The sequence below is a fragment of the Marinobacter goseongensis genome (genome assembly GCF_023156235.1).
Lineage (GTDB): Bacteria > Pseudomonadota > Gammaproteobacteria > Pseudomonadales > Oleiphilaceae > Marinobacter > Marinobacter goseongensis.
This window is the reverse complement of sequence record NZ_JAKZAI010000006.1, coordinates 169,938-227,608: the sequence shown is the minus strand read 5'-3', so window position 1 is coordinate 227,608 and position 57,671 is coordinate 169,938. Positions and strand designations below refer to the sequence as shown.

Here is a 57,671-nt window from a genome sequence, read left to right as displayed (position 1 = left end):
TAAATCCGGGTTCCACCAGATCGCTCTGCACGGTTCCGTTCTGATCACTCAGCCAGTAACGGTGATACAGCACGTTGGCATCCCACGTGTCCCGATCCGATAGCGCGGTATAGAGGGTAAGCACCTGCAGGTTGCTCCATTCCGGCTGAATGGCTTCGCCAAAGCGCTGCACCTGGGAACGCGTGCCGGTGAACCTGGAACGGTTGCTTTCAAGGCTGGTCTGCTGGAACGCATCACTCTCGCCCGGGCCCTCGCCGCCGGAGGCCATCGCCCCGTGTGCACCGATGACCCAGCGCGGGGTATCCAGCAACTGGGCGCGGGCACCAAGGTCCGCGGCCCACCCCGACACATCCCGATCCCTGGCACTGACGCCATTGGCGGCACTGGCATCCGGTCCGACCACCGTATCCGAGCCGGTGACGGCGGCCACGGAGGCGAAATACTGGATGGCATCGTGAGAACGCCAGTCGAAATAGCTTCGGTCGGCCTGGAGCGACGCCCACGTCAGTGAATCGGTGAAACTGCGATCCAGTGTCTGGCCACGACCGGCGTACTCCTCGGCCTGGTCGCCATAGCCCTGACCATGAGTCGCGAGAAAGCCCAGGTAGTGGCCTTTCTTCCATTGCCAGCGGGTTTGAGCGAAGAAGCGGGCAATGTCCTGCTCATCGTCCTGGAGCTCGTTGTTGTCTGTTCGCAGCTCAGCCAATTTCTGGGCCACGCCCACGGTGCTCTCCAGCAGCGAGGTGTTGAAAATCCAGCGAACAAGGGTGATATCGTCGTCCCACCACATACCGCTGTCTTCCTTGAGGCGCTCACGACCGAAGCGGACAGATTCACCGGGGTAATCGCTGAGACCGTTATAATCCAGCCACGCCTCACGCATGGCGACAAAGCCGTCGGTGGTGGTGCCGCCGATCTCGTCACTCACATCGACCTGCCCTGTTGCCGCAAAGGCCTGCAGGCGCAGCTTCGAACGCCAGTGAGGGGACAACTGCCACACCCACTCCGGTTTGATATCAAGTCCGGCTTCGTTGGATTTGGTCGCACCGTTCTCGCCCAGTCCGAGACGACGGTCCCCCTCGCTGATGAAACTGAGTTTGGACTTCACATTCTGCTCAATCAGTTGCGGGTAACTCTGGCCGAGCTGCGTGTCCGACGCTCCGCCTGACTGTGCCAGGACCGGCGCTGCACCGAGGGACGCCAAGCCGCTGACAGCCAGTGCAAGGCGTGTTAGTTGGAAATGTTTCCTAAGCTGCATCGAGCTTATCCTCCCTGTTCTGTGTTGTTTGCCGCCCCGGGGGCACCCTGGGCGAGCATTTTGCGGCGGGCATCACGCTCTTGCTTGTACAAAGCCTCCGCTCTGGTTCTGATGTGCTTGGGCACGTCCAGAACCATTTCGACCATCAACTCTCTGGCCCGCTCGATACCGCCATCCAACGCCAACAAGGCGAAGCTCCAGGCATAGAGCGAGTTGACCTCAATGCCCTTGCCTTCCCAATAGAGCTCGGCGAGGGCGTAATCTGCTTTCGGAAAGCCCCGCCTGGCCGCCGTCAGCAGGTGCTGCCGGGCCTTGTCAGGTTCCGGTTCGCCGAGATAGCCGCGTTTGTAAATCCGCCCAAGCAGGTACTCCGCCGAGGGATACTTTTCCCGCGCTTCCATCGCGTAACGCACCGCCTTCTCCGGGTCGGCGGGCACGATGCGGCCACGTTCGTAGGCCCTCGCCAGCGACAGAGCCGCTTTGACATCGCCGCTGTTCCTCGCCTGCGTCAGCATCTCGATAACCACATCCGGTTCCGCCAGATAGTTGTGCTCCATAATCAGCTTGGCGCGGGCGGTCAGCGCCGGCACGTAATCGGGCGTCAACATCCGGTAGAACTGGTTGGTGGTGGAAACCTGCTTCCGGGGTGACTCATCGTCAGACAGCCAGCGGGCGAACAGATAGAGGTCGCGATCTTCAATCGCGCCCTGCTCCCAGGCCTCTGTGGCGCGCTCAACCAGTGCCTTGAACTCAGCGTCCCGTTGCCCCGCGAGATAGACCCTGGCCAGTAACGGAAAGCAATCGGGATGAGCTTCAGCGATGGGCACACAAAGCTGCTCGATCTCGTCGGTCCGACGGTCGAACTCTCCGCTCGATACGTAGTAGCGGGCCAGTGCCACATCGCCCTTCGGATCACCCGCGGCACGCGCCTGCTGAATCAGCTTCAGCGGATCGCCATTGGGGAACTCGTTGGGAAAATTGATGTACAGGTTCACCAGCGGCATCAGGGCGCTTTTATCGCCCGCCGCCAACGCCTTGCGCAGATAACGGGCGCCGCTGGCTCTCTGCTCCGGCGTATCGCCTTCCCGGGCATTCAGCTTACCGATCCGTATCGCAGCGCGGTCATTGCCCTGCTCCGCCGCTTTCCGGTACCAGTCCAGCGCCTGCTGCCTTGCGGCCGGTGTATCCTCCTCAGCGTAAAGATCCCCAAGCTGAACCTGAGCGTCCGCGAGGCCAAACTGCGCCAGCTCCATCAGCTGCGCCCTTGCCTCTTCGACATCACCCACCATGGCGGCTTTCTCCGCCCGCTGGAGATCCGGCAAGCCGCCACAGCCAGCAAGCCCAAGCCCCAGGAGGCTGACTACGCACGCAAGTCGATTCATGCTATGCAACCCCCTCAGCCTTCCGAAAACCGGTCGACGACTTTCCCAAGACTCGGCATCTTGAACTGGTCAACCGTTACGCCAATGGGACGCCCTATCGCCTCGATTGGCAGTGGTTCGGTGGATTCGATAGATGCGCTGATCACGTCAATCGGACCGCCCTGGGCCTGGGTGCTGACATAGAGTGACGTGATGCGCCCTGCATGCTCTTCACCACTGGGCAGACGCAGCGTGACGCTTTGCCCCTCTTCCAGTTTTTCACCCTGATCAAACAGGAAATTGGCCACCACATGAGCGGACGAGTCCATTGGCGCCATAACAGCCAGTTGCTCTCCCTTACTCATGTACTGATCTTCGGCGGCGCGGAGGTTCAGCACTTTGCAGTCACAGGGACTGGTCAGGGTTCCACGAACCCGTTGGTCCAAAAGCTCTTCGATTTGCGCGACGCTGTAGTTGCCTTCACCCACCAAATCGTTCACGTAAGACAACATCGGGGCATCGAATGTAGCGATGGGATCGCCCGCTTTGACCTGCTGCCCGGACTCGACCAGGGTGGTCACGTTGGCATCTTTCGGAATAGTGACCGGGATCTGCTCGGAGGCGACCATCGCGGATTCCGCCTTGGTCACAAAGTAGATATCCCAGAGTTCCGAGGCGACGAAGCTGATCGCGGAAAGCCCCAGCGCCATCACAATCAGGCTTCCGAGCATGGCCCGGATCTTCCCGAAGAACCCGAGATCGTTACTGCCTTTACCCTTGCGGGCCCGGGTGAAGTTTTCCCGCGACAGGGTGTTGAGCACATCCCCGGCAGAAACGACCTCTCCGCTGAGAAATGCGGTTATCAGGTACCGCAAAGCCGATACTTCCCGGGCACCCAGGTTCTGGAACTCGCACCCACAACGGTCGTTAGCCGAATCAAAACTGCGCGGAACAAAACTGACATCGATGGCCAGATCAAAACCGTCAACCTTGAACACCAGGCGGCCGTTGTATAACCGACCCTGACGGAACGATTCCAGGCCGGTGTTGACACTGAAGCCGCCGGCGGACAGATCGGCCACCGGAAATTTGTGGGTGGTACCGTCGAGACTCACGAACAGCTTGGCCGGAATTCTCACCCGGGCGTACTGTCGCTGTGCTTCGGATTCATGGACAAATTGCGGTGCAACTGCTGCCGTATTCATTGCTCTGACCCTTGTGTTTTTTTCAGTTCATCATTGGTTTAAGTGAAGAGTTTCCCGCTGGCGTCAGACCAGCTTCATCACCACCGCAAGAAAAATGCTGCCTGCGGATAACGTCATCACCCTCGAGGACCAGCGATTCATGCGTTGCTGGAACGACGCGTTGTCCGCACTGAAACGGGTTTTCTGACGCGTCCAGGACTGGCGATCGAGCCGGAAGAACACATAGATTTTCACCAACGACCCAAAAATCTGATTGAAATACAGAATGAGTGGATAGGCCGGCCCAACCGAATGCCCGGTGGTAATGAGCAGCAACGTCAGCACCAGACGGGTTAAACCGATCCACAACAGGTAAGCCACCAACACAATCCCGGAGTATTTGATGGCCGCTACCGTGGCTGCCGACAGCCCGAGGATGCTGGTCCACATCGAAATCCGCTGATCAAACAGCACGTACCAGGTGAACCATCCCAGGCGCCGCGGACCGAGCTTCGTGGCCCGAGAGTTCTGGCGCAACGAGTTGCCATACCAACGGAACATCAACTGTCGAGCCGATCGGATAAAGCTCGGATCGGGCGGGTGCTCTACCGTGCGGATCGTCGCGTCCGGTACATAGAAGGTGTCGTAGCCGAGGCGCATCATGCTGAACCAGCTCGACTTGTCGTCCCCGGTCAGGAAACGGAATTCACCCAGGCGCCAGTGCTTCAGGGAGTCATACTCCACGTCACTGATGAACTCCGGACGGGTCACCACGCTGGCCCGAAACACAGACATGCGCCCGGTGAGCGTCAGTACCCGGTAAGACAACCCCATTGAACACATATTCATGTGCCGCTGGGCAAACCTCAGCTTGTGCCACTCGGACATCAGATAACTGCCACGCACCTCGCAGAACTCATTGGTGGTGAGCGCACCGATGTTCGGCATCAGCCGGAAGAAGGGAGCGGTTTTGCGGACAACTCCGGGCTCAAGAACGGTATCGCCATCGACGACCGCCACCACCGCGTTTTCATCAGGAAGGTCACGAGAGATGGCACGGAATCCGTATGCCAGTCCGTCGCGCTTGCCGGTCCCCGGAATGCGCACTATCTTGAGCTTGATGTGACCGGGTGGATCGAGCTTGCGCCACATGGCCCGCATCAGCATTTCATCCGACAACTCGACTACCGAGGCCACCACTGTAGTAGGCCAGCCGCACTCAACGGCCTCGCGGATGATTGAGTCGTACACCATGGCAGTGGTGCCCGCATCGATGCGGAAACTGGTAACCATCAGATATACATGGGAGGGCGCGGCATCATCACCCAATGCCAGGGCCTTACTGCGTAGCCGCGGGTAAACCCATTTAAGAAAGTACATCGCCCGCACAAAATGCATGAAACCGATGGAATACCGCCAGATACCAATCACCCCGATAACCAGCAGAAAATGGGCGCCACCCCTCACCGTATAGGTGGTGGGCAGGGAAACCGCCAACGCCCCAAGGGCTGCCAGAAACAACAGCCACCCGCCGGTTCTGGACACTGTATTGTCGGAGATATAAGACATGCCGTCCGTTCCTGAAATTACGTTCCGTACGTTTTCCGGGTGTGCGGCCCTGGACCGTACAATCGGTCAGGGCCGCACACGGGAGGTGAAGCCTTACCAGCAGATGCCTTCCAGCTCTTCCGTGCTTGTGGTTTTCATGAAGCCCACAAGATCCACCACGCGCTTGCCCTCAGGCACTTCTGAAATCACCGTCTCAAACAGCTCATCGTTGTTGCCCACCACGATCACATCGCCGTGATCAATCACGCCGCGCAAGTCGCTGTGCATCAGGTTCGACAGATGGGGAATCTTCTGGTTGATGTATTCCCGGTTGGCACCGTGCGTTCTGGCGTAATCGACATTGCGGTCGAAGATCTGCAGGTCGTACCCCTTCCCGATCAGCATCTCGGCAAGTTCCACCAACGGGCTTTCCCGCAGATCATCGGTATTGGACTTGAAGCTCAGGCCGAGCATGCTGATCTTGCGGCAGCCGTTGCTGGTAAGCAGCTTGAACGCATGGGCAACCTGCTCGTTGTTACTGCTCATGATCGAACTCAGCAGCGGGTGTTTCACATCGAGCTGGTTGGCGCGGTACGTCAGTGCACGGACGTCCTTTGGCAGACAGGAACCGCCGAAGGCGAAGCCCGGGCGCAGGTAATAGCGCGAGATGTTCAGCTTCTTGTCCTGACAGACCACATCCATGACATCGCGGCCGTCCACACCCATGGACTTGGCAATGTTGCCAATCTCGTTGGCGAAGCTGACCTTGGTGGCGTGCCAGATGTTGCAGGTGTACTTGATCATCTCCGCAACCTCGATCGGCTTGCGGATGATCGGTGCGTCCAGATCCTGGTAAATCCGCGCCAGAAACTCGCCCGACCGGTCGTCAAGCTCGCCGATCACGGTCATTGGGGGATGGTCATAATCCATAATCGCGGTGCTCTCACGGAGAAATTCCGGATTCACGCAAACCCCGAAATCCACACCGGCAGTTTTGCCCGACGCCTTTTCCAGCGCGGGAATGACCACCTCCCGCACGGTTCCGGGCAGAACCGTGCTGCGAACGGCAACCAGATGCCAGTCGCCTTTGTCCTTCAGGGCGGTTCCAATGTCGGTGCACACCTTCTCCACATACTGCAGATCGAGGTCCCCGTTTGACTTGCTGGGCGTACCGACACAGATCATCGACAGCTCGCTTTCCTGAACGGCCACGTGGCCGTCGGTCACGCCGTTGATAAACCCGTTCTCACGACCTGCCCGAAGCAGCTCCTCCAGCCCCGGCTCGACAATTGGCGACTTGCCTTTGTTGATCAGATCGATCTTGACCGGCGAAACATCCACGCCGACAACGTGGTGACCCCGCTGAGCAAGGCTGGCGGTACACACGGCCCCGACATAACCCAAACCAAAAATACTGACTCGCATATCCTTTCTCTCCCCTGACGGTCATCCAACGATCCGGCTTACGAATCGTCCTGAATCCAACTGCTGATTGACTGGCCCCACTCAAGAAGGGGTGGATTGCAAGCTCGCTAACGAACACCAAGACCGTTGTGGAACTTTTCTCCGCAGTCGGTGTCCATTTACGAGCAACCTGACAGTGCTCAAAAAAACGCCTGTCAAAAGCCCCTTTCGAACGTCCAGCGTGAATTGGGGGAACGCGTTCGCAGACGAGCCAATAGGTACCGGCTCACGTCGTCTGCTGCGTTCCGACGGAGAGAAAACTAACGTAACTAAACGTTAAACACCTGTTACGAAAAGATAATTAGAAATATCGATAGTGAATACATGTCTCTGGATCCATCGTGGATCTGGCGTCTACATGGAAGACTTAGTGCCTTGACCCGTCTGCACTAATCGGGGATTCGACCGAGTCAATGGCCGTTTCAGGGGTACTCAGGAGAAGGGAAATTGCGATTTCATATTTCGTAATCGCAAAAAAAATTTGCTGTTTATTTTCAAATCGAATTTAGCGCAATTTTTTTTATGGAACCAAATCGCGAGTGCAGGCGTTGTATAAGGCTGTAGCGAAAACGCTGTGGCCCTGTCCTGGTGCGCCGCCATGCACTCCTGTCGTTTCTCTGGGCAGGTTAATCAGTGCATCAAGAGCCTGATTCGGCTCTGATTCCCCCCTTATTCCATCATTTGGGCGACATCCTAAGGGCGCAATCCAGACGAATCACCTCACCGTTCAGAATCGGGTTGCGCACCATCTGGTCCACCATCATGCCGAACTCTTCTGGCTTGCCAAGACGCTTCGGGAACGGCAGCGTCGCCGCCAGGCTGTCCTGCACTTCCTGGGGCATGCCTGCCATCATCGGCGTCATGAACAGCCCAGGCGCAATGGTGTTCACCCGGATACCCTCACGGGCCAGCTCCCGCGCCGACTGCAGCGTCAGCGCCACTACCCCGCCCTTGGACGCACTGTAGGCGGCCTGCCCGATCTGGCCCTCGTAGGCGGCCACCGAAGCCGTGTTGATGATCACGCCCCGCTCGCCGTCGCCGTTGGCGTCACGCTGGGCCATCTCGGCGGCGGCCAGACGCAGAATATTGAAGGTACCGATCAGGTTGACCTGAATCACTTTGCTGAAGTTCTCCAGCGGCATCACCCCGTCACGGCCCAGAATCTTTGCCGCCGGTGCGATACCGGCACAGTTCACGGCAATGCCGCAGGGGCCGTGGGCCTCACGTGCGGCAGTGAGCGCCGCTTCCGCACTCTCGGGGGAGCTGACATCACAGTGCACGAACAGCCCCCCGATATCCCGGGCCACCGCTTCACCCTGCTCTTTCTGCAGGTCGAGAATCGCCACCTTACAGCCAGCGGCGGCCAGCGCACGGGCCGCGCCCTCACCCAAACCGGAAGCGCCACCCGTTACAATGGCCGGTACATTCTGAAATTCCATCGTCTGCTCCTTGAAAACTGTGTCAGATCATTCAACTCAAAAAACCGGTTTTGACACCCAGAATTTACTTTACGTTTACGTAAACTTTATCTAACCTTACTCTAAAAAGGAAATCGCCATGGCAGATAAAACCACATACAGCATCAGTGAGCTCGCCAAGGAGTTTGACGTTACCACACGGAGCGTCCGGTTCTATGAGGATCAGGGCCTGCTGAAGCCCGCCCGACGGGGGCAGACACGAATTTTCAGTTCCAAGGATCGGGTTCGGCTGAAGTTGATCCTGCGGGGCAAACGTATGGGCTTTTCGCTCGCCGAAACCAAGGAACTGTTCGATCTGTGGGACGAAACCCTCACGGGCAACGAAAAACAGTTACTGAAGATGCTGGCCATTCTGGACAACAAACGCGCCCATCTGGAACAGCAGAAAAACGACATCGCCCAGGCAGAAATGGAAATGGAAACAGCGGAAACCCGCTGTCGCGAAGCCCTGGCGGAACTTCAGAAACGTAAAGAGTCACAGACTGAACAGCCATCATCAGAAAAAGCCGGGGCCTGATCCCCCGCGTTAATCAATTCGGAATACCAAGGTAGCCAACCATGCAATCACAATACTCAGAGCTCAACTTCGGCCTCGGCGAAACCCTCGACATGCTTCGCGAGCAGATCAACGGCTTCGCCGCCGCGGAAATCGCTCCGCGGGCGGAAGACATCGACCGCAACAACGAATTCCCCATGGATCTGTGGCGGAAAATGGGCGACATGGGCCTGCTGGGTATTACCGTCAGTGAAGAGTACGGCGGCTCCGACATGGGCTACCTGGCACACGTGATCGCCATGGAAGAAATCAGCCGTGCATCCGCCTCCGTCGGCCTGTCCTACGGCGCCCACTCCAACCTGTGCGTAAACCAGATTAACCGCAACGGCACCGAAGAACAGAAACAGAAATACCTGCCCAAACTGGTCAGCGGCGAACACGTCGGCGCGCTGGCCATGTCCGAGCCCAACGCCGGCTCCGATGTCATCTCCATGAAACTGTCGGCCCGCGACGAAGGCGACCACTTCGTGCTCAACGGCAACAAAATGTGGATCACCAACGGCCCGGACGCGCACACCTATGTTATCTACGCCAAAACCGACACCCAGGCCGGCTCCCGCGGCGTCACCGCCTTCATCGTAGAACGCGACGCCCCCGGCTTCAGCCGCCACCAGAAACTCGACAAACTCGGCATGCGCGGCTCCAACACCTGCGAACTGGTCTTCCAGGACTGCAAAGTGCCCCGCGAAAACATCCTCGGCGGCGAAGGCAATGGCGCCAAAGTCCTGATGAGCGGCCTAGACTACGAACGCCTGGTACTTTCCGGCGGCCCGTTGGGCATCATGCAAGCGGCCATGGACGTGGTGGTTCCCTACATCCGCGAGCGCAAACAGTTCGGCCAGGCCATCGGCGAATTCGAGCTGGTCCAGGGCAAAGTGGCGGACATGTACACCTGGATGAACACCGCCAAATCCTACGTCTACATGGTAGCCATGTCCGCGGACCGCGGCGAAACCACCCGCAAAGACGCCGCCGGCGCGATCCTCTACTCCGCCGAAATGGCCACCAAACTGGCCCTGGACTCCATCCAGCTGCTGGGCGGCAACGGCTACATCAACGAATACCCGACCGGCCGCCTGCTGCGCGACGCCAAACTCTACGAAATCGGTGCCGGCACGTCTGAAATCCGCCGCATGCTGATCGGCAGAGAGCTGTTCCTGAACAAGTAAGGCCAGCTCCTTCGTTCGCCTAGCGCGGACACCTGCACCCAATGTATGCCAAGGGGCTGGTGGGCTGTCCTTCCGGAAATTTTGAAGGCCATGGATGGCCTGAGAGAAGCGCACATGGATGTGCTCGCAGCGGTTTCCGGAAGGACAGTCCATCAGCCCCGCGCCCCCAACTTTTGAGGGATCAAAAAACCATGACCGTGCTACAAAGCAAAATCAACCCAAGGTCCGAAGAGTTCCAGGCCAACCAGGAATCCATGGCCAAAGCCGTGGCCGACCTGCGGGACAAAGTCGCCACCATCCAGCAAGGCGGCGGCCCCACCTACCAGGAACGCCACCTGGCACGCGGCAAACTGCTGCCCAGAGAGCGCATCAACCGCCTCCTGGATGAAGGTTCCCCCTTCCTGGAAATCGGCCAGTTCGCCGCCTACAACGTCTACGACGAAGAAGTCCCCGCGGCGGGCGTGATCGCCGGCGTCGGCCGCGTCTCCGGCACCGAGTGCATGATCATCGCCAACGACGCCACGGTGAAGGGTGGCAGCTACTACCCGCTGACCGTAAAAAAACACTTGCGTGCCCAGGAGATTGCCCTACAGAACCGGCTGCCCTGCATCTATCTGGTGGACTCCGGCGGCGCTAACCTGCCCCGGCAAGACGAGGTGTTCCCGGACCGGGACCACTTCGGCCGCATCTTCTACAACCAGGCGCGCATGTCGGCTGACGACATCCCCCAGATCGCCGTGGTTATGGGGCTGTGCACCGCCGGTGGCGCCTACATGCCGGCCATGGCCGACGAATCCATCATCGTGAAGGAACAGGGCACCATCTTCCTCGCCGGCCCGCCGCTGGTGAAAGCCGCCACCGGTGAAGTCGTCAGCGCCGAGGATCTGGGCGGCGCCGACGTACACTGCAAAATCTCCGGCGTAGCCGACCATTACGCCGAGAACGACGCCCACGCCCTGGACATTGCCCGGCGCTGCGTGTCCAACCTTAACCGCCGCAAACCGGCCGATGTGCAAATCCAGAAACCCCGTGCGCCGCTGTATGACGCCGAGGAAATCTACGGCATTGTCGGCACCGATCTGCGCAAACAGTTCGACGTGCGCGACGTCATCGCCCGCACCGTCGACGGCTCCGAGTTTGACGAATTCAAACGCTACTACGGCCAGACCCTGGTGACCGGCTTCGCCCACATCCACGGCTACCCGGTGGGCATCATCGCCAATAACGGCATCCTGTTCAGCGAGTCCGCCCAGAAAGGCGCGCACTTCATCGAACTGTGCTGCCAGCGCAACATCCCGCTGCTGTTCCTGCAGAACATCACCGGCTTCATGGTGGGCCAGAAGCACGAAGCCGAAGGCATCGCCAAGCACGGCGCCAAGATGGTTATGGCCGTCGCCTGCGCCAACGTGCCCAAGATCACCGTACTGATCGGCAGCAGCTACGGCGCCGGCAACTACGGCATGTGTGGTCGCGCCTACAGCCCTGATTTTCTGTGGATGTGGCCGAATGCCCGCATCGCCGTGATGGGCGGTGAGCAGGCCGCCGGCGTGATGGCCACCGTTCGCCGCGATGGGCTGGAGCGCAAGGGCGAAACCTGGAGCGAGGCCGACGAAGCCGCGTTCAAGAAACCCATCGCCGACACCTACGAACACCAGGGTCACCCCTATTACGCCAGTGCCCGGCTCTGGGACGACGGCGTGATCGACCCGGCCCAGACCCGTGAAGTCGTGGCCCTGAGCCTGTCTGCCACCCTCAACCGACCCGCCAAGCCCACCCGCTTCGGCGTGTTCCGGATGTAATCGGGAGGACTGACATGACAGACAACAACTCTGCAGTTCTGCTCAGACACCGCGACGGCGGCATTGCCGAGGTGGTACTCAACCGCCCGGACAAGCGCAACGCCTTTGATGACGTCATCATCCAGCAGCTGATCGGCGCCCTCACCGACGTGGACACCAACAAGCATGTGAAGGTGGTCATCCTGCGTTCAGAGGGCAAGCACTTCTCCGCCGGTGCCGACCTGGGCTGGATGCGCCGCATGGCGGACAACAGCCGCCAGGAAAACCTGGACGACTCCCGCGAACTGGCGCGGCTGATGAGCGTTCTCAACCACCTGTCCAAACCGGTGATCGGCCTGGTTCAGGGGGCGGCGTTTGGTGGCGCGGTGGGCCTCGCCGCCTGCTGTGACATCGTGCTGGCCACCGAACAAGCCAGTTTCTGCCTCAGTGAAGTGAAGCTCGGCCTGATTCCTGCGGTGATCAGTCCCTACGTGGTGCGCGCCATCGGCGAACGCCAGGCCCGCCGCTACTTCATCACCGCTGAGATCTTCTCCGCCCGACAAGCCGAACACTTCGGCCTGGTGCACGAAGTTTGTGCCGACGTGGATGCCATGAACCGACGCTGCGACGAATTACTGCTTCAGCTTGCCCTCAACGGTCCCGAGGCCATGCAAGCCGCCAAGAATCTGGTGTTCGCCGTCAGCCACAAAGCGATCAGCGGCGAGGTCATTGACGACACCGCGCACCGCATCGCGGATATCCGGGTGGGTGAAGAAGGTCAGGAAGGGCTCAGCGCGTTCCTGAACAAACGCAAGGCCAACTGGGTTCCGGAGGAAGACTAATGTTCAGTAAAATTCTCATCGCCAACCGTGGCGAAATCGCCTGCCGGATCATCCAGACCGCGCATCGCATGGGCATTCGCTGTGTAGCAGTCTATTCAGACGCCGACGCCAACGCGCGGCACGTGGCCATGGCCGACGAAGCTTTCCACATCGGCCCTGCGCCCAGCTCCGAAAGCTACCTGAAAGCCGACAGAATCATCGAAGTCGCGAAAAAAAGCGGTGCCCAGGCCATCCACCCGGGTTACGGCTTCCTGTCCGAGAACACCCGGTTTGCCGAAGCCTGCGAAACCAACAACATCGTGTTCATCGGCCCGCCCTCCTCCGCTATTGCAGCCATGGGTTCCAAATCCGCCGCCAAGGCCATCATGGAGAAAGCTGGTGTACCGCTGGTACCGGGCTACCACGGCGACGACCAGAGCCCGGACACCCTGCGCAAAGAAGCCGAACAGTGCGGCTTCCCGCTGCTGCTGAAAGCCGTGGCCGGTGGCGGCGGCAAAGGCATGCGGGTGGTGGAGCGTATGGAAGACTTCGACGATGCCCTCGCCGCCGCCAAACGGGAATCGAAGAACGCCTTCGGCAATCCGGACATGCTCATCGAGCGCTACCTGACCCAGCCGCGCCATGTGGAGATCCAGGTGTTCTGCGATCGGGACGGCCACGGTGTCTATCTGGCCGAGCGGGACTGCTCCGTGCAACGACGCCACCAGAAAGTGCTGGAAGAAGCCCCGGCCCCGGGCCTGAGCGAGGAAACCCGCAAAGCCATGGGCGAAGCGGCGGTCAAAGCCGCCCAGGCCATCAACTATGTGGGCGCCGGCACCGTGGAATTCCTCTACGACGTGGACGGCTCTTTCTTCTTCATGGAAATGAACACACGCCTGCAGGTGGAACACCCGGTCACCGAAATGGTCACCGGCCAGGATCTGGTGGAATGGCAGTTGAAAGTGGCCTGGGGCGACCCCCTACCGTTGGAACAGGCCCAGGTGAAAACCCGCGGCCATGCTCTGGAAGCGCGGATCTACGCCGAGGACCCGGACCAGGACTTCCTGCCGGCCACCGGCACCCTGCGCTACCTGAGTACGCCGGATGAAAACGTCCATGTGCGGGTGGACACCGGCGTTACCGAAGGCGACGAGATCAGCATTCACTACGACCCGATGATCGCCAAACTGATCGTGTGGGACGAAACCCGCGACCAGGCCATTAACCGCATGGTGCAGGCGCTGGAGCACTACCGCATCGCCGGGGTGAAAACCAACATCCGTTTCCTGCACGCCCTGGCCGACGCCCAGCCGTTCCGGGAGGCCGAGCTGACCACCGGATTCATCGAGGACCACCGCGAGCTGCTGTTCCCCAAATCCCGCCTCGACCTGCACAAAGGGCTGGTACTGGCGGCCGGCTTCCTGCTGGAACAGCGCAAATCCCGCGAAGTGGTCAGCACCGACCCCTGGTCGCCGTTCGGCCGCCAGAACGGCTGGCGCATGAACTCCGAATACGCGCAGCCCATGCACCTGCTGGTGGGTGAAGAGGTGCACGAACTCAAGATCCTCGAGCGGGACGACCGCTACCAGGTAATGGTCGGCGGCAGCATCTACCACCTCAACTGCAAGCTGGATGACGACTCCCTGCAGGCGGTGATCAACGGCCACCGCATCAGCGTGCACGGCAACCTGCACAACCACCAGCTGGTGCTGTTCTACGAGGGCGACACCTTCCAGTGCAACGTATTCCGTGAAACCTTCGGCGCCGAGGAGCTGGCCGGCGAAGGCAGCCTGGAGGCCCCGATGAACGGCGCGATTGTCGCGGTGCAGGCCAAAGTGGGCGACCAGGTCACCGCCGGCCAGACCCTGGTAATCATGGAAGCCATGAAAATGGAACACGCCATCAAGGCCCCGGCCGACGGCGTGGTGACAGACATCTTCTACGCCGAGGGCGACCAGGTGTCCGAGGGCGCGGAGCTGATCGCCATCGAAACCAGCGACGAGGAGGCGGCGTAACATGGCCTTCCCGAACCGGGTCCGACTGGTGGAAATGAGCCCCCGCGACGGCCTGCAGAACGAGCCCGGTGACGTCATCGCCACCGCCATCAAAACCGGGCTGATCGACCGGTTGGCTGACTGTGGCCTAAGCCACATCGAGTCCGCCAGCTTTGTGTCGCCGAAATGGGTACCGCAGATGGGCGATGCGGCGGACGTGATGGCCGGCATCAACCGAAAATCCGGCGTGCGCTACTCGGTGCTCGCCCCCAACCTGAAGGGCTTCGAAAACGCCCTGGCGGCCGGGGCAGACGAAGTGGCGGTGTTCGGCGCTGCGTCCGAGTCCTTCAGCCAGAAAAATATCAACTGCTCCATCGCCGAAAGCCTTGACCGCTTCCTGCCAGTGATGGAAGCCGCGGGCAAGGCGGGTATACCGGTGCGGGGCTATGTGTCCACCGTGCTCGGTTGCCCTTATGAGGGTGACATCGCCCCGGCACAGGTGGCCAAAGTCGCCAAAGCTCTGGCGGACATGGGCTGCTACGAAATCTCCCTGGGCGACACCATCGGCGTGGGCACCCCGCTCAAAGCCAAACGTATGCTGGCAGCCGTCGCCGCAGACGTACCGATCGAGAAACTCGCCGCCCACTTCCACGACACCTACGGCCAGGCCCTGGCCAATCTTTACGCCGTACTGGAAGAGGGCATTTCGGTGATTGACGCTTCCGTCGCCGGCCTAGGCGGCTGCCCCTACGCCAAAGGCGCCTCCGGCAACGTCGCCACCGAAGACGTGCTATACCTTCTGAACGGACTGGGCATCAAAACCGGCGTGGATATGAGCAAACTGGTTACCACCGGTGACTGGATCAGCAGTCAACTGAAACGCCACAACGGTTCCAAAGTCGGTCAGGCGCTCGGAGGACGCTAGCAGCGTTTCCTATTACAAAAACAACGGAGGCAGAGACCATGATCAACACGCTCCCGAGCTACACCAGTGGCACCTCAGAGACGCCATTACTGGGCATGACCATCGGCGAAATGCTCGATCGCACCGCCGGTAAGTACCCCGACACCGAAGCCCTGGTGGCCCTGCACCAGGACATCCGCTGGACCTACAGGGAATTCGTGGAAAAGGTCAACGAAGCCGCCCGCGCCTTCCTCGCCATCGGCGTCAAACGGGGCGACCGCGTCGGCATCTGGTCTCCCAACCGCTATGAGTGGACCGTTACCCAGTTCGCCACCGCCAAAGTGGGCGCCATCCTGGTGAACATCAACCCGGCCTACGGCGTGCATGAGCTGGACTACGCCATGAATCTGGCCGGTATCTCGGTGCTGGTTACTGCCGACAGCTTCAAGGCCTCGGACTATCGCAAAATGGTCTACGATCTGGCCCCCGAGCTGAAAACGGCCACGCCGGGCAAGCTCAAAGCGCACAAAGTGCCGGAGCTGCGCGCCGTGATCAATCTGGACAAAGACCAGCACGACGGCATGTGGACCTGGGCCGAGTTCACCGGCTTTGCCGATGACGTCAGCCAGCTGGAACTGGACAAGGCACAGAGCCAGCTGCAGTTTGATGACCCCATCAACATCCAGTTCACCTCCGGCACCACCGGCAATCCCAAGGGCGCCACCCTCACCCACCACAACATCCTCAATAATGGCTACTTCGTGGCCCACAGCCAGCGCTTCACCGAAAAAGATCGTCTGGTCATCCCGGTGCCCCTGTACCACTGCTTCGGCATGGTGATGGGCAACCTCGGCTGCATCACCCACGGTGCCACCATGATCTACCCGGGCGAAGGCTTCGAGCCCAAGTCCGTACTACAGGCCGTGCACCAGGAAAAAGCCACTGCTCTGTACGGTGTGCCCACCATGTTCATCGCCGAACTGGCCGAGCCGGAGTTTGAAAGCTACGACCTCTCCAGCCTGCGCACCGGCATCATGGCCGGCTCTATTTGCCCGGCGGAAGTGATGAAGAAGGTCAACGGCAAGATGCACATGAAAGAAGTTCAGATTGCCTACGGCATGACCGAAACCAGCCCGGTGTCGACGCAGACCAGCTCCCTCGACCCGTTCGAGAAACAGGTCACCACCGTTGGCCGCACCCAGCCTCACCTGGAAACCAAAATCGTCGACCCCGGCAGCGGCAACGTGGTGCCCCGTGGCGAAATTGGCGAGCTGTGCACCCGTGGCTACAGCGTGATGCTGAAGTACTGGAACAACGACGAGAAAACCCGCGAAGCCATCGACGACGCCGGCTGGATGCACACCGGTGACCTGGCCACCATGGACGAGGACGGCTACATCCAGATCGTCGGCCGCATCAAAGATATGGTCATTCGCGGCGGTGAGAACATCTACCCGAAAGAGATCGAAGAATTCCTCTACACCCACCCCGCCATCGAGGAAGTGCAGGTCACCGGCATTCCCGATGACAAGTACGGTGAAGAACTGATCGCCTGGGTGAAGCTGAACCCGGACGCCGATCCGGTCACTGGCGACGAACTGCGGGAGTTCTGCAAGGGCAGGATTGCCCACTTCAAGATCCCGAGGAACTACAAATTTGTGGACGCCTTTCCGATGACCGTCACCGGGAAGATCCAGAAGTTCAAGATGCGGGAGATTTCTATCCAGGAGATGGAGCAGGGAAACTAGAGGCCACTTGAGCCTCAGCCAAGTTGCAACCCATTGTCAATGAAGCGCTGTAGCATGATGCCATAAGTACCATCAGGTACTTCGCGGGAGATTACCAGGGGGCTTCCCGAGGCCCCCGCAGGGTTGCCTGCAAGGTCAACCAGACGATACTTTTCGGGCCGTTGCTTTTTCTCGTCCCTGACGATCATCAGTTTCGGTTTACGTCGACTCTTCGGGTTTGCGGCGATCACGATGGCGACCTCACCCGTTTTGAGCTCAACAATGGCTCCCGGCGGGTAGATTCCAATCATTAGCACGAAGGCTTTTGCCAACTCAGGGTCGAACTGCGTGCCACTGCAGCGATGAATGATTTCCAGGGCCTCCATCGAGGAGCGACCACGGTCGTAAGAACGATTGCTTGTTATTGCGTCATAGGTATCGACGATCGCAACGATTTTGGCGAAATAGGGTATCTGATAATCAACCAGCCCTCTGGGGTACCCTTTGCCATCAAGGCGCTCGTGGTGGTTATAGGCAACATCAATTGTCGCATGCACGACCCTGGGTAAAGCCATAAGCATATCCCTGCCCCAGTTTGCATGATTCTGCATAATACCGTATTCCTCTGGCGTCAGGCTTCCCGGTTTTTGCAGTATCTCGTCGGGTATTTTAGCTTTCCCGATATCATGCAAAAGGCCACAGAGACCCAACGTTTTTATCTCCTCTTCAAGCAGACCAAGTCTCTTACCGAACGCAGCGGAGAGAATGGAAACATTCAAGCAATGCTCAGCGGTGTATTCATCTTTGTGCTTCAGCTTGGTCAGCAGAAGCAGGGCATCGTCATTCCTGAGGATACTTTCAACGCATCGATCAACCACTTCCCTTGCTTTGTTGACGTCCAGGGTCCGCCCGACACGCATCCCATTCATAATGTTCTGGGCGACGGATTTCGCGTCGCTGTAATGGCCCGTCGCCCTGGTAATCTCGTGACCCACATCCACTTTGTTTATGTAGGTGACTTTTCTCCGCCGCGCGACCTCGCTCGTCTGCCGATTTTCACGATTGCGCGAGGCTCCGGCTTGATCTCTGGCTCGCGATGCTTTTGAAAATATCGAAAATTTGGATGACGGTTTCGGAGTCGATGCAGGCAGGGACGGCGTTGCCTGGCCCTCGATCTTTCTTTTCCCCTCAATGACGACGCGGTCACATTGCTGCTGCAGGGCGTCCACATCCTCCTGTTTCTGGACAATAAATCCCTGCAACAGAAAGGTTGTTTCTTCCCAAGGCCTATCAAGTCGCACAACGTGCATGCCGATTCTGAGTTCGGTTACAGGAATTTCCAGTTCGACACGTTCATATCTCATCGAGGACCCAGCCATTACGTCAGGTTAACACCTAGTATACGGTTAGATTCCAACGAATGACGTAAAACATTGTGAACAGATCAGCACCATTGGCAAGACCAAAAATCAGATGAAAGTAGAGCTGTTTGCCCCACCCGATTTGCAGACGGTGCAGTTGGTTTGGTAGCAGGTTTTAGGGTGCTCCCAAATCTGGCCACAACGCTTAATCAACACACCCGGCCCGAATCCTCTCACACTGCTGCCACCCACCATTTCGATCCGGATACGCCCGGGCGGAATCATAATGAAAACTCATCCTGTCCACGCCACCCACTCGCGCGTCATCAATCAGCCGTTCATCCGCATCTGCGAAGCCAGACTCACCCGGAACCTTTAACCAACGATCAAACCAAGCGACGGTATAGTGGGTAATAGAAGGTCTGCCCCACCCGCCCGAGCATGCGCTCCGGGACACATCCGGGCACCAGGAAGTAGCCGGAAATTGCGGCAACAGGGAGAAATCGAAGTGTGTGGTGCCCTGGAAACCGAGCGTGTAAACCGGAACATCGGCGGCTTTCCAGGCCTCGAACGCAACCTTGCTGCCAGCTGGATCCGGCGGCACCAGGTAGGGAAGCGGCGCGAATCCGTAATCCGCAAAGAATGACATGGCCGGTGCCCTCGGTGCGAATTCCGGGAGAACGCCTTGGGTGATGGCCAGCAGCATGACGTCATAAAGCGGAGCAGGCAGCTGCAGATTCGAAGCGGTTGTCAGGCCCTCTCCTGTGGGGGTGATCAGACTGTCCCAGGCGACCACCGCATCCACCGGGTTAGTCTCATCTATCAGCCCGGGCCAGGGCTCCGCGCCTGGCGCGCCATAGCCCTGAACCACAGATACGCCGATGGCACCGAGCGAGTGCCCCGCAATGCCAAGGCGCGAGTGATCCAGACGCGACCATTCCGGGTTATGGTCAAAGACCTCGGTGGGCATTGCGTCCTTGCAGGCTTGCGAATGGGGATAACGCTGGCTGGGTGTGGAGCGAAAGAAATCGATGGCATCCACCTGCCCTTCCCAAAAAACTTTGGGGTTCAGGTTGCCGCCCTGCTCCAGCAGCGGTGTCTGAAAATCGGACCGGCCTTGGCCCCTCGGGTCGTAGGTGAGCACGGCATAACCGGCCCGAACCAACGCCTGTGTTGCCCAACTGTAGGCGGTTTGCGGTGCCTGCACCGAGCCGTTGGTGATGACGATGGTCGGCACCGGGTTGTCCGCAGCCGCGTGTTTTGGCACCCAGACCGTGCCGGACAACCGGGCGCATTCCCGATCATAAAATACCACATCGGTAACGTCCGCTTCGTTCTGGTAGAAACCCTTTCCATCTGGCCCGTCAGCTTCGGGGTACCGGTACGGATCACCCGTACAGGGCAAGCCGTAAGTCGCGCACAAGGGTGAAAGCGGGGTATTGAGAGACAGGGACAGCAGCCACGACGGGTCCAGGATGGAGCGCTGTACCAGATCCTCAACGTTGAACAGGGTTTGTTCCAGATACCGGCGCTGGAACGGGATGGAGACCTGTTCCGTTAGTGCCTCCAGGGTTTTTGCGTAGTTGGTGGCCTCACAGTCGCCCCAAGCGGCACTTGGGGCGCTGGCGTCATCACAACGCGTGTCGAGGTTTTCCGGTTGAGTGGGCACCAGTCGCTGGGGTCTGCGTGGATCGTCCGGCGCAACGGCTTCTTCTCCCATGACTGCCTGCGGCGGGCTCGGCGCCTCAGCCGTGGACGAAGAAGACGAGCCGCCACACCCCGCCAAAGCCAACGCTGACAGTAATAAAGCCGCCTGTTTCATATCTACACCCCGTGAATCCCTATCATCAAATCCTGCGCATAGGATAAAGCTCTTGAAGCGGGCGGCCTTTGTCCCAAGTGGTCAGTGTGATCATTATTTGGGCCAAGTGGCTTCAGATAACCGGGTGCAGCATCTGGGGTTGTCACTGAAACACACTCAGTTAAGCTGGTTGGAATTCACCCAGTGAGGTAGCTCGCAACCATGGGACAACTATCCGAAACAGTCAGAAGTAGCCAACCAAGCATTCCTTCACTCGACGCTGAACGCGTCTCGTTGATCGAGCAAGCGGGGTTAACGGTCAAACAGCTGGAACCTCTTGGCGTTGAAGTCTACGGGGCCGATGTTCGCGCCGGGCTTCCCAAGCCTGTGATAGAGGCGCTGGAAGTGGAGATGGCGAATCGGGGATTCATCGTCTTCAAGCAGCAAACCGATCTTGCCGCCGAGGAGCTGGTTGAAGTCAGCAAATGGTGGGGCGCTCACGAGATCCACTCAACCCACGGCGTCCACCCTGCAACACCCGGTCGAAACAGGCACATCTTCCGCTGCTCCAATGACAGCCGCCACGGCATTCTGGGTGTGGGTCCCCAATGGCATAACGATGGCAGTTTTGAGGCGGCCACATTCTCGCACTCCGCGTACTACATGGCTCGCGCGCCGGAACAGGGCGGCGGTACGCACTTCGCGCACCAGGGCGCCGCCTTTGATGCGCTTCCGAAGGAAAAGCAGGCCTTCTGGGAGCGTCTTGTGTCGGTGAATTCCGCGTCCAGCGTGACGCATCCCGTCGTCCACACGCACCCGGTGTCCGGAAGGAAGAGCGTGTGGCTTCACCTTGGGATGACCGGTGCCGTTATCGAGCGGCTGCCGGAGGACGGTGTCACGATTGATGAGCTGAAACAGCAGCCCGCGAGCGTCGACCAGTTTCGTTTGTTGACGGAGAGCGAAATGAAGACGCTTTTCAATGACTACAACGATCTGATGAATGCGTCGTTCGAGCGGGGGTACGGGATACGCTACCACTACGACACGGGTGACCTGCTCTACATCGATAACTGGGCGGTGGCCCACAGAGCCGCGCCGGAAGCGCACATGCCGGCTGAACAGCAGGGGTTGCGGATCATGGACCGTGTCACGATCAAATCAAAACAGGACCTGGCGCCACACTTTGGTTTGCCGCAATACATCAATATCAACGGGCCTCACCCGTTCAACAAGGATGGCGTCTGGCAGGCCGGTGGCGTCGGGTTCCTGTGGAAAGACGACATCCGCCTGCAAAACTGACACGGTTGGCCGAAATTCGGTATGCACTCGCCAGGCATGACGACGACAAGCCCGCAACACGAGAGCCGACCTGCCTAGCGCTCTCTGTTTGATGGTTCCTCGTTCAAATACTGCAATTGCGAGTCATACGCTGCCTGAAGCCCGGTTTCCGGCTCCTCGTCATCATCCTGTGCCTCGGCAATGGAGCGCGGATACAGCGGCGACAGGATCGATACCAGAATCCCGACCATGGCGAACAGGGCAAACCCGTTTTCGTAGCCGACTTCCTTCACCAGCATACCGACGATGGGCGATCCGGTGGCCTGCCCCAGCGAGACCGCCATGAACGGCAACACCGGACCCATGGACAGCCGCCCCGGCAACAAACGGATACTGGTCATCAGATACAGCCCGGTCAGGCTCATGTAGGCAAGACCGAAAACCAGGGCAGAAAATGCCGCAATCATCAGCTCACCGGGGCTGGCCGCGATCAATGCCAGGCTCGCGGCCAGCATCATCAGCATCAGCGCCTGGGTAATGGCCGGGTTATTGCGATCGGCCAGGTCGGCCACGGCCGCACCGCCCAGCCCTGCGATGCCAACCGCCAGCCACAACCAGCCCGTGGCGCTGGATGGCAATTCACCAACCGTAACCACAAGATCCGGCGCGAAGATCCAGTAGGCCGCAGAGACAAACCCCATAGCGAAGGCAAACAGCGCAAGCCGGAAGAGCCGCGACCACTGCAACAGGCTGATGGCGGGCGCCGGTGCCGTTCTGGTGGGCGACACCCTCGACACCGACGGAATCACGACCAGTGCGGCCAACAACCCGACGATTGCCAGGCCGGCAAAGGCGCCGTAGGCAAAACGCCAGGCATCGGTCAGAAACAGCACTGCCGGCACCGCCAAAGCGATACCGATGCTGGTGCCGGCGTTCATGGAGGCGCTCACGCGACCGTGCAACGACCGTTTTACCTTCGCCTGCATGGCGGCTGTTAAGGCCGGCATCATCAGGCCCGTGCAGATACCACAGGCGAACACGCCAACGCCAAGCGACAAGGCTCCAGACGCCTGGCTGATCAACGCCAGACCGCCGGCACCAAAGCCACAGGAAAGCACTGCCGTTCTGCGGGCGCCAAGACGGTCAGCCGCCAGCGGAGCGACCAGGGTGGCCAGCAGGAAACTGACCAGTGGCAACGCACCAATAAGGCCGATCAGATCTGCAGTGAGTTCCAGTTCCTCCCGTATCGGTGGCACAAAGAGCCCGAAGGCAAAGCGGGCAAGCCCATAACTGATGGCGATCAGCGCTGCGCCGAAGATCGCAAATTTTGTGCTTGAGAGTGAGGTCATGCCGCCTCCGTCGGTTCCGTCGCAACGTCTGGCCAGGTAGGTAAGTATAGAACCAATAAACCAAAGTTTACTTACCGTGAGGGAATCCATGGGGTGATTCAATTTCGGTTTCCCGCAGGCCCACCGAGATCAGGTACTATCTGTTTTTTTATTCGGCACCGATTCCGCTTTCATTGACCACAAGAGAACTTGATGACCTATTCCATTGCAATAATCGGCAGCGGTATGGCGGGCCTGGCGGCTGCCTATCGGGCGCGCCGCGCTGGCCACCACGTTACCGTGTTCGAAGCCCGCAACAGCCATGGCATGGATGCCCATGCCCTCAGGGTGGATGGCGGCCTGGTGGATGTGCCCCTGAGGGTGATGAGTCCCGACGCATGGCCCAGTGTGCTTCAGCTTGCTGCCGAGGTGGGTGTGGGCACCTTCCAGGTGGACGTTCATGCGTCGTGCAGTTGGACCAGTCGGCACACCTGGTTCCGCAGTGGCGAGGTACCGATCCTGGGCTGGCCCTTTCTGGGCTCCTGGCGCTACCTGAACACGCGCGCATTGGGCATGGCCAGCGGCATCTGGCAACTGAGCCGTCTGACCCGGAAACTGGCGCGGGCTGACACCGACGCCACCCTTGGCGAAGTCCTGCAGCAACAGCGCTTTGACCCGTTATTCTGGCGTGGGTTGGTGTTGCCCCTGCTCTCCACCATCTGCACCTGTGACGAGAAACATCTGCTGAACTGGCCCGCGGCGCAATTGCTCTCGGCTCTGCACGGCATTCTCTACGGTTCCGAACTCTATCGTCTTAAGGGCGGGACCGGGGCGTTGGTCGAGGGTCTGGCCCGCGACCTGCCCCTGCATTGTGGCAGCCCGGTGGCACAGGTCGAGATCAGCGACGCCGGCGTCAAAGTCTATAACCAGCGGGGCGACGGCGGTGTGTTTGACCGGGTCATTGTTGCCACCCAGGCCAATCAGCTGAGTTTTCTGAATGACAGCCAGTTTGATGACGAGCGGAGAATGCTGGAAGACATCGGCTTCGATGCCGGCGAGCTCTGGGTGCATCAGGACCCGCGCTTTATGCCCGCGAAACAGGAAGACTGGACCGCGCTGAATTTTCAGATGGACGAGGCGTTGGAGAAGCCCATGTTTACGGTATGGGTCAACAAGGTGGAACCCACACTGGCGAACAGCGCACCGGTTTTCCAGACCTGGAACCCGCTGTTCGAGCCGGACCCGGACACGGTACTGGCGCGGGTGCCGCTGGAGCGCGCCGTGGTCCACTCCGGCACCGCCCGGGTCCACGACGCCCTTAACCAATGGCACCGTCAGCCCGGGCGCAAAGTGTTTTTCTGCGGTTCCTGGGCCTACGAGGGCGTGCCGCTGCTGGAATCCGCCGTGCGGTCGGCCAATGCGGTGGTGGATGCGATCTAGACGACTGGAAAGATTAGTGTCACCTGAATGACACCGTTTTGTCACTAACGGGGATTACCGTTGCATTGTAAGTCGCAATAAAGCGAGCTTATTCATTGCAAAAGGTGATCCAATGGCGTCTGTTCCATCCCCAAACATGATGCTCCGTATAGAAGACATGGGTGTGACCTACCCTGGAAATGTCCTTGCGCTGCGGCCCACCACCGTTGATTTTCACAAGGGCGAGTTCACGGTCCTGCTTGGCTTGTCCGGCGCGGGCAAGTCCACGTTGCTGCGCTCGCTCAACCACCTCGTTTTGCCCACCGCCGGGCGGGTGATCTCGGCAGAGTTCGGTCCGCTGAACAGCCGGCGTACCGTCCGACAGCACCGGTCGCGCACCGCCATGGTGTTCCAGCATCACCAACTGATTGAACGTCATACGGCGCTGCAGAATGTTCTCACTGGCCGTCTCGCCTACCACGGCACCTTGCGCAGCGTGCTTCCATTTCCCCGACACGACCTGGAATTGGCGCTGCACTGCCTGGAGCGGGTCGGACTTGTGGACAAAGCCCTTGCCCGGGTTGACCAGCTTTCCGGCGGCCAGCAACAGCGTGTGGGCATTGCCCGGGCGCTGGCGCAACAACCGTCAATGATACTTGCCGACGAGCCGGTGGCCAGCCTCGATCCGGCTACGTCGGAAAAAGTGCTCGGCCTGTTGCGGGATATCTGCCGCGAAGATGGCATTACTGCCGTGATTTCCCTCCACCAACTGGAATACGCCAGGAGCTTCGCGGACCGGATCATCGGTCTGGCTAACGCCCGGATTGTGTTCGATGCCGCACCGGCGGAGCTGCAGCAACACCACCTTGACGAGATCTACCACGGTAGAACGAACCCAACACCGATACCGGGCACCCCCCCGGCCATTCAAACCCAACCAGTCATGCCCCAACCCACGCACCTGGAGATAGCACGATGAAACCGATACTCACTACTCTGATCGCACTTTGCCTGATGGCGGGATTCAGCCTGCAGGCTTCAGCCGCTGATTCTGATCCTGACCTGTTGAAAGTCGCCCTGCTTCCTGATGAAAACGCATCGGAACTGATCAAGCGTAATCAGCCGCTGAAGGACTACCTCGAAAGTACCCTTGGCAAGGAAGTGGAACTGATCGTGACCACGGATTATTCCTCCATGATCGAAGCCATGCGCTTCGGCCGCATCGACCTCGCGTACTTTGGTCCGCTGTCTTACGTGATGGCCAAGAGCAAGAGCGACATTGAGCCGTTCGCCGCCATGATCGTCGATGGCAAACCGACTTATCGCTCTATCATTATCGCCAATGCGGAATCCGGTGTTGAAACCTATGCCGATATCAAGGGCAAGAAAATGGCATACGGCGACCGGGCATCCACGTCCAGCCACCTGATTCCCAAGACGGTGCTCATGGAGTCCGCCGGCCTCGAAGCTGAGCGCGATTATGAAGCTCACTTTGTGGGCTCCCACGACTCGGTGGCGGTGAATGTGGCCAACGGCAATGCCGAGGCCGGCGGTCTTTCCGAAGTGATTTTCCAGCACGTTATGGACCGTGGCCTGATCGACCGTAATAAAGTGCGGGTGCTTGGCTACAGCGGTGAATTTCCCCAATACCCCTGGGCCATGCGCTCAAACCTGTCTCCCGAGCTCAAAGCCAGCGTGCGGGACGCCTTCCTCAACATCGACGATGAAGAGATTCTCAGCAACCTGAAGGCCGAAGGCTTCGCCGCCATCACCGATGCCGATTACGACGTCATCCGCAAGATGGGCAGTCTGCTCAACCTTGATTTCGCGAAGATGTAAGGAGCCCCATGACCCATACCACGACGGAACCGGCGACTCTGTCGCCGGCCCCGTCAGCCTCCGTGCTGGATGAGCATGCACGGGGCTGGCGGAAAACATTTTGGCAGGCAGCCCTGGTATTGGCGGTAATTTTCGTAGCCAGCTGGTACGTGGATCTGCTTGATTTCCGTACCCTGGCCAATGGTGTGCCTGCTATCGGGACGCTGCTGGGCGAGTCCCTGCCCCCGGATTTCACCAACGCCATGGACTGGGTATCGCCGTTGATTGACACCCTGGCCATGAGCATTGCCGGCACGGCCATCGCGGTTGCCGTCTCTGTACCGCTGGCATTCCTGGCGGCAAGGAACACCTCACCCCACCCGGCGGTCTTCCACATAACCCGCACGGTGCTGAACGGCCTGCGTTCGGTGCCTGAACTGATCATGGGCATCATCTTCGTGGCGGCGGTTGGCTTTGGTGCCCTGCCCGGTGTTCTCGCTCTGGGGCTTCACTCCATTGGCATGGTCGGCAAATTTTTTGCCGAGGCCATCGAACATGTGGATGCGGCTCCGGTGGAGGCAGCCGATGCAGCAGGTGCGACCCGGCTACAGGTACTCTGGCATGCGGTACTGCCCCAGGTACTTCCGCAGTTTGCCGACGTGTCTATCTATCGCTGGGAGTACAACTTCCGGGCCTCCACCGTGATGGGCATGGTCGGTGCCGGCGGTATCGGTTTTGAGCTGATGGGATCGTTACGCATTATGCAGTACCAGGAAGTCAGTGCCATCCTGATTGTTATCCTGATGATGGTGACGATGGTCGACAGCCTGAGTGGCCATCTCCGCAAAAAATTCAAGTAAGGACAGCGAATGAAACCACGAGTCGTCGTCACTCATCGAGTGCATGAGAGCGTGCTGGCAAGCATGGAACCCCATTGCGAGCTGATCACCAACCAGTCAGACGGCACGCTGCCGGCCACATCCATCAGGGCGCGTGCTGCCAGCGCCGACGCCATGATGGCATTCATGCCAGACAGGATCAGCGACAATTTTCTGGCTGCCTGCCCGAACCTGAAGGTGATCGGTGCCGCCCTGAAAGGCTATGACAATTTCGATGTTCAGGCCTGCACCCGCCATGGCGTCTGGCTGACCTTCGTGCCAGATCTGCTTACGGTACCGACCGCTGAACTGACGGTGGGGTTGACCATTGGCCTGACACGGCAGGTGCGGGCCGCCGACGAATTTGTCCGTTCCGGTCACTTCGCCGGTTGGGAGCCTCGGTTCTACGGCCTCGGCATAGAAGGGGCCACTCTGGGCGTTGTCGGCATGGGTGCGATTGGCAAGGCGGTGGCCAAGCGCTTCCAGGGCTGGGGGGCCAACTTACTGTACACGCAGCCCGACGCCCTGGCCGATGAGGAAGAAGCAGCGCTCAGCCTGACCCGCGCCAGTCTGGACGAGCTTCTAGCACAGTCCGATATCGTGATACTGGCCTTGGCACTGAACGACGACACCCTGCACACCATTAATGCTGCCCGCTTGGCGCGCATGAAACCGAGCGCGTTCCTCATCAATCCGTGCCGAGGTTCTGTGGTGGATGAAGCCGCCGTTCTCGAAGCACTGGCCTCTGGCCACCTGGGCGGCTACGCCGCCGATGTCTTCGAAATGGAGGATTGGGCCAGGGCCGATCGCCCCAGACAGATCAGTGCGGCGCTGCGGGCGCACCCGAACACATTATTTACCGCCCACATTGGTTCAGCGGTGCGGGATGTGCGTCTGGCCATTGAGCAACGTGCTGCGGATAACATCCTTCAGGCGTTGCGAGGTGAGCACCCCCAGGATGCAGTGAACGCGCCGCGGGACAGGGAGAGCAGTCCATGCTGAACCTGGTCTGGCTGAAGAGCTTCACCACTCTGGTGCACCACCGAAGCTTTCAGGCAGCAGCCCGGCATCTGGGCATCGCCCAGCCCACGCTCTCCCAACACATCCAAAAGCTGGAAGAACAGCTGGATGCCTTATTGGTCCGCCGCAGCAAGTCCGGGTGCGAGCCCACCCGGGCCGCCCTTGCGCTGATGCCGATTGCGCAGAGCATGTTGCGCCTCGAGCAACGAGCGCGGGAAGCTGTCGGTGGAACCGGGCTGCGTGTGGGCGCCAGTTCAAACATCGGCATCTACCTCCTGCAGCCCCATGTGCGCGCGTTCAGGGATGCCGCCACCGCACCGGAAGTGGACCTGGTGATCGACAACAACCCTGCCATTGGCAGTCAACTGACCCGGGGTGAGCTGGATATCGCCATCATGGAATGGTGGCACCCGAAACCGGGCTTCCGGGCCATAGGCTGGCGGCAGGAGCCGATGGTCCTGATCACGCCCCCCGATCACCCCTGCGCTGGAATGCAGGTAATTGACCGGGAGATGTTGTCGGGGATGACCCTGCTAGGTGGCGAGCCAGGTACAGGAACAGGTCGGATCCTGGCCAACTTCTTTGGGCATTCCGGGCCGTTCCCCAGCGTGGCCATGCAACTGGGCAGCACCGAAGCGGTGAAACAGGCGGTCAAAGCCGGCCTGGGCGTTTCGCTGGTGATGGCAGCGTGCGTCAGTGAGGAAGTGCGGGCCGGTACCCTGAGGGCTATTCCGGTCAGCCATTCCGGGCTGTCGAAATCGCTAATGGTGATAAGCCCCGAGTCCCTTGCAGGTCATCCTCCAGTGTCAGAGTTTATCCGCCACCTCTGTCATTGATAACAGCCTGAGACCCTGCACTGCTGGATCATTAGCCTGCGCCATGACGGTGGGTATGCTGTCGTTTCGGTGGTCCATGTGCCGGGCGCAAGTCAGCAAGATTGCGATTCTTGTTCTCGCGACGCCGCTCGCAGGCATCTTTCTATTCGTGAACAGAGGCCAGTTGCTTATCGGGGATGACGAGTTCATAAACTCGATGATTCCCCATCATTCAATCGCCATTAAAAACTCGCGGAGGGCGAGTATCAGTGACCCCCGCGCCAGAGAGCTCGCCGCTCAGGACTCCGCCGTGGGCAGTTCACCGCCCAGCATGTTCTCGACCACGGCCGCGTTGTAGAAGGTTTCAACGGTCTGGATCTTGTCGTCCCGCACCCGGAACCAGACCGCAAGCCGCACGTCTCCGATCGGTTCAAAGTGGGTGCGGTAGTCCAGAATGGCAAACACGTTCTCGCCGTCGGCACTGAGCTGACGGACGACGAGATCTTTCTGGATGGCCGCCATGCCGAACTGGTAGGCCAGCATGTCATCCGGGCGAAGGAAGCGCATATTCGGCCCCACGTATTCAAACCCGTCAGTCACCAGCAAGGCCTTGGCCTCTTCAAAACGCTGGGCGTGAATATCACCGATGAATTGCGCCACGATGTCTTTTGGCTGCATGTGCAGACTCCGTTTCTACGATGGGGACGATCCAGTCTTCCGGGATCCTACTCCCGCCATGGTAGCAAAAAGTACAACGGGACCCGCAGTGCATTTTCCAAGCCGCTTGCTACCAGGGCAGCTCATCGCCGTTGCTGTGCCAGAAAGAACCGGTATTCTCCAGATTGAGCGCTTCAATGCGCTCGGCGAGGCCTTTGGCAGACTCTTGCGGGCTGATCAGCCCACCGAAATTCACCATGCGGGTCTGTACATAGCCGGGGTGAAGCTGGGCCACGGCAATGCCTCTGGGCTGCAGATCCATCGCCAGAGATTTTCCGAAGGCGTTCAGCGCTGCCTTGGACGCACGATAGCCGTAACGACCGCCGGAATCGTTGTCAGCGATGGAACCCATGCGGCTGGTGATGTTGGCAATCTTGCCGCCGGAGGGGATCTGTGACACCAGCGCCTCTGCCACCCGTAGCGGTGCGTAGGCGTTGATCTCCATCTGGGTGCGGATCGAATCGAAGTCGATGCTGCCCAGTTTTTCATCCTGCAGCAGGCCGGCGTTGTTGATCAGCAGGTCGATGGACTGGCCTTTCAGTTCAGTGGTGAGCGTCTGGATACCGCTGTCGGTGGTGACATCCACCCCCTCAACAACGCGGGTCGCGATGGCATTCAGTTCGTCGGATGTGTGCCGGCACACACCGATAACAGCGCAACCTTCATCCGCGTAATGACGTGCAAGCTCGAGACCGATGCCACGATTGGCACCGGTAATGACGACGGTTTTGCGATTGGCCATGAGAATCTCCTCAACGGTGAAAACGTTCATTCAAACAGAAAAGGGACGCCCTCAGGAACCCCGTTTCTCCACGTGGTCGATGCAACTTTCCGACACCCAACTGCGTAACTGGTTACCTCCCAACAAAAAAGACCGCTACTATGGGTAGCTTTGTTTTCCGTAAAACAGGTGAGCGGTGACAGCACGAAGGCACAAGCAATGGCCCGCATGGATAGCGCTGTTATCCATGGTGCTGATCTATGTGGGGCCTTTGATTACCCAGGCGCAGCTGAACCCCGAAGCCGGGCCAGCCGCCCTGAACAGCCACCACAGTGATCACCACAGCCGCGAGCACAGCCCTGCACCTTCATCCGGGCAAACGGACCATTCCGATCCACTGCAGCATCTGGCCCATGGCGAATGCGGCTACTGCGTGCTGCTCAGCAAATTGCCGGTTCTTTCCTCCCAGGGCACGGCCGTTCCATCCAGTGCGCCCGCCGTCAGCGGCACCGGCCTTCCCGGTTTGCTGTCGCCCCCCCGCGCAATAACCCGCTTTTTGAATGCGCCTGTGCGCGCACCACCGGTCATGGTCTGACTCTCTCCCTTACCCTTTTTAGTCTGTATTGAGGAAGACCATGAACGAAATCCACAATTCCAGCGCTCCGCGCTGGGGCTATGCTTTGCTTGTACGCCTGCATTTTTATGCTGGCCTGTTTGTCGGACCCTTTATTTTTGTGGCGGCGCTATCCGGCGCCCTGTTCGCCCTGACGCCGCAAATCGAAAACTGGCTCTATTACAGCGAACTGACCACCGAGACCACTGGCACGGCGAAGCCGCTGGCTGACCAGATCCTGACGGCCCGCAGCCATATCGGCGACGCAGCCACCCTCGCCGCCGTCCGTCCTGCCCCAAAGCCAGGTGAAACCACCCGGGTCATGTTTGCAGTGGACGGTTTGCAACCTTTCGAACACCAGGCGGTGTTTGTCGATCCGGTGTCTCTGGACGTCCGCGGCGAACTGGTGGTGTACGGGACCAGCGGCACCCTGCCATTCCGCATCTGGATCGATTATGTTCACCGCCACCTGCATCTGGGCGAGGTAGGGCGCTATTACAGCGAACTGGCCGCCTCCTGGCTCTGGCTGGTGGCCCTTGGCGGCCTTGCACTGTGGTGGCGCCGACGGCGCTCGAACCTTACCCCTCAGGTGGCCAACGAGCGCGGCACGCTGCGCCAGTGGCACAGCGGTATGGGCGTGGTGCTGTTGCTGGCATTCCTGTTCTTCTCAGTCACCGGTTTGACCTGGTCAAAATGGGCAGGCGCCAACATTGCCGAATTACGCGCCCAACTGGACTGGGGCACACCCGGGCTGAACACCGAGCTGATCGGCTCCACGCCTCAGCAACATCAGCACGGAGCACACGCCGGTCACGGTATGTCCGCGGTAATCACCGCAGGCGAGGATAATGCCGCCGCGTACGATGCAGTGCTGCAACAGGCACGGGCGGCCGGTATTGATGCCGGCATGGTGGAAATCAAGCCCGCCACAAACGTATCCCGCGCTTGGGTAGTGCGTGAAATCGACCGCAGCTGGCCGACCCAGGTCGACATGGTAGCCGTTGACGCCCGAACCCTGACCATCACCGATCGGGTGGATTTCGAGACTTTTCCCCTTGCCGCCAAACTCACCCGTTGGGGCATCGATGCCCACATGGGCATCCTGTTCGGCCTGGCCAACCAGCTGTTCGTGGCTGCCTGCGCGCTGGGACTGTGCGTGATGATTGTGCTGGGGTATCGAATGTGGTGGTTACGCCGGCCAATCCGCTCTGACCAACAGCGCCATCGCCCGCAACGGGTCTGGACCGAATTGAAAAAGGCACCGGCGATGGCACTGGTGGTGGTGACGTTTGTTGCCTTGGGCCTGGGACTCTTCGCCCCGGCGATGGGCGTCAGCCTGGCGGTCTTTCTGGCACTGGATGCGGCCCTGGCGTTGCGGGATTCCAGGCGCTTAAAAGTGCCTTGACCTGAGCGAGCCAAAACCGGCAATCTTCAGGTTCCCGGCCACTGCGCCAGCGACTACCCAGGCGACGTATGGATTCTGAATCTCGACACCCTTCCGATGAACATCACACCCCCCCGGGTAACCCCGGGGTGGTGCCCACGGCAACATCCTCTGACATCGGCCAATTGATCCAGCGGGTGGTTCGGCGGGATCGTTCCGCCTTTGCCCAGCTCTATGAAGCCACCGCCCCGAAACTTCTGGGTACCGTGATGCGTATCGTAAGAGACAGGGCTTGGGCAGACGACGTGATTCAGGACGCCTACATCAAGGTATGGCAGAAAGCCGGGCAGTATGACGCGGCCAAAGCTTCACCGATTGCCTGGATGGCCTCCATTGCCCGCAACAGCGCCATCGACGAGCTGCGGAAGCAACCGGCACGGCGCTCCATGGGGGATGAGGAGATTGACGAAATCGCGAGTGTCCAACCGACAGCTCAAGCCGAACTTGAAGAGCAGCAGGCGGTTAACAGCCTGAACAGCTGCATCGACGAACTCGAGAAAGACCGCCAGGACATGGTTCGCCTGGCTTATCTGAATGGCTGGTCCCGTGACGAACTGGCTGCCCACTTTGATCAACCGGTAAATACCGTGAAAACCTGGCTGCACCGTGCATTGAAACAACTGAAAAGGTGTCTGGCACCATGACCGACCATGACAATCTCGATACGCTGGCGGCGGAGTTCGTGCTGGGAACGCTGCCCCCGGAAGAGCGGGCCTCCGTGATTGCCCGCCGCGAGGATGACCAGGCGTTCGATGACCTGATTCTCGCCTGGGAAGAGCGTCTGGTGCCTTTGCTGAATGAGGTGACGCCCATTCAGCCCGGTCCGGACCTGCTTGCCCGCGTCGAAAAGCGCCTGGACGAGCTTGAGGCCACAACGCCCGTGTCTCTTCGGAGACCGCCAACCGCAACCGTTACTGCGCTGCAACAACGGGTACGCCGGTGGCAGTGGAGTACCGCCGTGACGTCTGCCGCTGCGCTGGTCCTGGTGGCCGTGCTGGCCTTCCAGCCAGCGGAACAACCACAATCTTTCGTGGCGGTGTTCCAGCACGATGACCAACAACCGGCCTTTATGCTGACTGTGGATCTGGACAACCGCCAGTTGAACATTCGCCCGGTCACCGCCGAGCCGGTGCAGAACAGGTCCTATCAGCTATGGATCAAGGCCGATGAGCTGGGGCCAGACCCACGCTCGGTAGGTGTACTGACCAACAACATGACCATCGACCAGTCGGCACTCAGCCAGTATGACCCGCAGCTTCTGAAAAAGGCCACCTTCGGCATCAGTGTCGAACCTGCAGGCGGTTCACCGACGGGCAAGCCGACCGGGCCGGCGATTCATGGCTACCTGTACCCCACCACCGAAGGCAATTCGGGTCAGCGGTTCTAAAAAAAACCGGGGCAAATGCAACTTTTGAATTATCCATGCGTATCTTTCGGTACGCCCATCCGATAACAAACCAATGATGGGGATAATTGAAAATGAGGAGAACGCAATGAGCACGCACTTCAAAAAGAGCACATTTCTCACTGCAGCCCTGCTGTCCACAGCACTGACTTCCGGCGCAGCACTGGCCATGGATCACGGGAAAGTAGGCGTGAAGGCTAGTGACCAAGACGTCAGCAGTGGCACTGTTACCGCCAAGAAAGTGATGGCCGAGAAAAACGGCTGGCTGGTTGTGCATCGCACCGACGAAGCCATGAAGCCGGGCCCGGTGGTTGGCCACGCTCCCATCAAAATGGGCAAGAACATGGACGTAGCAGCGATTCTGACCGAGGAAGTAAAGTCCGGTGAGATGCTGATGCTGATGGTTCACAGCGAGGACGGTGGCAGCAAGACCGGCATCTTCGAATACACTCTCGGCGCCAAGGAAGACGGCCCGATCCGTAAAGACGGCAACCTGGTCATGAAGACCGTCACCGCGAAATAAGACTTTTCGCGACAACCCGGCGGGCTCTGGCCTGCCGGGTTGGTCATCACCGCTTTACTGCCCCTTCCACACTGACTCTGTCGCGTACCGACTGAATCCACTTGTAGAAGACGGGTACCAGCAGCGTACCAAGAATGGTCGCCGCCACCATACCACTCAGTACTGTGACACCCAGGCTGACCCGGCTGGCCGCACCGGCACCGCTGGCGAAGACCAGTGGCAACACGCCAAGCACGAACGACAGCGCCGTCATCAACACCGCCCGGAACCTCAACACCGCCGCCTTTTGCGCCGCTTCAACAGTGCTCATCCCGGACTGCCTCAGCTGCATGGCAAATTCCACGATCAGAATGGCAGTTTTGGTCGATAGCCCGACCAACAGCACCAACCCCACCTGGGCGTAGACGTTATTGGCCAGCCCCAGTAACCAGAGCCCGCCCATAGCACCGAACATCGCAAGGGGTACCGCCCCGATGACCGCCAGCGGCAACGTCCAGCTCTCGTACTGGGCCACGAGAAACAGGTACACAAACACAATGGCCAACAGGAAGATCACGGTGGCGAGACTGCCCGCCTGTATTTCCTGCAGGCTCTGCCCTGCCCAGCTGAACTCATAACCCTGTGGCAATTTCTCTGCCAGGGTGGCCATGGTGGTCAACGCATCGCCACTGGCGAAGCCCGGGGCCGCCTCCCCCGATATCGTGACCGATCGCTTGAGATTGAAATGCTGGATGCTGGACGGACCGAGCACCGGCTCCAGCGATGCCAGAGTGGTCAGCGGCACCATGTCACCCTGTTGATTGCGCACCTGGTAATAGGACAGGTCCTCCGGCTTTTGGCGGAAACTCCCTTCCGCCTGCAGCAACACCCGGTAGTTCTTACCAAAGCGGGTGAAATCGTTGACGTACAGCGAGCCCAGTTGCGTTTGCAGCGTGGAGAAAATATCCGATAGCTGAATACCGAGCGCCTTGGCTTTGTTGCGATCCACCTGCAACAGATACTGGGGGATGTTGGCGCGGTAGGTGCTGTAGACCCGGGTCAGCGCCTCCTGCTGGTTGGCCTCGTAGATCAGGCCGTTCATAACCTGCGAGAGCTCGGCCACATCCCGGCCCAGATTATCCTGAAGGCGGAAATCGAATCCCGAAGACGTACCCAGCCCGGGAATGGGCGGCGCATTGAACACCATCACCTGGGCCTCCGGAACGGTCCAGAGCCTGGATGACAGCCGCGGGATCACCTGCTGCAGTCCCAGGGCCGGATCTTCACGCTCCTCCCAGTCTTTCAGCATGATAATGCCCAGACCGTTGTTGGAATTGGTCCCACCCAGCAACGAGAAGCCCGATACGGTAATGAAATCGGTCACTGCCGGATCTTCCAGTACCATGTCTGTCACTTTCTTCAGCACCACGTCGGTTCGCTCCAGCGCGGCGGCGTCCGGCAACTGCACATCCACAAACAGGAAACCCTGATCCTCCGGTGGCACAAACGCTGTGGGCACGGCCTTGAACAACCCGGCACTGGCGACCAGAACCGCCACCAATCCCACCGCCACCAGCGCGCCTTTGCGCAACAGCCGGCTCACCACACCGTCGTAACCGTTGGTTCCGCTGACGATCATACGTTCGAACGGCCTTAACCAGCGAACCGGCTGGTTTCCGCCACGCCCCAGCAAGGCAACGCACAGGGCCGGACTCAGGGTGAGCGCGTTGATCGAGGAAATGACGACAGCCACCGAGATGGTGACGGAGAACTGCTTGTACAGCTCACCGGTGATACCCGGCATGAACCCCACCGGCACGAACACCGCCAGCAACACCAATGTGGTGGCGATCACCGGGCCGGAGACCTCCGCCATGGCCTTGGCCACCGCGTCGCGAATGGGCAGTTGCTCTTCCTGCAGGATTCGCTCTACGTTCTCGATCACCACGATGGCATCGTCCACCACAATACCGATGGCAAGCACCAGGCCGAACAGGGTGATGGTGTTGATGGAATAGCCCAGCACCGCCATCACCGCGAAGGTACCGATCAGCGATACCGGAATGGCGATGCTGGGGATCAGCGTGGCACGCCAGTTCTGCAGAAACAGGAACACCACCAGGATCACCAGGGCAATGGCCTGAAACAGGGTGACGATTACCTCGTCAATGGAGCGGCTGATAAATTCGGTGGTGTCGTAGAGAATGCTATAACCAACACCGTCGGGAAAACCCGGCTCAGCATCCGCCACCACCTTTTTCACCCGCTCTGCCACCTCAAGGGCGTTGGCATTCGGCAGCTGGTAGATCACCAGAAACGCCGTGTCCCGATTATTGAGCCGGGCGGTGGAGGCGTACGACCGGGACCCGAGCTCGATCCGCCCGACATCCCGCAACCGGACAAACCCACCATCGGATCTGGCGCGGAGAATGGTCTGGGCGAACTCGTCCGGGTCGGATAAGCGCTCGCGGCTCTGGATGCTGTAAACGAATTGCTGCCCCGCCGGCACCGGCGATTGTCCCAGCTTGCCAGCCGCTACGATCTGGTTCTGCTCTCTGAGCGCTGCAGCCACTTCGGCAACGGTGATGTCGAGGGATGACATGCGCTGGGGATCCAGCCAGATCCGCATGCTGTAATCCTTGGCGCCCATCACTTCCGCCGAGCCCACACCCGGCACGCGGCCCAGAGCTTCCACCAGGTTGTTGGAGGCGTAATTGCTGAGGAAAACGCCGTCCAGGTCTGGTCTGTCAGAGGTCAGGTTGATACCCATCAACATGTTGCCGGCCTGTTTGCTGACCACCACCCCCTGTCGTCTCACCTCGTCCGGCAGGAACGGCTCGGCCAGGGCAACGCGGTTTTGCACATTGACCTGTGCAATGTCGGTATCGGTACCGCTTTCAAACGTCAGGGTGATCTTGGCCGCACCATCACTGGATGCCGTTGATTCGATGTAGATCATCCCCTCTACCCCGTTGAGCTGCTGCTCAATCGGGCGAATGACCGCTTCCTCCACCACCTGTGAACTGGCGCCGGGCAGGGTTGCGGACACCTGAACCTGAGGCGGAGCCATATCGGGGTACATGTTGACAGGCAGCCCCCGAAGGGCCAGCAGTCCGGCCAGGGTAATCAGGATGGAAATAACAAACGCGAATTTCGGCCGCCGAATGAAGACGCTGCTGATCATTGGCTAACCTCGCCTGCAGCGGTGAGGGCACCGGTGTCCGGATCAATCCGCTTTGATACAGGGTTGACGGCAACCCCGGCGCGGACTTTCTGCAAACCTTCCACTATCACCTGCTCGCCAGCCTCCAGCCCGGTCTCGGCCACCACCATGGCACCGCGGCGGGGCCCTGCTGTGAAGAACCGCTGGGCCACCTTTTGCTGGTCGTCCACCACCAGCACGAACTTGCCTTCAATGGTTTCCTGCACCGCCACCTGTGGCACCAGGATGCGCGCCTCACCCGCCTGCCCTTCCACGTGCAGAGTCACATACAATCCGGGCAGCAGCACCGCATTGGAATTGGGGAACACGGCTCTCATTGCAACAGTACCGGTACTGGCGTCGGTGCGGACATCCGCGAAGTCCAGCGTACCGCCCTGGTCGTAGCGCTTACCATCCGGCAGGGTGAGATACAGAGACAGGTTATTGACGATCGTCTCGGCTTGCTCACGTCCGGCCCGGCGAAATGCCACGTAATCTGCCTCGTTGAGCTGAAATTCCACGTAGATGGGGTCGGTAACAAGAATTTCAGCAATGGCGCCACTGGCGGGGCTGACAACTGCCCCCACATCAAAATTCGACTTGCCGATCCAGCCGTCAAAGGGCGCTTTTATTTCGGTGTAACCCAGATTGTTGGCCGCCTTTTCCACGGCTGCTTCGGCTGCCTGCAACCGCCCCTGTGCCGCGCTGAAACGGTCCTTTAATTTGTCCAGATCGGACGCCGACAGGTAGCCTTTGCCTGCCACGTCCTGGCCTCGCTGGAGGTTGGTGCTGGCCGACTGCAGCTCAGCCCGGGAGGCGGTCAGTTCCGCCTCGGCCTGCCTGAGATCGGCCCCAGCGTTGGTGTTCTCGAGGCGAACCAGTAGCTGCCCCTGCTCGACCCGGGAGCCTTCCTTGAACTGGATCTCCCGGATTTCCGCCTCGATGCGGGCGGATACATCCGCTTTAGCCGACGCCGCGGTTCTGGCGACAAACTCCCGCGAGGGCCTCACCTCGGCGTTCTCCAGCACCACCACCGACACAGACACCGGGGCCGCCTGCGGCGGCTCAGTGGATTCCGAGCACCCCGTAAATAAAGCAAGGGCGGCGAGAGTGAGTAGAAAAACAGGTGGCTTTGATTGGACAAGCGGGCGCAAATACAGAAATCTGGACATCAAATACTTCCCTGATTTAATGGGCGGGACAGAAATGGGTGTACTGTGTTGATATAAATCATAGCCAACCCCTTAACAGCTGACCACGTTTCCGTTACAAACTCGGTCGTCAATCGATTTCAGGGACGGCGCCCTCGCCGATTACGCACAACACCACAAGGACCGCACACTATGAGCAGCCCCAAACCCAGTACCATCCGTGTCGGCCGTCGCTACCGCGCCAATCGCCTCGACGGCCCTTACGACGCTGTTGTGATCGGCTCCGGCATTGGCGGGCTAACCACCGCCGCCTGCATGAGCAAGCTGGGCAAAAAAGTAGCGGTGTTCGAGCAGCATTACACCGCCGGCGGCTTCACCCATAGCTATGACCGCAATGGCTATGAATGGGACGTGGGCGTGCACTACATCGGCGATGTGGGGGCAGACCACACCCTGACCAAGCGACTGTTCGACCACATCACCGACGGGCAACTGAAATGGGCTCCGATGGACAGTCACTTCGACCGGATTTTCATCGGCGATCGCCATGTGGATCTTGTGGCCGGCCCTGATCAGTTCAAAGCAGAACTGCTCAAAGCCTTTCCGAATGAAGAGCAGGCCATCGACACCTATCTGATCTATCTTAAAAAGGTGGCCAAGGCGATGCCGGGACTGGTCATCGGAAAGGTGCTGCCGGATCTGGCCGCTGGCCCCCTGCGCAAGCTGGTGAACCGGGCCGCGCCGTCATTCCTCAACCGCCCCACCCGTGAGGTGCTGGAGGGGCTGACCAGCAATCAGGACCTGATCGCCGTGCTGACCGGCCAATGGGGTGACAACGGCCTGCCACCGGCGGAATCCAGCTTTATCATCCACGCCCTGATCGCACGCCATTACCTTTACGGCGGGTATTACCCCATCGGAGGGGCTTCGGAGATGGCCAAGACCATCATTCCGGTGGTCCAGCAGAGCGGCGGCGAGGTGTTTACCTACGCCGACGTCACCGGAATCCTGATCGAGAAAGGCAAGGCGGTCGGCGTGCGCATGGCGGACGGCGAAGAAGTCCGCGCCCCGCTGGTGATCAGCAATGCCGGCGTGTTCAACACCTTCAACAAATTGTTGCCGGACTCCGCGCCACACCGGGACTATTACCAGCAAAAGCTGACCACTGTGGAACGCTCCATGGCCAGCAACTGCCTGTATATCGGGCTGCAGGATACCGCTGAGAACCTCAAACTGCCGAAGACCAATTACTGGATCTACCCGGGCCCCGACTACGAGAAGCACGTCAGCGATTTCATGGTGAAGCCGGAAGATACCGACATTCCGCTGACCTACATCTCCTTTCCGTCTGCCAAAGACCCGAGCTTTGCCGAGCGCTATCCGGGTCGGGCAACGATTGAGATTGTCGCTCCGGGGCCTTACGAATGGTATGAAAGCTGGGCGGACAAAACCTGGGGCAAGCGGGGCGAAGATTACGAAGCGCTGAAAGAAGCTTACGCGCAGCGACTGCTGGCCAAGCTTTACGAGAAGTTCCCGCACCTGGAAGGCAAGGTGGATTATTACGAGCTGTCTACGCCGCTGTCCACCGACTATTTCTGCCGTTACAGCAAAGGCGAGATTTACGGCCTGAACCACACCCCGAGCCGCTTCGAGCAGGACTGGCTAAAGCCCAAAACCCGAATTCCCGGCCTGTACCTGACGGGCCAGGACGTGATGACCTGTGGCGTAGCCGGGGCGATGATCGGTGGGCTGCTGGCCACCGTTGCGGTCAGTGGCCTCAAGGGATTGCCGTTGGCAAAGAAGATGTTCGTGGGCTGACCCCGGTTACTCGTCGCCTTCTTCAGCGTCACGGCGGCGCTCCTGGCGCTCCCACTCTTCCTCTTTGGCGGCGTCGATGATTTCCATCAGTTCATCGACGTTTGCCGCTACGTCACTGTGCTCGAAGCGCCCCGTCAGTTTGCTGTCCGGGTGCAACCGGCCGGCCTCATAGAGCGCCCAGATTTCCTTGCCGTAATCGGTCTTGAGCAGTTCCGGCGCAAAGCGCCCAAAGTAGCGGCGCATGTTATCAACGTCTCGCTCCAGCATGCGCTCCGCGTTGTTATTGCCGGCGGCATTCACCGCCTGTGGCAGATCGATGATCACCGGGCCGTTGCGATCCACCAGCACATTGAATTCCGACAGATCGCCGTGGATAAGTCCGGCGGACAGCATGCGGACCACCTCAGCAACAATCTGGGCGTGATAATCTCGGGCCTGCTCCGGCAACAGGGTCACGTCGTCCAGTCGCGGTGCCGCCTTGCCTTCTTCGTCCGCCACCAACTCCATCAGCAGCACGCCGTCTACAAACCCCAGGGGCTCCGGCACCCTCACGCCCGCCGACGCCAACCGGTATAGCGCGTCGACTTCGGCATTGAGCCAGGCGTCTTCCTGCTCCTTCTGGCCGTAGCGGGTTTTCTTGCTCATGGCCCGTGCCCGCCGACTGTTGCGCACCTTGCGGCCTTCCTGATATTCCACAGCCTGTTTGAAGCTGCGCTTCTGCGCCTCCTTGAACACCTTGGCGCACCTCAGGATATCGCCACAACGCACAACGTACACCTGCGCTTCCTTGCCACTCATCAACTGGTAGAGCACTTCGTCCACCATGCCATCATCGACAAGGGGCTGTAATCGCTTCGGTACTTTCATAACACTCGCTTAGACACACCATAGATTGCGGTGATCATAGCATTCCCGCTTCACAATGCCGACAGCAGGTCCGCCCGTTGCCCACTCACACCCCGAGCCGGTCCCGCAGCGCGTAATACCATGCGCCAATCGCGGTAAACGGCACCCGCAATGCCCGCCCGCCGGGGAACGGGTAATGGGGCAGGCTGGCGAAGGCATCGAAGCGCTCGGCCTGGCCCTGAATGGCCAACGCCAGAGTTTTGCCCGCTACGTGGGTGAAGGTCACGCCATGGCCGGAGCAGCCCTGGGAGTAGAAGACGTTGTCGTTCAGACGACCCATTTGCGGCAGGCGTGACAGCGTCAGCAGGAAATTACCGGTCCAGGCGTAGTCGATCTTGACACGGCCGAGCTCCGGGAACGTTTTCAGCATGTTGGGGCGCACCAGCCGCTCGACGTTGGCCGGGTCGCGGGCGCCGTACACCACACCGCCGCCGTAGATCAGTCGCCTGTCGCCAGAGAGACGATAGTAGTCGAGCAAATAGTTGCAGTCCTCCACACAGTTGTCTGCGGGGAGCAGCCGATTAGCGAGATCGTCGTCCAGTGGCGCGGTCGCGATGATCTGCGAACCGCAGGGCATGGATTTGGCCCCCAGTTCCGGCACCAGCCCGCCCAGGTAGGCATTGCCCGCCAGCACCACGAACTGTGCCCTGACCTCACCGTCCCGGGTTTTCACCCTGGCCGGCTCGCCAGGGATAATCCTGATCACTTCCGAATGCTCATGAATGACACCACCCCGGGATTCCAGCGCAGCCGCCTCGCCCAACGCCAGATTCAGGGGGTGGATATGCCCGCCCGTATGGTCAATGGCACCCCCTTCATAGCGATCGGTGCCGATACGGTCGCGGATGGCTTTCCGATCCAGCAGCTCAAGCTTGTCATAGCCGAACCGACGCCACAGCGCCTGCTGGGATTCGAGGTGCCCCAGCTGGCGCGAATTCAGTGCAGCAAAAATACCGCCTTCTTTCAGATCACAGCGAATGCCGTAATCCTTCACCCGCTGCCGGATGATCCGGCTGCCTTCAAAGGCCATCTCTGCCAGCAAGCGCAGGTGATCCGGGGCGGACTGGCGTTCGATGGTATCCAGGTCCCGGCTGAAACTGTTGACGATCTGACCGCCATTGCGCCCAGACGCACCCCAGCCTACCGTCACCGCCTCCAGCACGACTACCCGGAAACCTGCCTCTGCCAGAAACAGTGCGGTCGACAAGCCGGTGTAACCGGCACCTACCACACAGACGTCGGCCTCAATGCTGCCCTGCAGGGCCGGGCGTATCGGTGCCCGATTCGCCGAGGCGGCATAGTAGGACGGAACCGGTGGATGCTGGGTCATTTGGATGGCGCCATAGAGGATCAGGAGAGGTTCGTGAGGCGGCCGGAAACAGCGGCCGCCGACGCCAGTTTATGCCAGGCCCGAACATTCGGGAAGACACGTTCTTCTACCTATATCAGAGACCGGGATTGGCCCCGCAAGTGCTGCTATGATGGCTCAATTCCCTTGCCTGCGAGGCAGCCATGACCCAGACCAACCCTTCCGCCTCCCCCGCCGACCTGGCCGGGTGGCAAGCCCTGGCAAACCAGCTTGCGTTCGAGAATCGCGCCTATCTCAACGGTGATTACCAACCAGCGAGCGGAGGCGAAACCTTCCCGTGCATCAGCCCGCTGGACGGCCGCGAACTGACCCGGGTGGCCAGCTGCAATCAGGCCGATGCCGACCTTGCCGTTGCTGCCGCCAGAGAGGCCTTCGACAGCGGCGTGTGGAGCCGGTTGGCCCCGACCCAACGCAAGGCTGTGCTGCAGCGTTTCGCCGACCTGATCGACGCCCACGGCGACGAACTGGCCCTGCTGGAAACCCTGGACATGGGCAAGCCCATTGCCCACGCCCGCACGGTGGATGTGCCGGCCACCGCACGGGCCATCCGCTGGACCGCGGAAGCCATCGACAAGGTGTACGGCGAACTCGCTGCTACCCCCCATGACCAGATCGGCATGATTTCCCGCGAACCCATCGGCGTGGTTGCCGCTATCGTGCCATGGAATTTCCCGATGATCATGGCCGCGTGGAAGATTGCCCCGGCCCTGGCCACAGGTAATTCGGTGGTCCTCAAGCCCTCGGAAAAGTCGCCGCTCAGCGCTATTCGACTCGCGGCACTGGCTCACGAGGCCGGTATCCCCGCCGGGGTATTCAACGTGCTGCCGGGCTTTGGCCACACCGTGGGCAAGGCGCTGGCCCTGCACATGGACGTGGACTGCCTGGTGTTCACCGGCTCCACCAACGTGGCCAAACAGCTGATGATCTACGCCGGCCAGTCCAACATGAAGCGGGTGTGGCTGGAAGCCGGCGGCAAAAGCCCGAACATTGTTTTCGCCGATGCCCCGGACCTGAAAAAAGCCGCCGCTGAAGCCGCCAGTGCCATCGCTTTCAACCAGGGAGAGGTCTGCACCGCAGGCAGCCGGTTGCTGGTGGAAAACAGCATTCGCGCCGAGTTCATCGGTCTGATCCGTGAGGCCCTGACCACCTGGCGACCCGGCCATCCCCTGGATCCGGGCACGACCTGTGGCGCCATCGTCGATCAGGCCCAGCTGGATCGCATCATCGAGTACATCGGCATCGGCCAGACTGAGGGCGCCACGCTGGTGGAAGGCGGCCAGCGGGTGATGCAGAACACCGGTGGCCTGTTTGTTCAGCCAACGGTGTTTGACGGCGTCAGCAACGGCATGCGCATCGCCTCCGAGGAAATATTTGGACCGGTGCTGTCGGTGATCGGATTCGACACCGCCGAGGAAGCCGTGGCCATCGCCAACGATTCCATCTATGGCCTGGCAGCCGCGGTGTGGACGTCAAATATCAACACCGCCCACAAGGTGGCCAAGGCACTGCGCGCCGGCAGCGTGTGGATCAACCATTACGACGGTGGCGACATGACCGCCCCGTTCGGTGGCTTCAAGCAATCGGGCAACGGCCGTGACAAGTCCCTGCACGCCTTCGACAAGTACACCGAGCTCAAGGCCACCTGGCTGCTCATTGAGTAGCCGATACTTACACGGTGTGCAGGTACCAGAGGTATTCAAGATCCGAGATAGTCATCTCGAACTCGTTCAGTTCGTGTTCCTTACAGGCCACGAATACATCCAGGAACGGACTACCGAGATACTCGGCCATCACGGGCGACTGCCCCAGCTCCCGCAAGGCATCCCGCAGGTTGTTCACCAACGTGGCTTCGTGCTGCTCGTGGGCATTACCCACGGTGACCGGCGGCGGCTCAATCCGGTTGGTAATGCCGTAGTGCATACCCGCCAGTACAGCGGCCATCAACAGATAGGGGTTGGCATCGGCGCCCGCTACCCGATGCTCGATACGCAGAGCCTCCGGATCGCCGCCTGGCAGGCGTAAGGATGCCGTGCGGTTGTCCACGCCCCAAGTGGCGGCACTGGGCACGTAGTATTCCGGGCTGAAACGGCGGTACGAATTGATGTTCGGGCAAAACAGCGCCATGGCGTCGTTCATGGTGGCCACCAGCCCGCCGATGGCCCAACGCAGCATGTCATTGGGCTGCTCCGCATCCCCGGCGAACACGTTGCGACCGTCCCCGTCGACCAGGCTCACATGCAAGTGCATGCCGCTACCGGCCTGGTTGTGGTAAGGCTTGGCCATGAACGTGGTGTCCATTTCGTGGTCGTACGCCATATTCTTGATCAAACGCTTGAGCAGGGTGGCGTGGTCGCAGGCCTGAACGGCATCATCCACGTAATGCAGATTCACCTCGAACTGACCAGGCGCGGATTCCGCCACCAGGGCGTCGGCCGGCAGCTCCTGTTCGTGAGCGGCATCCAGAACATCCGCCAGGAATTCCGCGTATTCGTCCAGATCGTCAATGGAATAAGCCTGGGTACCCGCCGGGCGTTTACCGGAAATAGGCGACTTCGGCGGCTGGGGGCGACCGGCCAGGTTTTCCTGATCAATCAGGTAAAACTCAAGCTCAAAGGCGGCCACCGGGGTCAGCCCCAGATCTGTAAATCGCCTGACGATGTTCTGCAGCACCACGCGCGGGTCCGCAAAAAACGGCGTATCCCGGTCCAGCTCGTACATGGTGAGCAGTAACTGGGCAGTGGGTCGCTTCTGCCAGGGTTCCATGGTGAGGGTGTCGGCGATCGGCAGGCACACGCGATCGGCCTCGCCGATGTCCAGACCCAACCCGGTTTCCTCAACCGTGGTGCCCTGAATATTGAGCGCAAAGATCGACGCCGGCATGGCCACGCCCCGCTCGAACACCTTGGCCAGCGCCGACGGGTCCACCCGTTTGCCCCGAACAATGCCATTCATATCCGGAATCAGCAGGTCAACAAACTGCAGTTCGGGGTGCGCCTGAAGGAACGCGTCGGCGCTCGCAAAACCAGAACCCATAAGAAAAGCCTTCCACAACTCAAACAGGCCTGTGGCGAGGAGCCGGCACAGGGGTGTTCAACGCTTCTTTATCCTGTTTTCCAGGGCAATTTGCAAGATAGGGATATACCACAAGCGCCGGCAACGGCAGGGTTTCCGCCTACCAAACCGTTACCCGGTCGGGGCCTCTCGTCACCAAACGGTCACGGCAACGTAACGCCCTGCTCTGATAGTGAGCATGCAGTACACTTCATCGCATAGGGAGCTTGTTATGAAATTACACGCGTTACTGACACTGGCACTGCTGGCCGCGATCTTCTCCGCCGCCGGGGCTGCCCCAGGCGGGCACGGCAAGGGCGAGAACTGGGCGCCACCGGGCCTGGAGGACTGGCAGAACAAGTGGCCAAACTTAGACGGCAAACCTCACCGGGGCAAGCGCCAGGTCCATCTGGGACCCAGGCCTCTTTGGCTGGTGAACGACATGGACGAGGGCCCATTGAAGGAGACCCTGCAGTCCTGCCAGGGCAAGAATTTCAAACCCACGGATTTCTCCATTGGTCACCGTGGGGCGCCGTTGCAGTTTCCCGAGCACACCCTTGAGTCCTACGTGGCGGCAGCGCAAATGGGCGCGGGCATTCTTGAGTGCGACGTGGCCTTTACCAAAGACCGGGAACTGGTCTGCCGCCACGCCCAGAACGATCTTCACACCACCACCAATATCGTCGCCATCCCCGAGCTGAATGCCAAATGCACCCAGCCATTTGTGCCGGCGGATCCGGACACCGGGACCGAAGCACAGGCCGAATGCCGCACCAGCGATCTCACGCTTGAGGAGTTCAAATCTCTGGAGGGCAAGATGGATGCCTTCAACCCGATGGCCACCACGCCCGAGGACTACCTCAGGGGCATCGCCGACTGGCGCACCGAGCTGTACAGCAGCCGCGGCACCTTGCTGACCCACCGGGAGAGCATCGAGTTGTTCAAGGCGCTGGGCGTGAAGTTCACCCCGGAGCTGAAAAGGCCAGTCGTGGAGATGCCCTTTGAGGGAGATTACAGCCAGCAGGATTACGCCCGCCAGATGATCCAGGACTACATCGATGCCGGCGTGAATCCCCGGGACGTCTGGCCCCAGTCATTTCTGCTCGATGACGTGCTGTTCTGGGTCAACGAGACCCCCCGTTTTGGCGCGCAGGCAGTGTTTCTGGACCAGGCGCCGCTGACGCCGGAGAACGCATCTCTGGCATGGATGGAAAATCTCTCTGCCCGTGGGGTGAAGGTGCTGGCACCGGCGCTGTGGAAAATGCTGACCCTGAACAGTCACCAGGAAATCGTTGCCTCGGAGTACGCCAGGAACGCCTCAGCCGCAGGCCTGGATCTGATTGCCTGGACAGTTGAGCGCAGCGGCCCGCTGGCCGCCGGAGGTGGCTGGTACCACCAGACCATCACCGACGCCATCAACAACGACGGTGATGTTTACACGGTGATTGATGTACTGGCCCGTGAAGTCGGTGTTATCGGCATTTTCTCGGACTGGCCGGCAACCACCACCTTCTACGCCAACTGCATGGGGCTTGCCGGTCGGGGTCGCTGACCGACGATCACCCTCGCCGCTCGGTGCGGCAGCGCACCGACACCGCAGTTACCACTGTGTGACTCTGACCAACACGCATGTCAGAAATGATTCGTGAGGAGTCACCGGTGGATCTCAAAAACGAACCCCGTCCTGGGCGTTTCTCCGGCACAGGAGGGCCGCGGAGATGGAAATACGGTTAGCAGAATTTATCCGGGCACACATTGAACCGATCCTTCAGGACTGGGAGGCGTTCGCCAGAACCATCCTCCATGCCAGACGGATGGACAAATCCGGGCTGCGGGACCACGCCAGGCTGATGCTCCTGGAGGTTGCTGACGATCTCGATTCACATCAGAGTGAGCGTGAACAGGCCGCCAAATCAAAAGGTCAAGGCCCTGTTAAAGAAACGGAGACCTGGGCCGAGGTGCATGGTGGAGACCGGCACACCAGCGGTTTCAGTGTGATGGAGACCGTTTCCGAGTTTCGAGCCCTGCGCGCGAGCGTAGTGGCACACTGGACCAGAGCATATCCGACCGTTGCAGGCCAACAGCTTGAGGGCCTCACCCGCTTTCATGAAGCCATAGATCAGGCCGTTGCCGAATCACTGGAGCATTACACCACCGCAAAAGAGATGGAAACCCGGTTGTTCGGTGCCGTGCTGGTGGCATCACCTGATCCGATCTGTGTGCTGAATGCAGAGGGCACATTCATTTATGCCAACGACGCCACCACCGATCTTTTGGCCCTGGAGCCCGGGACCATCATCGGAAAATCTGTCTTCGACCTCGGCTTTTCATTCGCCGCACAGTTCCAGCGCCGGCTACAGAAAGTGACTTCTGGCAAGTCCACCTATCGCGGCAAACTGGTCCACACGTTTGCGTCTGGCCAGGGTGAACGATTCGAGTACCTGCTGGCGCCCGTGCTGGACGATGATGGCAACACGGAGGCCACCGTATGCATGTTCCGCGACATTACCGAACAGGCCCTGGCGGAAGAGAAAATCTGGCACAACGCCCATCATGACCTGCTGACCGGCCTGCCCAACCGACGGCTGTTTCTGGACCGGCTGGAACAGGAGGTCAAACACGCGAAGCGCAGCGGCCTGCCGCTCGCGGTGCTTTTTATGGATCTTGATGGCTTCAAGGACGTCAACGACTCGCTCGGCCATGAAGCGGGTGACCGCGTGCTCTGTGACGTGGCGGGACGGCTGTCCGGCTGTGTGCGAGAGGACGACACCGTCGCCCGGCTGGGGGGCGATGAATTCACCATGATTCTCACGGGTGCCCGACATCAGAGCGATGTCTCCCACGTTGCCCGCCTGATTTTCGATGCGCTCGCCCTGCCCTTCCGCACGGGACCGCGCCCGGTTCATATCTCCGTCAGCATTGGGGTGTCGTTCTATCCCGGAGACGCTGACACTCCGGTGGCCCTGCTGGAAGCCGCGGATCAGGCCATGTACAGGGCCAAACAGTCCGGGCCCAACCAGACGTGTTTTTACCAGGCAGCGGCGAGGGCGGTCGTTTAGGGCGACTACGCACAACCCCCGACCTCCTGCCCTGAAATTTGTGTAGCGCACAGGGCATTCTCGTGATACATATCGCGCGAATACGGTGGGTTCTCTCTGTTCTTCACCGCCGTTTCCAGGACAAGCCTCAAAGGAGCCGCACTGCGGCCACCCTCAGCAGACCTGCACAACACCGCGTGCGTCCTGCACGCTTTGTATCCATCCCTTTTCAGTGAGGGACAACACCGATGTTGAAGTTGTGTAAGCCTAAGGCGCTCGCCGCCGCTATTGCTGTGTCACTGGGTGCGTCTTCTGCCGTCGCGGCGGAAGAAGTGCGTGTGTACAACTGGTCCGATTACATTGCCGAAGACACGCTGGAGAAATTCACCGCGGAAACCGGCATCAAGGTAATCTACGACGTTTACGACAGTAACGAGATACTGGAAGCGGCTCTGCTCTCCGGGCGCTCCGGTTATGACCTGGTGGTGCCCTCGAACCACTATGTGGCCAAGCAGATTTCGGCTCAGGCGTTCGAGAAACTGGACCCCACCAAACTGCCCAACATGGCTAACCTGAACCCGGACCTGATGGACGACCTGGAAAAAGTCGACCCGGGCAGCCAGTTTTCCCTGCCTTACCTGTGGGGCACCAACGGCTACGGCTACAACGAAGGCCGGATTCAGGAGGTTCTGGGTGACGACGCGCCGACCGATTCCTGGGCCCTGGTCTTCGATCCGGAAGTGACCGGCAAGCTGGCCGCCGGCGGCTGCGGCATCGCCATGCTGGATTCCGGCGAAGAAATGGTGCGCGCGGCCATGGCCTACATTGGCCTGGACCCGAACAGCGTCAACGCCGACGACATCAAGAAAGGCGGTGAGGTGATCAAGGCCATTCGCCCGAACATTACCTACTTCCACTCGTCCCGCTACATTGGTGATCTGGCCAACGGCGACCTGTGCGTGGCCGCCGGTTATTCCGGCGACATCCTGCAGGCCGCTGCCCGCGCTGAAGAAGCGGAAAATGGCAACGTAATCCGCTACACCATTCCGAAGGAAGGTGCGGTGCTGTGGTTTGACATGATGACCATTCCGGCCGGTGCGCCGAACGTGGAAAACGCCCACAAGCTGATGAACTTCCTGATGCGCCCGGACATCATCGCGGACGTGACCAACTATGTCTGGTACGCCAACCCCAACAAGCCCGCCAACGAGTTTGTGGATCCGGAGATCCTCAGCGACACCAGCATCTACCCCACCGATGAGGTGATGAAGAAGCTGTACATCATGGAAGGTCGGCCCCAGGACGTTCAGCGCCTGATGACCCGCACCTGGACCAACGTCAAGTCGGGTCGTTAAGGGGTGGATAACGGCCACAACACCTCCGCGCAAGCGGAGGTGTTACTCAGCATTCAGGGCATTTCCAAGAGCTTTGACGGCACGCTGGCCGTGGACAATGTGAGCCTGGACATCCACAAGGGCGAGATTTTCGCCCTGCTGGGTGGTTCCGGCTCCGGTAAATCCACGTTGCTGCGCATGCTGGCAGGCTTTGAGGCGCCCAACGCCGGGCGTGTGGTACTGGACGGCCAGGACATTACCGCCCTGCCCCCGTACCTGCGACCCACCAACATGATGTTCCAGTCCTACGCACTGTTCCCCCACATGACGGTGGAGCAGAACATTGCCATGGGGCTAAAGCAGGACAAACTCCCCAAAAGCGAGATTCGCGACCGGGTCGAAGCCATGCTGAAACTGGTCAAGATGGAGTCCTTTGCCCGGCGCAAGCCCCAGCAGTTGTCCGGTGGCCAGCAGCAGCGCGTGGCACTGGCCCGATCCCTGGCCAAGCGCCCGAAATTGCTGTTGCTGGACGAGCCCATGGGCGCGCTGGACAAAAAACTGCGCACCGAGATGCAGTTGGAGCTGGTGGAGATTCTGGAGCAGGTGGGCGCCACCTGCCTGATGGTCACCCACGATCAGGAAGAGGCCATGACCATGGCCAGTCGCATCGCCATCATGGCCCAGGGCCGTATTGCCCAGGTGGGATCGCCAATCGATATCTACGAAAGCCCGAACAGCCGCATGACGGCGGAGTTCATTGGCTCAGTCAATATCTTCGAGGCGCACATCCGGGAAGACGAAGCGGACAGCATCACGCTGACCAGTAACGCACTGGATGCACCGGTGTTCATCGACCGGGGTGTGACCACGCCCGCCGAAACCACCAGCACGCTGGTGGCCCTGCGACCGGAGAAGATCTACCTCACCTCCGACAAGCCCGAGGGCGACACCAACTGGAGCCAGGGCACGGTGGATAACATCGCCTACCTGGGCGATATCACCTCCTACTACGTCAAACTGGCCAGCGGTCAACGGGTGCAGGCCACCATGGCCAACGTGGAGCGCCGCGGTGAACGGCCGACCTGGGGCGACACAGTGTTTGTGTCCTGGGAAGCCTCCAGCCCTATCCTGCTGTGGAACTGACGCCGTGATCAACAAGCTGATGTCCACTCCATTCATGGAGCGGGTGCGTGCCCTGCTGTTCCACCGGCGCGTGGTGTTCGGTATACCGTTCCTGTGGCTGTTGCTGTTCTTCCTGCTGCCGTTTGCGCTGGTATTAAAGATCAGCTTCTCCTCGGCGGTGATGGCCATTCCGCCCTACCAGCCGGTGTTCTCTTTCGTCGACAACACTGTGTCGGTGGTGGTGAACTTCAGCAATTATCTCTTCCTGCTGTCCGACAGCCTGTACATCGCAGCATACTGGGGCTCGGTCAAGATCGCGTTTATCGCCACCCTGGTGTGTTTGCTGATTGGCTACCCGATGGCGTATGCCATGGCCCGGGCCTCGGCCCGCATGCAGCTGGTGCTGCTGTTGATGGTGATGCTGCCGTCGTGGACCTCGTTCCTGATCCGCGTGTACGCGTGGATGGGCATCCTCGGCAACCAGGGGCTGCTGAATAATCTGCTGTTGTGGCTGGGGGTGATCAGCGAGCCGCTCAAAATGCTCAACACCAACTTTGCGGTGGTGCTGGGCATTGCCTACGCCTACCTGCCCTTCATGGTGTTGCCCATCTACACCAACCTGGTCAAGCTGGACGTGCGCCTTCTGGAAGCGGCCTCCGATCTGGGCTGTCGCAGCCTGACCACGTTCTGGGCGATCACCCTGCCGCTGTCCAAGGCAGGCATCATCGCCGGTTCCATGCTGGTGTTCATCCCGGCGGTGGGCGAGTTCGTGATCCCGGAACTGCTGGGCGGGCCCGATACGCTGATGATCGGCAAGGTGCTGTGGGAAGAATTCTTCAATAACCGTGACTGGCCGGTGGCCTCGTCGCTCGCCATTGTCATGCTGGCGCTGTTGTTGGTACCGATCATCCTGTTCCACCGTTTCCAGGCCCGGGAGATGGAAAAACATGGTTAAGTCACGGACCTTCAGTTTTTCCAAAGTGATGCTGGTGCTGGGGCTGTTGTTCCTGTATCTGCCGATGCTGGTGTTGATCGTTTATTCGTTCAACGCCTCGCGGCTGGTGTCGGTGTGGGCCGGGTTTTCCACCCACTGGTACGGCGAACTGTTCCGCGACCAGCAGATTCTCTCAGCGGTGTGGATGAGCCTGCAGATTGCCTTCTACTCCGCCAGCATGGCGGTGTGCCTGGGTACCCTGTGTGCGTTCGTGATGGCCCGCTTCCAGCGTATGCCCGGGCGCACGTTGCTCTCCAGCATGATCACCGCGCCGCTGGTGATGCCGGAGGTGATTACCGGGCTGTCGCTGCTGTTGTTGTTCGTGCAGATGGCACAAACCATTGGCTGGCCGGCAGACCGGGGCATGGCCACCATCTGGATTGCTCACACCACCTTCTGCAGTGCCTATGTGGCGGTGGTGGTCAGTGCTCGTCTGCGCGAGGTGGACCGCTCGATTGAGGAAGCGGCCATGGATCTGGGCTGCACACCCCTGAAAACGTTCTTTGTGATCACCCTGCCGGTCATTGCGCCGGCGCTGGTATCCGGCTGGCTGCTGGCGTTCACCCTGTCACTGGATGACCTGGTGATTGCCAGCTTCGTGTCTGGCCCCGGCGCCACCACGCTGCCGATGGTGGTGTTCTCGTCGGTACGCATGGGGGTGTCACCCAAAATCAACGCACTGGCGGCACTGATCATTCTGGCGGTATCGCTGATCGCGTTTATTGCGTGGTATCTGATGCGCCGCAGGGAAAAACGACAAATGTCAGGGAGCTGAGCATTGAAACTGGCAGCCAGTCGGCTGCCAATCTCTACGTGGCAAATCGCATCAACCGAGATTCTTTTTCACAAATTTCTGCACCTCACCCACGATGCCAGACCGGAAAGCAATCACGGTGATCACGAAAATCGCGCCCAGAATCGGATCTACCCAGTCTCCCAGCGGCCCCTGGGACAGCTGATACTCAAGATTCACCACAAAGGTGGCACCGACCACCGGCCCCAGCAGGGTGCCGGTTCCGCCGAGGAGGGTCATCAGGATGACCTCGCCGGACATATGCCAGTGGGCGTCGTTCAGGGAAGCCAGTTGGAAGACCACGGTTTTCATGGAGCCGGCCAGGCCCGCAAGGCCTGCGGAGATCACGAACGCGATGATCTTGTAGCGGTCAACGTTGTACCCCAGCGACACGGCGCGGGGCTCGTTCTGCTTGATGGCGTTAAGCACCTGGCCATAGGGCGAATTCACGATGCGCCGGACCAGCAGGTAACCGCCAAGGAACACGGCCAGCACAAAGTAGTACATGGCAACGTTGTTCTCCAGATCGATGAGGCCGAACAGGTGGCCACGGGGTACCCCGTGCAACCCATCCTCACCGCCGGTGAACGGCGCCTGAACAAACACGAAGTACAGCAACTGCGCCAACGCCAGGGTGATCATCGCAAAGTAGATGCCCTGCCTGCGAATCGCCACGATGGCAAACAGGAACCCCAGCACGGTGGCTGCCGCTGTACCGGCGATGATGCCCATTTCCGTGGTAAGCCCTGAATAGCTCGACAGCAGGTAACCGGTGGTATAGCCACCGGCAGCCAGGAAGGCTGCATGGCCGAAGGACAACAGGCCGGTGAACCCGAGCAGCAGGTTAAAGGCGACCGCAAACAGGGCAAAACACAGGATCTTCATCAGGAAGGTGGCGTAAATCACCGCAGGGGCGAATATCAGCAACGCCAGCACCACCAGATTAAGGATCATTTTTTTGCGTTGGTTGGCCTTGAGCTGACCCAGCATGGTTTTCTGAAGTTCAGTCTGGTTCTTGGAATTGCTCATGATTACGCCTCCTTCCCGAACAGGCCCGAAGGGCGAATCAGCAGTACAATCACCATGACCAGAAAGATCACTGCAGAGGAGAATTCCGGGTACACCACTTTGGTCAGACCCTCGATGACACCCATCAGCAGCCCGCTGATGATGGCACCGGCAATCGAGCCCATGCCGCCAATCACCACCACGGCGAACACCACGATGAGAATGTTGGAACCCATCACAGGGTTAACCGAGTAGATAGGCGCAGCCAGTACGCCGGCAAAGGCGGCCAGCATGACACCGAAACCGTAGGTGAGACTGATCAGCAACGGAACGTTGATACCGAAGCCCTGCATCAGCTGTGAATCCTCGGTACCTGCCCGCAGATACGCACCCAGTTTGGTTTTCTCGATGACAAACCAGGTACCGAAACAGACCACAAGGGCAACACAGATGACCCAGGCCCGGTAATAGGGAAGGTACATGAAATCCAGCCGGAACCCGCCTCTGAACACTTCCGGCATGGCGTAGCGCATGCCGGACACGCCGTAGATGTTGGTGAGGATGCCCTGGATCATCAGAGCCACACCAAAGGTCAGCAACAGGCTGTATATGTGATCCTGACCGCCGATTCGCCGCAGCAAGAAATACTCGATGGCCATACCGAAGCAACCAACGATCAGGGGAGCGACGAACAGCGCCACCCAATAATTAACGCCCATGACATCGAACATGATGACAGTGACCATGGCGCCCAGCATGTACATGGCGCCATGGGCAAAATTGATAATCTTGAGCAGGCCGAAGATCACCGCCAGCCCAAGGCTCAAAAGCGCGTAGAACGAGCCGTTGATGATCCCGAGCAGTAACTGGCCAGACAGCACGGCCGTGGGGATTCCAAGAATCTCGGTCATGTTACAAACTCCAAAAGCAGCGCAGCCACGAGCAGCGGTTTGCGTTTCTGCAGGTCAGGGGTCGCCTCGCCGGGACTGCGAGGCGACCCTTCAGTCAGTGCCTCAGTTACCGGACACGAGTTTGCACTTGCTCTCGGACAAGGGGCGGAACGCCTCATCGGCCGGAATAGTGCGAAGAATCTTGTACAGGTCCCACTCGTTTTCTGATTCTTCCGGAGTTTTTACCTCGGCAAGGTACATATCATGCACCATTCGACCGTCCTCACGGATCCTGCCATTGCTTGCAAACATGTCATTGATTGGCGTGTCCACCATGCGTTTGCGGACAACATCGGCGCTATCGGAGCCGGTTTCCTGAACGGCAGTCAGATACTGGATAGCGCTGGAGTAGATCCCGGCATGAACCATGGTAGGGCGAACGCCAGCCCTCTCCATGTAACGATCGGACCAGGCGCGGGCTTCCTCATTCATATCCCAATACCATCCTGTGGTGAGCTGGATACCCTGAGCAGTCCGCGCGCCAAGCGCATGTACATCGGTCAGGAACAACAGCAAGGCCGCAATGGTCTGGCCGCTTTGCGTAACGCCGAACTCGCCGGCAGTGGTAATTGCATTCGTGGTGTCGGCACCGGCATTCGCAAGCGCAACCACATCAGCCCCAGAGGATTGAGCTTGCAGGATATAGGACGAGAAATCCGATGTCGGGAACGGATGACGGCTGGTGCCGATAACCTCCCCACCGTTCTCTTCGACCACCCGGGTAACATCGCCCTCCAATGCGTGGCCGAAGGCGTAGTCAGCCGTCAGGATATACCAGCTTTTTCCGCCCTCCTGCACAACCGCCTTGGCGGTTCCATTGGCCAGCGGGTAGGTGTCATACACATAATGTATGTGGTTTGGCGTGCAATGTTCGTTACTGATACTGGATGCCGCAGAACCCGAAACCAGGCCGAGCGCGTTACTGCCATCCAGAAGTTTGGTGACCGCAATTGTGACCGATGAGGCAACCAGTCCCGCCACCATGTCGACCTTGTCATCCTCCAGCCAGCGTCGAACCGTGCTGGACGACGAGTCCGGGTTGTTGCGATCGTCGGCGCTGAGCACCTCAATGTTCGCGCCGTTAACTTTACCTCCGAAATCCTCAATAGCCATCTCGAGTGCGATCTGGCCGGTAGGACCGGCGATGTCCCGGTATGTCCCGGACATGTCCGCCAGATAACCGATCTTGACGGTGTTATCGGATATTTCAGCCTGGGCACCGCCCACAAGCAAGGCCGATGCGATGGCAGATGTCAGAAGCTTTTTTGTCATTGTCATGTCTCCGCTACTGTCGTTCTGTTGATGTTCAGGATTCGTTCTTGTTGCTTTTTTACATCTGTTGCACTCGTTTCTTTCTGAGCCCGGGGTTAAACCCCCAGGTACTTGTCCAGCGTCGATTGCTTGCTCTCAAGCTGTTCGGCGCTGATCTCCTCCACAATCTGGCCGTGCTCCATCACGTAGTGACGGTCTGCCAGGGGTGCGGCGAAATGAAAATTCTGTTCCACCAGGACAATGGTCAGGCCCTTGCTTTTAAGCTTGACCAGTACCTCGCCAAGCTTCTCCACGATGACCGGTGCCAGGCCCTCGGTAATCTCATCCAGAAGCAACATGTTGGCGCCGGTTCTCAGGATCCGCGCCATGGCCAACATCTGCTGCTCGCCGCCTGAGAGCTTGGAGCCCTGACTGGTGCGGCGCTCGTAGAGGTTCGGGAACATAGAAAAAATCTCCTCCAGCCCCATGCCACCGCTTCTCACCACCGGCGGCAGCGTGAGGTTTTCCATCACATTCAGGCCGGAAAAAATGCCCCGGTGTTCGGGGCAATACCCCACGCCCAGCCTCGCAATGTGGTGAGGCGCGCAGGACATGGTCTCCTCCCCGTTGATCATGATCGACCCGGTGCGGCGACCCACCATGTTCATGATGGCTTTCAGCGTTGTGCTACGGCCGGCTCCGTTGCGGCCCAGCAGGGTAACCAACTCTCCTCGTTTAACTTCCATGTCGATGCCATGGAGTATGTGAGATTCGCCGTAGAATGCATGCAACCCCGAGATGCGAAGCTGCTCATAGTCCCTGCGGGAAGCCTGGCTCATTCCGCTGTCTCCTGTTTTGTGGTCGCGGTGCCACCCATGTAGACCTCACGCACTCGTGGATCGTCGGAGACTTGCTGGTAATCGCCTTCGGTCAGGACAGCCCCCTGCGCCAGCACGGTGATCAGGTCGCACAGCTTGCTGACCACGCTCAGGTTGTGTTCCACCATCAGTACCGTGCGACCTTCCGCCGCCTTGCGTACCAGCTCCACCACCTGATCCACGTCTTCGCTGCCCATGCCCTGGGTGGGCTCATCCAGCAGCATCAGTTCCGGCTCCATCGCCAGCGTGGTGGCAAGCTCCAGAGCCCGCTTGCGCCCGTAAGCCAATTCCACGGTGATTGTGTCGGCAAAATCGGCAAGGCCGACGCTGTCCAGCAGCTCCATACAGCGTTCATTGAGCTTGTTGAGGCTGGCACCGGATTTCCAGAACTGAAAGCTGTTGCCCTCGAAGCTCTGCAGGGCCACGCGAATATTCTCAAGCGCC

At 59.7% G+C, this 57,671-nt stretch carries 48 protein-coding genes (2 of these 48 cut by a window edge); 27 read left to right on the top strand and 21 right to left on the bottom strand.

Going from position 1 to position 57,671, the window contains the following annotated elements; all coding sequences use genetic code 11:
• The 6 genes from MLC70_RS07645 to MLC70_RS07620 form a co-directional block, all read right to left on the bottom strand.
• Window positions 1-1,258, bottom strand: the 5' portion of a protein-coding gene (locus MLC70_RS07645) for an alginate export family protein (protein WP_248182719.1). It extends 191 nt beyond the left edge of the window; the window shows 1,258 of its 1,449 coding nt (coding positions 1-1,258); its start codon is at window positions 1,256-1,258; its stop codon lies beyond the left edge, outside the window.
• Window positions 1,259-1,263: 5 nt separating this feature from the next.
• The gene (locus MLC70_RS07640) at window positions 1,264-2,640 is read right to left on the bottom strand and encodes a tetratricopeptide repeat protein (RefSeq protein WP_248182716.1); all 1,377 of its coding nucleotides are present in this window, start codon (window positions 2,638-2,640) and stop codon (window positions 1,264-1,266) included.
• A 14-nt stretch (window positions 2,641-2,654) separates the two neighbouring features.
• Window positions 2,655-3,824, bottom strand: coding sequence for a PilZ domain-containing protein (locus MLC70_RS07635; RefSeq protein WP_248182715.1), 1,170 nt, complete (start codon window positions 3,822-3,824; stop codon window positions 2,655-2,657).
• Window positions 3,825-3,887: 63 nt separating this feature from the next.
• Window positions 3,888-5,372 (bottom strand): glycosyltransferase family 2 protein, encoded by a 1,485-nt coding sequence (locus MLC70_RS07630; protein WP_248182713.1) that lies wholly within the window; start codon window positions 5,370-5,372, stop codon window positions 3,888-3,890.
• A gap of 93 nt (window positions 5,373-5,465) precedes the next feature.
• Window positions 5,466-6,776, bottom strand: coding sequence for a nucleotide sugar dehydrogenase (locus MLC70_RS07625; protein ID WP_248182712.1), 1,311 nt, complete (start codon window positions 6,774-6,776; stop codon window positions 5,466-5,468).
• A gap of 716 nt (window positions 6,777-7,492) precedes the next feature.
• Complete coding sequence (locus MLC70_RS07620; protein ID WP_248182710.1) at window positions 7,493-8,254, bottom strand: SDR family NAD(P)-dependent oxidoreductase; 762 nt, start codon at window positions 8,252-8,254, stop codon at window positions 7,493-7,495.
• A 118-nt stretch (window positions 8,255-8,372) separates the two neighbouring features.
• Here MLC70_RS07620 and MLC70_RS07615 point away from each other — a divergent pair, with 118 nt between their 5' ends.
• From MLC70_RS07615 to MLC70_RS07585, 7 genes are all read left to right on the top strand, one after another.
• Window positions 8,373-8,810, top strand: a complete 438-nt coding sequence (locus tag MLC70_RS07615; protein WP_248182707.1) for a MerR family transcriptional regulator — start codon at window positions 8,373-8,375, stop codon at window positions 8,808-8,810.
• Between the two features lie 41 nt (window positions 8,811-8,851).
• On the top strand, window positions 8,852-10,018 hold the full coding sequence (locus MLC70_RS07610) for an isovaleryl-CoA dehydrogenase (RefSeq protein ID WP_248182705.1): 1,167 nt from the start codon (window positions 8,852-8,854) through the stop codon (window positions 10,016-10,018).
• Between the two features lie 191 nt (window positions 10,019-10,209).
• Window positions 10,210-11,817 (top strand): carboxyl transferase domain-containing protein, encoded by a 1,608-nt coding sequence (locus tag MLC70_RS07605; protein WP_248182703.1) that lies wholly within the window; start codon window positions 10,210-10,212, stop codon window positions 11,815-11,817.
• A gap of 14 nt (window positions 11,818-11,831) precedes the next feature.
• Window positions 11,832-12,638 (top strand): enoyl-CoA hydratase-related protein, encoded by an 807-nt coding sequence (locus tag MLC70_RS07600; RefSeq protein WP_248182701.1) that lies wholly within the window; start codon window positions 11,832-11,834, stop codon window positions 12,636-12,638.
• Window positions 12,638-14,632, top strand: a complete 1,995-nt coding sequence (locus tag MLC70_RS07595; protein WP_248182699.1) for an acetyl/propionyl/methylcrotonyl-CoA carboxylase subunit alpha — start codon at window positions 12,638-12,640, stop codon at window positions 14,630-14,632. The genes MLC70_RS07600 and MLC70_RS07595 overlap by 1 nt, the downstream gene beginning before the upstream one ends.
• Window position 14,633: 1 nt before the next feature.
• Window positions 14,634-15,536 (top strand): hydroxymethylglutaryl-CoA lyase, encoded by a 903-nt coding sequence (locus MLC70_RS07590; protein ID WP_248182697.1) that lies wholly within the window; start codon window positions 14,634-14,636, stop codon window positions 15,534-15,536.
• Between the two features lie 38 nt (window positions 15,537-15,574).
• Entirely contained in the window at window positions 15,575-17,263 is a 1,689-nt protein-coding gene (locus tag MLC70_RS07585; protein ID WP_248182695.1) for an AMP-binding protein, read from the top strand.
• 14 nt (window positions 17,264-17,277) lie between these two features.
• On the opposite strand, the gene MLC70_RS07580 is transcribed toward MLC70_RS07585, so the two are convergent.
• Complete coding sequence (locus tag MLC70_RS07580) at window positions 17,278-18,606, bottom strand: cyclic di-GMP phosphodiesterase (protein WP_248182693.1); 1,329 nt, start codon at window positions 18,604-18,606, stop codon at window positions 17,278-17,280.
• Window positions 18,607-18,808: 202 nt separating this feature from the next.
• The gene (locus MLC70_RS07575) at window positions 18,809-20,323 is read right to left on the bottom strand and encodes an alpha/beta hydrolase family protein (protein WP_248182691.1); all 1,515 of its coding nucleotides are present in this window, start codon (window positions 20,321-20,323) and stop codon (window positions 18,809-18,811) included.
• A gap of 303 nt (window positions 20,324-20,626) precedes the next feature.
• Between MLC70_RS07575 and MLC70_RS07570 the strand changes: the two genes are divergently transcribed.
• Window positions 20,627-21,703: a TauD/TfdA dioxygenase family protein gene (locus MLC70_RS07570; RefSeq protein ID WP_248182688.1), complete on the top strand. Its 1,077-nt coding sequence runs from the start codon at window positions 20,627-20,629 to the stop codon at window positions 21,701-21,703.
• A gap of 74 nt (window positions 21,704-21,777) precedes the next feature.
• On the opposite strand, the gene MLC70_RS07565 is transcribed toward MLC70_RS07570, so the two are convergent.
• A complete protein-coding gene (locus tag MLC70_RS07565; RefSeq protein ID WP_248182686.1) occupies window positions 21,778-23,031 on the bottom strand; it encodes an MFS transporter in 1,254 nt (417 codons plus the stop codon).
• 192 nt (window positions 23,032-23,223) lie between these two features.
• Here MLC70_RS07565 and MLC70_RS07560 point away from each other — a divergent pair, with 192 nt between their 5' ends.
• The 6 genes from MLC70_RS07560 to MLC70_RS07535 all read left to right on the top strand — a co-directional run bounded on the left by MLC70_RS07560 (window position 23,224) and on the right by MLC70_RS07535 (window position 28,981).
• Window positions 23,224-24,450 (top strand): FAD-dependent oxidoreductase, encoded by a 1,227-nt coding sequence (locus tag MLC70_RS07560; RefSeq protein WP_248182684.1) that lies wholly within the window; start codon window positions 23,224-23,226, stop codon window positions 24,448-24,450.
• Window positions 24,451-24,562: 112 nt separating this feature from the next.
• On the top strand, window positions 24,563-25,408 hold the full coding sequence (gene phnC / locus MLC70_RS07555) for a phosphonate ABC transporter ATP-binding protein (protein WP_248182681.1): 846 nt from the start codon (window positions 24,563-24,565) through the stop codon (window positions 25,406-25,408).
• Window positions 25,405-26,268: a phosphate/phosphite/phosphonate ABC transporter substrate-binding protein gene (gene phnD, locus MLC70_RS07550; RefSeq protein WP_248182680.1), complete on the top strand. Its 864-nt coding sequence runs from the start codon at window positions 25,405-25,407 to the stop codon at window positions 26,266-26,268. Before phnC ends, phnD begins: the two co-directional genes overlap by 4 nt.
• Before the next feature lie 8 nt (window positions 26,269-26,276).
• Window positions 26,277-27,107: a phosphonate ABC transporter, permease protein PhnE gene (gene phnE, locus MLC70_RS07545; protein ID WP_248182679.1), complete on the top strand. Its 831-nt coding sequence runs from the start codon at window positions 26,277-26,279 to the stop codon at window positions 27,105-27,107.
• 9 nt (window positions 27,108-27,116) lie between these two features.
• The gene (locus MLC70_RS07540; RefSeq protein WP_248182678.1) at window positions 27,117-28,127 is read left to right on the top strand and encodes a phosphonate dehydrogenase; all 1,011 of its coding nucleotides are present in this window, start codon (window positions 27,117-27,119) and stop codon (window positions 28,125-28,127) included.
• On the top strand, window positions 28,121-28,981 hold the full coding sequence (locus MLC70_RS07535) for a LysR family transcriptional regulator (RefSeq protein ID WP_248182677.1): 861 nt from the start codon (window positions 28,121-28,123) through the stop codon (window positions 28,979-28,981). The genes MLC70_RS07540 and MLC70_RS07535 overlap by 7 nt, the downstream gene beginning before the upstream one ends.
• Window positions 28,982-29,257: 276 nt before the next feature.
• Here the strand turns inward: MLC70_RS07535 and MLC70_RS07530 are convergent, their stop codons facing one another.
• Entirely contained in the window at window positions 29,258-29,638 is a 381-nt protein-coding gene (locus MLC70_RS07530; RefSeq protein WP_248182676.1) for a nuclear transport factor 2-like protein, read from the bottom strand.
• A 109-nt stretch (window positions 29,639-29,747) separates the two neighbouring features.
• Window positions 29,748-30,419: an SDR family oxidoreductase gene (locus MLC70_RS07525; protein ID WP_248182675.1), complete on the bottom strand. Its 672-nt coding sequence runs from the start codon at window positions 30,417-30,419 to the stop codon at window positions 29,748-29,750.
• Between the two features lie 175 nt (window positions 30,420-30,594).
• On the opposite strand from MLC70_RS07525, the gene MLC70_RS07520 reads away from it, so the two are divergent.
• The 5 genes from MLC70_RS07520 to MLC70_RS07500 all read left to right on the top strand — a co-directional run bounded on the left by MLC70_RS07520 (window position 30,595) and on the right by MLC70_RS07500 (window position 34,383).
• Window positions 30,595-30,993: a DUF2946 domain-containing protein gene (locus MLC70_RS07520; protein WP_248182673.1), complete on the top strand. Its 399-nt coding sequence runs from the start codon at window positions 30,595-30,597 to the stop codon at window positions 30,991-30,993.
• 40 nt (window positions 30,994-31,033) lie between these two features.
• Window positions 31,034-32,416, top strand: a complete 1,383-nt coding sequence (locus tag MLC70_RS07515) for a PepSY-associated TM helix domain-containing protein (RefSeq protein ID WP_248182671.1) — start codon at window positions 31,034-31,036, stop codon at window positions 32,414-32,416.
• A gap of 68 nt (window positions 32,417-32,484) precedes the next feature.
• On the top strand, window positions 32,485-33,099 hold the full coding sequence (locus MLC70_RS07510) for a sigma-70 family RNA polymerase sigma factor (protein ID WP_248182670.1): 615 nt from the start codon (window positions 32,485-32,487) through the stop codon (window positions 33,097-33,099).
• Complete coding sequence (locus MLC70_RS07505) at window positions 33,096-33,842, top strand: anti-sigma factor (protein WP_248182667.1); 747 nt, start codon at window positions 33,096-33,098, stop codon at window positions 33,840-33,842. The genes MLC70_RS07510 and MLC70_RS07505 overlap by 4 nt, the downstream gene beginning before the upstream one ends.
• Before the next feature lie 106 nt (window positions 33,843-33,948).
• The gene (locus MLC70_RS07500) at window positions 33,949-34,383 is read left to right on the top strand and encodes a DUF7282 domain-containing protein (RefSeq protein WP_248182665.1); all 435 of its coding nucleotides are present in this window, start codon (window positions 33,949-33,951) and stop codon (window positions 34,381-34,383) included.
• A gap of 46 nt (window positions 34,384-34,429) precedes the next feature.
• On the opposite strand, the gene MLC70_RS07495 is transcribed toward MLC70_RS07500, so the two are convergent.
• Both MLC70_RS07495 and MLC70_RS07490 read right to left on the bottom strand, forming a co-directional pair.
• Window positions 34,430-37,546: an efflux RND transporter permease subunit gene (locus MLC70_RS07495; RefSeq protein WP_248182664.1), complete on the bottom strand. Its 3,117-nt coding sequence runs from the start codon at window positions 37,544-37,546 to the stop codon at window positions 34,430-34,432.
• A complete protein-coding gene (locus MLC70_RS07490) occupies window positions 37,543-38,610 on the bottom strand; it encodes an efflux RND transporter periplasmic adaptor subunit (RefSeq protein ID WP_248182663.1) in 1,068 nt (355 codons plus the stop codon). The genes MLC70_RS07495 and MLC70_RS07490 overlap by 4 nt, the downstream gene beginning before the upstream one ends.
• 297 nt (window positions 38,611-38,907) lie before the next feature.
• Here MLC70_RS07490 and MLC70_RS07485 point away from each other — a divergent pair, with 297 nt between their 5' ends.
• Window positions 38,908-40,533: a phytoene desaturase family protein gene (locus MLC70_RS07485; RefSeq protein WP_248182662.1), complete on the top strand. Its 1,626-nt coding sequence runs from the start codon at window positions 38,908-38,910 to the stop codon at window positions 40,531-40,533.
• Between the two features lie 6 nt (window positions 40,534-40,539).
• Here MLC70_RS07485 and MLC70_RS07480 read toward each other — a convergent pair whose 3' ends face one another.
• Window positions 40,540-41,400 carry a PA4780 family RIO1-like protein kinase gene (locus MLC70_RS07480; protein ID WP_248182661.1) on the bottom strand — a complete coding sequence of 287 codons (861 nt, stop codon included), beginning with the start codon at window positions 41,398-41,400 and terminating at the stop codon, window positions 40,540-40,542.
• Window positions 41,401-41,485: 85 nt separating this feature from the next.
• Window positions 41,486-42,769, bottom strand: coding sequence for an NAD(P)/FAD-dependent oxidoreductase (locus MLC70_RS07475; protein ID WP_248182659.1), 1,284 nt, complete (start codon window positions 42,767-42,769; stop codon window positions 41,486-41,488).
• A gap of 182 nt (window positions 42,770-42,951) precedes the next feature.
• On the opposite strand from MLC70_RS07475, the gene MLC70_RS07470 reads away from it, so the two are divergent.
• Window positions 42,952-44,469 (top strand): aldehyde dehydrogenase, encoded by a 1,518-nt coding sequence (locus MLC70_RS07470; RefSeq protein WP_248182658.1) that lies wholly within the window; start codon window positions 42,952-42,954, stop codon window positions 44,467-44,469.
• Window positions 44,470-44,476: 7 nt separating this feature from the next.
• On the opposite strand, the gene MLC70_RS07465 is transcribed toward MLC70_RS07470, so the two are convergent.
• Window positions 44,477-45,841, bottom strand: a complete 1,365-nt coding sequence (locus MLC70_RS07465; RefSeq protein ID WP_248182657.1) for a glutamine synthetase family protein — start codon at window positions 45,839-45,841, stop codon at window positions 44,477-44,479.
• A 250-nt stretch (window positions 45,842-46,091) separates the two neighbouring features.
• Between MLC70_RS07465 and MLC70_RS07460 the strand changes: the two genes are divergently transcribed.
• The 6 genes from MLC70_RS07460 to MLC70_RS07435 all read left to right on the top strand — a co-directional run bounded on the left by MLC70_RS07460 (window position 46,092) and on the right by MLC70_RS07435 (window position 53,122).
• Window positions 46,092-47,411, top strand: a complete 1,320-nt coding sequence (locus MLC70_RS07460; RefSeq protein WP_248182656.1) for a glycerophosphodiester phosphodiesterase family protein — start codon at window positions 46,092-46,094, stop codon at window positions 47,409-47,411.
• 166 nt (window positions 47,412-47,577) lie between these two features.
• Complete coding sequence (locus tag MLC70_RS07455) at window positions 47,578-48,918, top strand: diguanylate cyclase domain-containing protein (protein WP_248182655.1); 1,341 nt, start codon at window positions 47,578-47,580, stop codon at window positions 48,916-48,918.
• 227 nt (window positions 48,919-49,145) lie between these two features.
• The gene (locus tag MLC70_RS07450) at window positions 49,146-50,252 is read left to right on the top strand and encodes a polyamine ABC transporter substrate-binding protein (protein ID WP_248182654.1); all 1,107 of its coding nucleotides are present in this window, start codon (window positions 49,146-49,148) and stop codon (window positions 50,250-50,252) included.
• Between the two features lie 3 nt (window positions 50,253-50,255).
• Window positions 50,256-51,374 (top strand): polyamine ABC transporter ATP-binding protein, encoded by a 1,119-nt coding sequence (gene potA / locus MLC70_RS07445; protein ID WP_248182652.1) that lies wholly within the window; start codon window positions 50,256-50,258, stop codon window positions 51,372-51,374.
• Between the two features lie 34 nt (window positions 51,375-51,408).
• On the top strand, window positions 51,409-52,308 hold the full coding sequence (locus tag MLC70_RS07440; protein WP_248182746.1) for an ABC transporter permease subunit: 900 nt from the start codon (window positions 51,409-51,411) through the stop codon (window positions 52,306-52,308).
• The gene (locus tag MLC70_RS07435; RefSeq protein ID WP_248182650.1) at window positions 52,301-53,122 is read left to right on the top strand and encodes an ABC transporter permease subunit; all 822 of its coding nucleotides are present in this window, start codon (window positions 52,301-52,303) and stop codon (window positions 53,120-53,122) included. Before MLC70_RS07440 ends, MLC70_RS07435 begins: the two co-directional genes overlap by 8 nt.
• A 51-nt stretch (window positions 53,123-53,173) precedes the next feature.
• On the opposite strand, the gene MLC70_RS07430 is transcribed toward MLC70_RS07435, so the two are convergent.
• The 5 genes from MLC70_RS07430 to MLC70_RS07410 all read right to left on the bottom strand — a co-directional run.
• Window positions 53,174-54,169, bottom strand: a complete 996-nt coding sequence (locus MLC70_RS07430) for a branched-chain amino acid ABC transporter permease (protein WP_248182649.1) — start codon at window positions 54,167-54,169, stop codon at window positions 53,174-53,176.
• Window positions 54,170-54,171: 2 nt separating this feature from the next.
• Window positions 54,172-55,059, bottom strand: coding sequence for a branched-chain amino acid ABC transporter permease (locus tag MLC70_RS07425; RefSeq protein ID WP_248182647.1), 888 nt, complete (start codon window positions 55,057-55,059; stop codon window positions 54,172-54,174).
• 102 nt (window positions 55,060-55,161) lie between these two features.
• Window positions 55,162-56,376 (bottom strand): ABC transporter substrate-binding protein, encoded by a 1,215-nt coding sequence (locus MLC70_RS07420; RefSeq protein WP_248182646.1) that lies wholly within the window; start codon window positions 56,374-56,376, stop codon window positions 55,162-55,164.
• An 89-nt stretch (window positions 56,377-56,465) separates the two neighbouring features.
• Entirely contained in the window at window positions 56,466-57,188 is a 723-nt protein-coding gene (locus tag MLC70_RS07415; protein WP_248182644.1) for an ABC transporter ATP-binding protein, read from the bottom strand.
• Window positions 57,185-57,671 carry the 3' portion of an ABC transporter ATP-binding protein gene (locus MLC70_RS07410; protein ID WP_248182744.1) on the bottom strand. The gene runs 290 nt beyond the window's last position, so the window shows 487 of its 777 coding nt (coding positions 291-777); the start codon falls outside the window, past its right edge; the stop codon is at window positions 57,185-57,187. Before MLC70_RS07410 ends, MLC70_RS07415 begins: the two co-directional genes overlap by 4 nt.

Bases quoted from the DNA above. Each gene is read 5' to 3' on its own strand.
- MLC70_RS07425 (WP_248182647.1), bottom strand. From the start codon at position 55,059: ATGACCGAGATTCTTGGAATCCCCACGGCCGTGCTGTCTGGCCAGTTA.
- MLC70_RS07625 (WP_248182712.1), bottom strand. From the start codon at position 6,776: ATGCGAGTCAGTATTTTTGGTTTGGGTTATGTCGGGGCCGTGTGTACC.
- MLC70_RS07455 (WP_248182655.1), top strand. From the start codon at position 47,578: ATGGAAATACGGTTAGCAGAATTTATCCGGGCACACATTGAACCGATC.
- MLC70_RS07575 (WP_248182691.1), bottom strand. From the start codon at position 20,323: ATGGGAGAAGAAGCCGTTGCGCCGGACGATCCACGCAGACCCCAGCGA.
- MLC70_RS07590 (WP_248182697.1), top strand. From the start codon at position 14,634: ATGGCCTTCCCGAACCGGGTCCGACTGGTGGAAATGAGCCCCCGCGAC.
- MLC70_RS07595 (WP_248182699.1), top strand. From the start codon at position 12,638: ATGTTCAGTAAAATTCTCATCGCCAACCGTGGCGAAATCGCCTGCCGG.
- MLC70_RS07515 (WP_248182671.1), top strand. From the start codon at position 31,034: ATGAACGAAATCCACAATTCCAGCGCTCCGCGCTGGGGCTATGCTTTG.
- MLC70_RS07600 (WP_248182701.1), top strand. From the start codon at position 11,832: ATGACAGACAACAACTCTGCAGTTCTGCTCAGACACCGCGACGGCGGC.
- MLC70_RS07470 (WP_248182658.1), top strand. From the start codon at position 42,952: ATGACCCAGACCAACCCTTCCGCCTCCCCCGCCGACCTGGCCGGGTGG.
- phnC (WP_248182681.1), top strand. From the start codon at position 24,563: ATGGCGTCTGTTCCATCCCCAAACATGATGCTCCGTATAGAAGACATG.
- MLC70_RS07465 (WP_248182657.1), bottom strand. From the start codon at position 45,841: ATGGGTTCTGGTTTTGCGAGCGCCGACGCGTTCCTTCAGGCGCACCCC.
- MLC70_RS07440 (WP_248182746.1), top strand. From the start codon at position 51,409: ATGGAGCGGGTGCGTGCCCTGCTGTTCCACCGGCGCGTGGTGTTCGGT.
- MLC70_RS07640 (WP_248182716.1), bottom strand. From the start codon at position 2,640: ATGAATCGACTTGCGTGCGTAGTCAGCCTCCTGGGGCTTGGGCTTGCT.
- MLC70_RS07495 (WP_248182664.1), bottom strand. From the start codon at position 37,546: ATGATCAGCAGCGTCTTCATTCGGCGGCCGAAATTCGCGTTTGTTATT.
- MLC70_RS07540 (WP_248182678.1), top strand. From the start codon at position 27,117: ATGAAACCACGAGTCGTCGTCACTCATCGAGTGCATGAGAGCGTGCTG.
- MLC70_RS07605 (WP_248182703.1), top strand. From the start codon at position 10,210: ATGACCGTGCTACAAAGCAAAATCAACCCAAGGTCCGAAGAGTTCCAG.
- MLC70_RS07630 (WP_248182713.1), bottom strand. From the start codon at position 5,372: ATGTCTTATATCTCCGACAATACAGTGTCCAGAACCGGCGGGTGGCTG.
- MLC70_RS07430 (WP_248182649.1), bottom strand. From the start codon at position 54,169: ATGAGCAATTCCAAGAACCAGACTGAACTTCAGAAAACCATGCTGGGT.
- MLC70_RS07415 (WP_248182644.1), bottom strand. From the start codon at position 57,188: ATGAGCCAGGCTTCCCGCAGGGACTATGAGCAGCTTCGCATCTCGGGG.
- MLC70_RS07510 (WP_248182670.1), top strand. From the start codon at position 32,485: ATGGATTCTGAATCTCGACACCCTTCCGATGAACATCACACCCCCCCG.
- MLC70_RS07530 (WP_248182676.1), bottom strand. From the start codon at position 29,638: ATGCAGCCAAAAGACATCGTGGCGCAATTCATCGGTGATATTCACGCC.
- MLC70_RS07535 (WP_248182677.1), top strand. From the start codon at position 28,121: ATGCTGAACCTGGTCTGGCTGAAGAGCTTCACCACTCTGGTGCACCAC.
- MLC70_RS07500 (WP_248182665.1), top strand. From the start codon at position 33,949: ATGAGCACGCACTTCAAAAAGAGCACATTTCTCACTGCAGCCCTGCTG.
- MLC70_RS07525 (WP_248182675.1), bottom strand. From the start codon at position 30,419: ATGGCCAATCGCAAAACCGTCGTCATTACCGGTGCCAATCGTGGCATC.
- MLC70_RS07580 (WP_248182693.1), bottom strand. From the start codon at position 18,606: ATGAGATATGAACGTGTCGAACTGGAAATTCCTGTAACCGAACTCAGA.
- MLC70_RS07610 (WP_248182705.1), top strand. From the start codon at position 8,852: ATGCAATCACAATACTCAGAGCTCAACTTCGGCCTCGGCGAAACCCTC.
- MLC70_RS07480 (WP_248182661.1), bottom strand. From the start codon at position 41,400: ATGAAAGTACCGAAGCGATTACAGCCCCTTGTCGATGATGGCATGGTG.
- MLC70_RS07485 (WP_248182662.1), top strand. From the start codon at position 38,908: ATGAGCAGCCCCAAACCCAGTACCATCCGTGTCGGCCGTCGCTACCGC.
- MLC70_RS07585 (WP_248182695.1), top strand. From the start codon at position 15,575: ATGATCAACACGCTCCCGAGCTACACCAGTGGCACCTCAGAGACGCCA.
- MLC70_RS07505 (WP_248182667.1), top strand. From the start codon at position 33,096: ATGACCGACCATGACAATCTCGATACGCTGGCGGCGGAGTTCGTGCTG.
- MLC70_RS07615 (WP_248182707.1), top strand. From the start codon at position 8,373: ATGGCAGATAAAACCACATACAGCATCAGTGAGCTCGCCAAGGAGTTT.
- MLC70_RS07620 (WP_248182710.1), bottom strand. From the start codon at position 8,254: ATGGAATTTCAGAATGTACCGGCCATTGTAACGGGTGGCGCTTCCGGT.
- MLC70_RS07570 (WP_248182688.1), top strand. From the start codon at position 20,627: ATGGGACAACTATCCGAAACAGTCAGAAGTAGCCAACCAAGCATTCCT.
- MLC70_RS07635 (WP_248182715.1), bottom strand. From the start codon at position 3,824: ATGAATACGGCAGCAGTTGCACCGCAATTTGTCCATGAATCCGAAGCA.
- MLC70_RS07435 (WP_248182650.1), top strand. From the start codon at position 52,301: ATGGTTAAGTCACGGACCTTCAGTTTTTCCAAAGTGATGCTGGTGCTG.
- phnE (WP_248182679.1), top strand. From the start codon at position 26,277: ATGACCCATACCACGACGGAACCGGCGACTCTGTCGCCGGCCCCGTCA.
- MLC70_RS07565 (WP_248182686.1), bottom strand. From the start codon at position 23,031: ATGACCTCACTCTCAAGCACAAAATTTGCGATCTTCGGCGCAGCGCTG.
- MLC70_RS07460 (WP_248182656.1), top strand. From the start codon at position 46,092: ATGAAATTACACGCGTTACTGACACTGGCACTGCTGGCCGCGATCTTC.
- MLC70_RS07450 (WP_248182654.1), top strand. From the start codon at position 49,146: ATGTTGAAGTTGTGTAAGCCTAAGGCGCTCGCCGCCGCTATTGCTGTG.
- MLC70_RS07420 (WP_248182646.1), bottom strand. From the start codon at position 56,376: ATGACAATGACAAAAAAGCTTCTGACATCTGCCATCGCATCGGCCTTG.
- MLC70_RS07475 (WP_248182659.1), bottom strand. From the start codon at position 42,769: ATGACCCAGCATCCACCGGTTCCGTCCTACTATGCCGCCTCGGCGAAT.
- MLC70_RS07560 (WP_248182684.1), top strand. From the start codon at position 23,224: ATGACCTATTCCATTGCAATAATCGGCAGCGGTATGGCGGGCCTGGCG.
- phnD (WP_248182680.1), top strand. From the start codon at position 25,405: ATGAAACCGATACTCACTACTCTGATCGCACTTTGCCTGATGGCGGGA.